Annotated in this window: 36 protein-coding genes (1 of these 36 running past the window's edge); 16 read left to right on the top strand and 20 right to left on the bottom strand. The window is 67.9% G+C overall.

Annotated features, from left to right (window positions below; translation table 11 throughout):
- Positions 1-145 precede the first annotated feature (145 nt).
- From AB0I23_RS31350 to AB0I23_RS31365, 4 genes are all read left to right on the top strand, one after another.
- Entirely contained in the window at positions 146-1420 is a 1275-nt protein-coding gene (locus AB0I23_RS31350; protein ID WP_359114365.1) for a ribonuclease D, read from the top strand.
- 336 nt (positions 1421-1756) lie between these two features.
- Entirely contained in the window at positions 1757-3001 is a 1245-nt protein-coding gene (locus AB0I23_RS31355; RefSeq protein ID WP_359114367.1) for a thiolase family protein, read from the top strand.
- Entirely contained in the window at positions 2998-5136 is a 2139-nt protein-coding gene (locus AB0I23_RS31360) for a 3-hydroxyacyl-CoA dehydrogenase NAD-binding domain-containing protein (RefSeq protein WP_359114369.1), read from the top strand. The genes AB0I23_RS31355 and AB0I23_RS31360 overlap by 4 nt, the downstream gene beginning before the upstream one ends.
- 65 nt (positions 5137-5201) lie before the next feature.
- Complete coding sequence (locus AB0I23_RS31365) at positions 5202-6134, top strand: endonuclease/exonuclease/phosphatase family protein (protein ID WP_359114371.1); 933 nt, start codon at positions 5202-5204, stop codon at positions 6132-6134.
- A gap of 30 nt (positions 6135-6164) precedes the next feature.
- Here the strand turns inward: AB0I23_RS31365 and AB0I23_RS31370 are convergent, their stop codons facing one another.
- The 4 genes from AB0I23_RS31370 to AB0I23_RS31385 all read right to left on the bottom strand — a co-directional run bounded on the left by AB0I23_RS31370 (position 6165) and on the right by AB0I23_RS31385 (position 15150).
- Positions 6165-7700 (bottom strand): hypothetical protein, encoded by a 1536-nt coding sequence (locus AB0I23_RS31370; RefSeq protein ID WP_359114373.1) that lies wholly within the window; start codon positions 7698-7700, stop codon positions 6165-6167.
- A 102-nt stretch (positions 7701-7802) separates the two neighbouring features.
- Entirely contained in the window at positions 7803-9803 is a 2001-nt protein-coding gene (locus tag AB0I23_RS31375) for a glycosyltransferase family 4 protein (protein ID WP_359114375.1), read from the bottom strand.
- Positions 9804-9892: 89 nt separating this feature from the next.
- Positions 9893-13750: a bifunctional glycosyltransferase/CDP-glycerol:glycerophosphate glycerophosphotransferase gene (locus AB0I23_RS31380; RefSeq protein ID WP_359114377.1), complete on the bottom strand. Its 3858-nt coding sequence runs from the start codon at positions 13748-13750 to the stop codon at positions 9893-9895.
- Between the two features lie 323 nt (positions 13751-14073).
- Positions 14074-15150, bottom strand: coding sequence for a hypothetical protein (locus tag AB0I23_RS31385; protein ID WP_359114379.1), 1077 nt, complete (start codon positions 15148-15150; stop codon positions 14074-14076).
- 315 nt (positions 15151-15465) lie between these two features.
- Here AB0I23_RS31385 and AB0I23_RS31390 point away from each other — a divergent pair, with 315 nt between their 5' ends.
- Positions 15466-16569: an LCP family protein gene (locus tag AB0I23_RS31390; RefSeq protein WP_359114381.1), complete on the top strand. Its 1104-nt coding sequence runs from the start codon at positions 15466-15468 to the stop codon at positions 16567-16569.
- Positions 16570-16607: 38 nt separating this feature from the next.
- Complete coding sequence (locus tag AB0I23_RS31395; protein ID WP_359114383.1) at positions 16608-17018, top strand: NTP pyrophosphohydrolase; 411 nt, start codon at positions 16608-16610, stop codon at positions 17016-17018.
- A gap of 1 nt (position 17019) precedes the next feature.
- On the opposite strand, the gene AB0I23_RS31400 is transcribed toward AB0I23_RS31395, so the two are convergent.
- The 9 genes from AB0I23_RS31400 to ngcE form a co-directional block, all read right to left on the bottom strand.
- Positions 17020-18531 carry an amino acid permease gene (locus tag AB0I23_RS31400; RefSeq protein WP_359114385.1) on the bottom strand — a complete coding sequence of 504 codons (1512 nt, stop codon included), beginning with the start codon at positions 18529-18531 and terminating at the stop codon, positions 17020-17022.
- Between the two features lie 173 nt (positions 18532-18704).
- Positions 18705-20633, bottom strand: coding sequence for a 1-deoxy-D-xylulose-5-phosphate synthase (dxs, locus tag AB0I23_RS31405; protein WP_359114387.1), 1929 nt, complete (start codon positions 20631-20633; stop codon positions 18705-18707).
- Between the two features lie 195 nt (positions 20634-20828).
- Positions 20829-22133, bottom strand: coding sequence for a sugar ABC transporter permease (locus AB0I23_RS31410; RefSeq protein WP_436847028.1), 1305 nt, complete (start codon positions 22131-22133; stop codon positions 20829-20831).
- A complete protein-coding gene (locus tag AB0I23_RS31415) occupies positions 22130-22918 on the bottom strand; it encodes an ATP-binding cassette domain-containing protein (RefSeq protein ID WP_037700842.1) in 789 nt (262 codons plus the stop codon). The genes AB0I23_RS31410 and AB0I23_RS31415 overlap by 4 nt, the downstream gene beginning before the upstream one ends.
- Positions 22919-23169: 251 nt before the next feature.
- Positions 23170-24285: a sugar ABC transporter substrate-binding protein gene (locus AB0I23_RS31420; RefSeq protein ID WP_359114389.1), complete on the bottom strand. Its 1116-nt coding sequence runs from the start codon at positions 24283-24285 to the stop codon at positions 23170-23172.
- Positions 24286-24405: 120 nt separating this feature from the next.
- Positions 24406-25605, bottom strand: coding sequence for an ROK family transcriptional regulator (locus tag AB0I23_RS31425; RefSeq protein WP_359114391.1), 1200 nt, complete (start codon positions 25603-25605; stop codon positions 24406-24408).
- A 201-nt stretch (positions 25606-25806) separates the two neighbouring features.
- On the bottom strand, positions 25807-26724 hold the full coding sequence (locus AB0I23_RS31430) for a carbohydrate ABC transporter permease (RefSeq protein ID WP_359114393.1): 918 nt from the start codon (positions 26722-26724) through the stop codon (positions 25807-25809).
- A complete protein-coding gene (locus AB0I23_RS31435) occupies positions 26724-27647 on the bottom strand; it encodes a carbohydrate ABC transporter permease (protein WP_359114394.1) in 924 nt (307 codons plus the stop codon). The genes AB0I23_RS31430 and AB0I23_RS31435 overlap by 1 nt, the downstream gene beginning before the upstream one ends.
- Before the next feature lie 50 nt (positions 27648-27697).
- A complete protein-coding gene (gene ngcE, locus AB0I23_RS31440; protein WP_359114396.1) occupies positions 27698-29146 on the bottom strand; it encodes an N-acetylglucosamine/diacetylchitobiose ABC transporter substrate-binding protein in 1449 nt (482 codons plus the stop codon).
- Positions 29147-29649: 503 nt separating this feature from the next.
- Here ngcE and AB0I23_RS31445 point away from each other — a divergent pair.
- Positions 29650-33498, top strand: coding sequence for a GH92 family glycosyl hydrolase (locus AB0I23_RS31445; protein ID WP_359114398.1), 3849 nt, complete (start codon positions 29650-29652; stop codon positions 33496-33498).
- Between the two features lie 73 nt (positions 33499-33571).
- Here the strand turns inward: AB0I23_RS31445 and AB0I23_RS31450 are convergent, their stop codons facing one another.
- Positions 33572-33871: a cupin domain-containing protein gene (locus AB0I23_RS31450; RefSeq protein WP_359114400.1), complete on the bottom strand. Its 300-nt coding sequence runs from the start codon at positions 33869-33871 to the stop codon at positions 33572-33574.
- 146 nt (positions 33872-34017) lie between these two features.
- Positions 34018-34662: a histidine phosphatase family protein gene (locus tag AB0I23_RS31455; RefSeq protein WP_359114402.1), complete on the bottom strand. Its 645-nt coding sequence runs from the start codon at positions 34660-34662 to the stop codon at positions 34018-34020.
- A gap of 86 nt (positions 34663-34748) precedes the next feature.
- On the opposite strand from AB0I23_RS31455, the gene AB0I23_RS41795 reads away from it, so the two are divergent.
- Complete coding sequence (locus tag AB0I23_RS41795; RefSeq protein WP_436847029.1) at positions 34749-35252, top strand: DUF5753 domain-containing protein; 504 nt, start codon at positions 34749-34751, stop codon at positions 35250-35252.
- Positions 35236-35442, top strand: a complete 207-nt coding sequence (locus tag AB0I23_RS31465) for a DUF397 domain-containing protein (RefSeq protein WP_359114405.1) — start codon at positions 35236-35238, stop codon at positions 35440-35442. Before AB0I23_RS41795 ends, AB0I23_RS31465 begins: the two co-directional genes overlap by 17 nt.
- A gap of 135 nt (positions 35443-35577) precedes the next feature.
- Here the strand turns inward: AB0I23_RS31465 and AB0I23_RS31470 are convergent, their stop codons facing one another.
- Entirely contained in the window at positions 35578-36138 is a 561-nt protein-coding gene (locus tag AB0I23_RS31470) for a TetR/AcrR family transcriptional regulator (RefSeq protein WP_359114407.1), read from the bottom strand.
- Positions 36139-36253: 115 nt separating this feature from the next.
- On the opposite strand from AB0I23_RS31470, the gene AB0I23_RS31475 reads away from it, so the two are divergent.
- From AB0I23_RS31475 to AB0I23_RS31485, 3 genes are read left to right on the top strand one after another with little or no spacing between them, the layout of a single operon-like run.
- On the top strand, positions 36254-37645 hold the full coding sequence (locus tag AB0I23_RS31475) for an MFS transporter (protein ID WP_359114409.1): 1392 nt from the start codon (positions 36254-36256) through the stop codon (positions 37643-37645).
- Complete coding sequence (locus tag AB0I23_RS31480) at positions 37642-38064, top strand: hypothetical protein (protein ID WP_359114411.1); 423 nt, start codon at positions 37642-37644, stop codon at positions 38062-38064. The genes AB0I23_RS31475 and AB0I23_RS31480 overlap by 4 nt, the downstream gene beginning before the upstream one ends.
- A complete protein-coding gene (locus tag AB0I23_RS31485) occupies positions 38061-39977 on the top strand; it encodes an FUSC family protein (RefSeq protein ID WP_359114413.1) in 1917 nt (638 codons plus the stop codon). The genes AB0I23_RS31480 and AB0I23_RS31485 overlap by 4 nt, the downstream gene beginning before the upstream one ends.
- Positions 39978-40032: 55 nt before the next feature.
- Here the strand turns inward: AB0I23_RS31485 and acnA are convergent, their stop codons facing one another.
- Positions 40033-42759 carry an aconitate hydratase AcnA gene (acnA, locus tag AB0I23_RS31490; protein WP_359114414.1) on the bottom strand — a complete coding sequence of 909 codons (2727 nt, stop codon included), beginning with the start codon at positions 42757-42759 and terminating at the stop codon, positions 40033-40035.
- A 320-nt stretch (positions 42760-43079) separates the two neighbouring features.
- Positions 43080-43949, bottom strand: a complete 870-nt coding sequence (locus AB0I23_RS31495; RefSeq protein WP_359114416.1) for a COG4705 family protein — start codon at positions 43947-43949, stop codon at positions 43080-43082.
- Positions 43950-44657: 708 nt separating this feature from the next.
- On the opposite strand from AB0I23_RS31495, the gene AB0I23_RS31500 reads away from it, so the two are divergent.
- The 4 genes from AB0I23_RS31500 (at position 44658) to AB0I23_RS31515 (ending at position 49194) form a co-directional block, all read left to right on the top strand.
- Positions 44658-46187 (top strand): helix-turn-helix domain-containing protein, encoded by a 1530-nt coding sequence (locus AB0I23_RS31500; RefSeq protein ID WP_359114418.1) that lies wholly within the window; start codon positions 44658-44660, stop codon positions 46185-46187.
- A 511-nt stretch (positions 46188-46698) separates the two neighbouring features.
- Positions 46699-47847, top strand: coding sequence for a hypothetical protein (locus tag AB0I23_RS31505; RefSeq protein ID WP_359114420.1), 1149 nt, complete (start codon positions 46699-46701; stop codon positions 47845-47847).
- A gap of 204 nt (positions 47848-48051) precedes the next feature.
- On the top strand, positions 48052-48747 hold the full coding sequence (locus AB0I23_RS31510) for an HNH endonuclease (RefSeq protein WP_359114422.1): 696 nt from the start codon (positions 48052-48054) through the stop codon (positions 48745-48747).
- Between the two features lie 279 nt (positions 48748-49026).
- Complete coding sequence (locus AB0I23_RS31515; protein ID WP_359114424.1) at positions 49027-49194, top strand: hypothetical protein; 168 nt, start codon at positions 49027-49029, stop codon at positions 49192-49194.
- A 79-nt stretch (positions 49195-49273) separates the two neighbouring features.
- Here the strand turns inward: AB0I23_RS31515 and AB0I23_RS31520 are convergent, their stop codons facing one another.
- Positions 49274-51583 (bottom strand): UvrD-helicase domain-containing protein, encoded by a 2310-nt coding sequence (locus AB0I23_RS31520; protein ID WP_359114425.1) that lies wholly within the window; start codon positions 51581-51583, stop codon positions 49274-49276.
- A protein-coding gene (locus tag AB0I23_RS31525; protein WP_359114427.1) for a DEAD/DEAH box helicase crosses the window boundary here: on the bottom strand, positions 51580-57671 show its 3' portion. Its footprint extends 616 nt past the window's final position; the window shows 6092 of its 6708 coding nt (coding positions 617-6708); the start codon falls outside the window, past its right edge; its stop codon occupies positions 51580-51582. Before AB0I23_RS31525 ends, AB0I23_RS31520 begins: the two co-directional genes overlap by 4 nt.

Genomic DNA, 57671 nt, shown 5'->3' on the forward strand with positions numbered 1-57671 from the left:
GGGGGGGCCCCGGGGGGGGGGTGGGGGGTTTCGGGTCGGGGGCGCGCGTGGGACCGTACCCCCCCAAACCCCTCGCCCCCCCGCCACTCCCGTCGACGGAACGTTCCGTCGACGGGCGCCGTACATACACAGATACCCTTGACACGTGACCGACGCCCAAGAGACCGCAGCAGACACTTCACTGCGAACCACCGGGGGCGCTCCCCCGGACGACGTCGCCCCGGCGCCGACCCCCTTGCTCGAACCTCGCGAGGGCATTCCCCCGGTGGTGGCCTCGGACGACGCCCTCGCCCGGGTGGTCGCGGCCTTCGCCGCAGGCACCGGTCCCGTCGCTGTCGACGCCGAACGCGCATCCGGCTACCGCTACGGCCAGCGCGCCTATCTCGTGCAGCTGCGCCGCGAGGGTGCGGGCAGCGCGCTGATCGACCCGGTCGGCTGCCCCGACCTGTCGTCGCTCGGCGAGGCGCTGCAGGGCAGCGAGTGGATCCTGCACGCCGCCACCCAGGACCTGCCCTGCCTGCGCGAAATAGGGATGACCCCCACCGGGCTCTTCGACACGGAGCTCGCCGGCCGGCTGGCCGGATTCCCGCGGGTCGGCCTCGGCGCGATGGTCGAGAACGTGCTCGGCTACGCACTGGAGAAGGGACACTCCGCCGTCGACTGGTCCACCCGCCCGCTGCCCGACCCCTGGCTCCGCTATGCCGCGCTCGATGTCGAGCTGCTGATCGATCTGCGCAACGCCCTGGAGGGGGATCTCGACCGGCAGGGCAAGCTGGAGTGGGCCCAGGAGGAATTCGACGCGATCGCCTCGGCGCCGCCCGCTCCCCCGCGCAAGGACCCGTGGCGCCGCACGTCCGGCATGCACAAGGTACGCCGTCGCCGTCAGATGGCGGTCGTACGGGAGCTGTGGAACGCCCGTGACCAGGTCGCGCAGCGCCGCGACATCTCGCCCGGCAAGGTGCTCGGCGACGCGGCGATCGTCGAGGCGGCCCTCTCCTTGCCGGCCAACGTCCAGGCCCTCACCGCCCTGCCCGGCTTCGGCCACCGGATGGGACGGCGGCAGCTGGAGCAGTGGCAGGCGGCCGTCGACCGGGCCAAGGCCCTGCCCGAGGCCGAGCTCCCTCAGCCGGGCCAGCCTCTCGCGGGCCCGCCACCGCCGCGTTCCTGGGCGGACAAGGACCCGGCGGCGGCCGCGCGGCTGTCGGCGGCCCGCGCCGCGGTGTCGGAGCTCGCCGAGCGGCTGCACATGCCGCAGGAGAACCTGATCACGCCGGACACCGTGCGCCGCATCTGCTGGGAACCGCCGAAGAGTCCGACGCCCGGCGCGATCGAGGACGCGCTCGTCGCGTACGGGGCGCGGCGCTGGCAGGTCCAACAGGTGGCGCCGCTGCTGCTCCGGGCGCTGGCCGAGGCCGCCTGAGCGGTTTCCCGAGGTCGGATTCGGGCCAGGTTGGGCGGCCCGCGGCGGCCGCACCGTGTCGCCGATCGCCGGGCGGGCTCATTGCGAGCCCGCCCGGCGATCGGCGTTTCCGGCCTGTCCGGCCTGTCCGGCCTGTCCGGCCCGTCCGGCCTGCCCGGCCTGTCCGGCAATGGAGGGTGAATCGGCCGCGCGCCCGCCCCGCCCGCATGTGACCTTCACCCCTCCCGCCGTGGGGGGTGGGCAGTCTGGTTACTCACAAGTAGCATGAGGGTATGCGGCGCGCCTCTGGGGCGTGCTCCGCAGCAGTGCCATCCCGCACCCTGGAGGAGAGCCATCGTGCCTCGTACCATCCGGGACGTCGTCTTCGTCGACGGCGTCCGCACCCCGTTCGGCAAGGCGGGCCCGAAGGGCATCTACCACGAGACCCGCGCCGACGATCTCGTCGTGAAGGCCATCCGGGAGCTGCTGCGCCGCAACCCGGACCTGGACCCCGCCCGTATCGACGAGGTCGCCATCGCCGCGACCACGCAGATCGGCGACCAGGGCCTGACGCTGGGCCGGACCGCCGGAATCCTGGCCGGTCTGCCGCAGTCGGTGCCCGGCTACTCCATCGACCGCATGTGTGCGGGCGCCCTGACCGCCGTCACGTCGTCGGCCGGTTCCATCGCCTTCGGCGCGTACGACGTCGTCGTCGCCGGTGGTGTCGAGCACATGGGCCGCCACCCGATGGGCGAGGGCGTGGACCCGAACCCGCGCTTCGTGTCGGAGAAGCTGGTCGACGAGTCCGCCCTCTTCATGGGGATGACCGCGGAGAACCTGCACGACCGGTACCCGCAGATCACCAAGCTCCGCGCCGACGAGTACGCGGTCCGCTCGCAGGAGAAGGCCGCCAAGGCGTACGCCAACGGCACGATCCAGCAGGACCTGGTGCCGATCTCGGTGCGCCGCACCGCTGCAGCCGATAGCGGCTCCGCCGCGGGCTCGGCCGGTGAGACGGGCTGGGGCCTGGTCACGGCCGACGAGCCGATGCGTCCGGGCACCACGCTGGAGTCGCTCGCGGGTCTGAAGACCCCGTTCCGCGCCCACGGGCGCGTCACCGCCGGTAACGCCGCGGGGCTCAACGACGGCGCCACCGCCTCGCTGCTCGCCGCCGAGGAAGTCGCCCGCGAGCTCGGTCTCCCGGTCAAGATGCGCCTCGTCTCGTACGCCTTCGCGGGTGTCGAGCCGGAGGTCATGGGCTACGGCCCGATCCCGTCGACCGAGAAGGCCCTCGCCAAGGCCGGGCTCTCGATCGGTGACATCGGTCTCTTCGAGATCAATGAGGCGTTCGCCGTCCAGGTGCTCGCCTTCCTCGACCACTACGGCATCGCCGACGACGACGCGCGTGTCAACCAGTACGGCGGCGCCATCGCCTACGGTCACCCGCTGGCCTCCTCGGGTGTGCGTCTGATGACGCAGCTGGCCCGCCAGTTCGAGGAGCAGCCGAGCGTCCGCTACGGCCTGACCACCATGTGCGTCGGCTTCGGCATGGGCGCGACGGTCATCTGGGAGAACCCGAACTTCGACGGAGGCAACAAGTGAGCTCGACCAATGAGCTTCTGAAGGGTGCGGCCGAGCTGTTCCCGGGTGAGGTCGTCACGCAGGCGCACGTACGCCACCTCGACCTCCCGGCGGGTGCGGGCAGGTTCGCCCTCATCACTCTGGACAACGGCCTGGACCACACCAAGCCGACGACCTTCGGACCGCAGTCGCTGGCGAACCTGAACGCCGCCGTCGACCAGGTCGAGAAGGAGGCCGCCGAGGGTGCGATCACCGGTATCGGTATCACCGGCAAGCCGTTCATCTTCGCGGTCGGCGCCGACCTCAAGGGCGTCGAGCTGCTGAAGAACCGCGACGACGCGCTCGCCATCGGCAAGGGCGGCCACGACGTGTTCCGCCGCCTCTCCGGTCTCGCGGTCCCGACGTTCGCGTACTACAACGGCGCGGCGATGGGCGGCGGTGTCGAGGTCGGTCTGCACTGCTCGTACCGCACCGTCTCCAAGGCGCTGCCCGCGTTCTCGCTGCCCGAGGTCTTCCTCGGTCTGGTCCCCGGCTGGGGCGGCTGCGCCCTGCTGCCGAACCTGATCGGCGCCGACCGCGCGGTCTCGGTGATCATCGAGAACTCGCTGAACCAGAACCGCCAGCTGAAGGGCAAGCAGGTCTTCGAGCTCGGGATCGCCGACGCGATCTTCGAGGGTGCGGACTTCCTGGAGCAGTCGCTGATCTGGACCGCGAACGTGCTGAACGGCACGGTCACGGTGGAGCGCCCCGAGGTCGACCGCGGTGACGCCTGGGACCAGGCCGTCGCCCGTGGCAAGGCCATCACCGACTCCAAGGTGCACGGCGCCGCCCCGGCCGCGTACCGCGCGCTGGAGATCATCGCCGCGGCGAAGGACGGCGACCTGAGCGCCGGCTTCGACGCCGAGGACCAGGCCCTCGCGGACCTGATCATGGGCGGCGAGCTGCGCTCCGGGATCTACGCCTTCAACCTGGTCCAGAAGCGCGCCAAGCGCCCGGCCGGTGCCCCGGACAAGAACCTGGCCCGCCCGGTCACCAAGGTCGGCGTCGTCGGCGCCGGTCTGATGGCCTCTCAGCTGGCGCTGCTGTTCCTGCGCCGCCTGGAGGTGCCGGTCGTGCTGACCGACATCGACCAGGAGCGCGTCGACAAGGGTGTGGGCTATGTCCACGCCGAGATCGAGAAGCTGCTCGGCAAGGGCCGGATCAACCAGGACAAGGCCAACCGCCTGAAGGCCCTGGTCACCGGTGTGCTGGACAAGGCCGAGGGCTTCTCCGACGCCGACTTCATCATCGAGGCCGTCTTCGAGGAGATCGGCGTCAAGCAGCAGGTGTTCGCGGAGGTCGAGGCGGTCGCCCCGGCGCACGCGATCCTCGCCACCAACACCTCGTCCCTCTCGGTCAGCGAGATGGCGTCGAAGCTGCGGCACCCCGAGCGGGTCGTCGGCTTCCACTTCTTCAACCCGGTCGCGATCCTCCCGCTGCTGGAGATCGTCCGCGGTGAGAAGACCGACGACGCCTCGCTGGCCACGGCGTTCGGTGTGGCTCGGAAGCTGAAGAAGACCGCGGTGCTGGTGAAGGACGCCCCGGCGTTCGTCGTCAACCGCATCCTCACCCGCTTCATGGGCGAGATCCAGAACGTCATCGACGAGGGCACCTCGGTCGAGGTCGCCGAGAAGGCCATCGAGCCCCTCGGCCTGCCGATGTCCCCGCTGGTGCTCCTCGAGCTGGTCGGCCCGGCCATCGGTCTGCATGTCTCCGAGACCCTGAACCGCGCCTTCCCGGACCGCTTCACCGTCTCCGAGAACCTGGCCGCGGTCGTCAAGGCCGGCAAGCGCGGCTTCTACGTCTACTCCGCCGAGAATCCTGCCAAGCCGGAGCTGGACCCGGAGGTCGCCGCACTCCTGAAGCAGGGCGACACCGTCCTGTCCGAGGAGCAGGTCCGCGACCGCGTCCTGGACGCGGTGGCGCAGGAGATCGGCCTGATGCTGGACGAGGGCGTCGTCGCCGAGGCCCAGGACATCGACCTCTGCCTCATCACCGGCGCGGGCTGGCCCTTCCACCTGGGCGGCATCACGCCGTACCTGGACCGTGAGGGCGTCTCGGAGCGGGTGAACGGCAAGAAGTTCCTGGAGCGGGGTGTGGCGAGCGTTCCGGCGTAACTGCCGATTTCCCCGCGGACGGGCCGTACGAGATCATTTCCCGTACGGCCCGTCCGCGTCGGGCCATGGACGAGCGGGAAGACCGGATCATGCTGCCTCCTGTCAGAACACTGCTCAGAGGAGCCTTGGCCCGCTTCCCGCTCCGCTGGCCCGTCCTGATGGCCTCGGCCCTGGTCCTCCTCGTGTGGTCGAACCCGCTTCTCACCACGCACGCGAGGCCCTCGGACCCGGCACCGGGAGAGTTGCGGATCGCCACCTGGAACATGTGCGGTGTACAGCAGTGGAACTGCCAGAACACCGGAAGCGGCGCACAGAAGATCCGGGCTCTGAAACGGCTGGCCACGGCCGACGGGGCACGGGTGTTCCTGCTGCAGGAAGTCTGTGCCGGGGACCTCGCTACCGCGCGGAGGGAGCTGGGGAACGGCTGGCGCAGCACCTTCCGGCCTTACACCTTCCGGGACGCCGAGGGGCTACGCACCGAAGTACGGTGCGGGGAGCACCGCCAGGGGCCTGCCGGGCTTGCGATCCTCGCCCTCTCATCGTTGGCCGGCGCCTCGGCACTGCCCACACAACAGCCGGCTGTCGGACTGCATCGGGGAATCCTCTGCGCCACAGTCGCCACCCACAGAGTTCGGGTGTGCAACGCACACCTCAGCCTGCCCGGCAGCGACCGGGCGCATCCGAACTGGGAGTTCCGCGACGACCAGTTGAAGTCGCTGGTGGTTGCGGCCACTGAGCGCACGGTGTTCGGCGGCGACCTGAACATCGCTCCGCCCTCGGCCGCGAACGAAAACCGCCGGATCTGGCCCGCGGAGGCCTACCTCCGCTATCGGGAGTGCGACCAGGCGTCGGCCTCCTCACGCGGCGGCAGGGCCACACTTCTCTCCGGTCACAAGGTGGACTATCTGTTCACTGCGCTGCCGCGAACCCACTGCTCCGTGCGCGCGACCGAGGCGTCGGACCACCTCGCGCTGATCATGCAGATCGCGACCGTCTGATCCGCTGCTTCCCTGCCCGGCAGCGGTGAGTCAGTAGCGGGGAGCGGTGTGCTGCTGCGGCGTAGGTGAGGCGTAGGCGTTGACCACGCCGAACGTCACCACGGTCCGCTGCGACTCGTTGCCGGCCGTGTCCACGGCATGGCACTCCACGGTATGGGGCCCCTCGGTCCAGGACCAGCCCGACTCCCAGGACCAGCTGCTGTCCGGCGCAACCTGGGCCATACCGAGACGCATACCGTCCTCGACGAACTCCACCCGCACCGCCCCGCGCGCATAACCCATGAGGGCGATGACCGGTCCCGGCACCTGCTGGCCAGGGGCGGGCACGGCGACCACCGGCCCGGGGGCGGGCTGCGCGGCGGTGGGCCGCGTGGCCTGCATCCCCTGACCCGGAGGTGCGACCGACCCACTGTCACCGCTGTCGATGGGCCGAGTCCGTTCCTCCGGCGCCGCGGCCACGGTGAACGCGGCCTCAGCGCGCTGCGAGTGGTAGCCGGCCAGGTCCACCCCGAGTACGCGGACAGCGTGCTTGCCCACGCTCCAGGGCCGGCCGAGGTCCCACGTCCACGAGCCGTCAGCCGCGACCTCGGGCGCACCGAGGAACTTGCCGTGCTCCCATATGCTGAGCCGCGCAGCGCCCCGCGCGGAACCGGTGAACGTGACCGACTGTCCGTGCATCGTCTGCCCGGCGGCCGGAGTGAATATCACCGGTGCGGCGAAGTCCTCCTGCACCTGAGAGGTCGCCTTGAGGTAGGCGTCGATGGCGGACCTGTCGGCGTCGGGCCGCTCGCCGCCGCTGCGCACGAAGCCGTACCTCGGTGCTATCCCGTCGATGAGGAAGTTCACGAGCCCCATGAGGACGGGGAGGTTCCTGCCGGTCACATGAGCGTGATCGACGATGTGAGGGGAGTCGCTGAAGATGAAGTTGAGGTTTTCGTAACCCCCGAAGAGCGACAAGAAAGGTTCCACCTGGTCCTTGTACTGCTCGTCCTGGGGTGACGAGAGCAGGTAGATGTTGGCGTTCCTGTTCGCCCCCGCCCGCACCAGGCTCGGGATGGCGTCGTCGATGATACGGGTGTTCTGCTCGGTGACCTCTCCCATCATGTGCTGCGCGATGGAAGGGTACTGAAGTACGTAGGTGCCGATGCGGAATTGCGGAACCATCGCCACGATGTTCCGGAACCCGTACTTCAGCCCGAAGTAGAGCGCGGCACTGCCGCCCTTGGAGCCGCCCCACATCGTGCACTGGTCGGGGGTAAGGCCCAGCGAGTTGAGAACGTTCGAGATGAGGCCGGCGACCGACTGCTCCAGCCCGAAGTCCATGCCCTTGCAGAGGTAGTAGCTGTTCTTGCCATGGAACCGATCACGGATCCACAGGACATTCGACCGAAGAGTGTCGAACACACCGTTCGACCATCCGTAGTCCCCGGGGACCGAGAAGTTGGCGAAGACGACTACCAAGTGCTGATTGCCGTTCCTGGCGTGCGAGAAACGGTACTCGACCGGGAACGGCCCTGAAGCATCGATACCGGTGTGGAGGACGCGGCCTGAGGCTGCTTTAGACAAGGCTCCGGGGTTCCAATCTCGTACAGAGCGGGCGCACACGGCGTGTGCCGGTTCGCGGCGGCTCAGGCGTCACCGTGTACTCTCGGCGCGACGTGAAAAGAATCATGCATGCTTCACCGAAAACGAGAGATCGTTGTCGTCGGTGATATATGCGACCGTTCTGTGCGCGACACCTAGGTCGGACTGGTCCAGTGACGAGGGGAAACGGTCGGTCTGCTTACGGCGGATGATGTCACCGCCGATGCGGCCGGCCCGCGCCGCCGGGACTCCGGCCCCTACCCCGATCCACAGGTCCCAGATATCGGTGGCACCGATGCGACGGGCCAGGAACTCCCGGTGTGGAACGGTGAAGGTGATCTCGGTGGCTCCGAGGAGCTGGACCGGAACGGCGAACTCCACGCTCTTGTCGGTGCGATGACGCAGAACCGCTTGGGGCAAGGCTCCGCCCGGCGCCGGCTGCGGGAGCAGAAGGCTGGCATGAATCCGGGTGCCGCCTTCCCCTACTACGACGTGCCCGATCTCCGCATGGGCGGCTCGATACCACGTACGCAGGGCAATGAAGTCGTCGATCGTTCGATAGGGAATGGCAGAGGACACCCCCCGCCCGTCGAGCCAGGGGGCCTGTCCGCTGAGGTGCTGGGTCTCCACTCCCTCGGCCACGATGCGCTCGTCCAGGCCGTCGGGGGTTCGCAGCCGGAGGTCCCACGTGCCCTCGTACGGACGCAGCAGGCGAGGATCGATCGTCACCTCCGTCCACAGCTGCCCCCGGGCGTCCTTGATGAGCGTCCCCGGGACCAGCGGGACCATGCGGATCTCCGGGCTGTCGCGGAGCTTGATTCCCACTTCGTAACCGGTCGCGGCCTCGCCGGTGACCTTCAACTGAAGCCGGAACGCTCCTCCGGGGGCCGCGATGAGACGCCCTTGGGCCAAGATCCGCGACACAGGCCGCACCGATCGGCGGACGCGGTTGGTGACGAGGTGGTCGAAGAGTTCCTCGTACCGCTGTGCGATAACGTCCGGGGCGAAGCGATACGCATTCTGCCGGGCCGCCTCACTCATGCGTCGGCGCAGCTGGTCGTCATTGATGATCGCCAACAGGGCCTGGGCCACCGACTCGGGGTCCCCCGGCACGGCCAGGAAACCGTCGACCCCGTGCTGGATGATCTCGCGGGGCCCCAGCGGGCAGTCGGTGCTGACCACCGGGAGGCCAACCTGCATGGCCTCGACGATCGTCATGCCGAAAGACTCGTTGTCCGAGGTGACGGCAGCGATCTCGCCCTTGGCCCACTCGGTCTCCATCGGTGAATGCGCGCCCATCAGCCGTACATGGTTGTACAGCCCACGCTCCATCACGAGCTCGCGCAGGGCCTGCTCTTCCTTGCCGGAGCCGTAGATCCGCAGACTCCAGTCCGGCCGATTGCGGACCACGGTCTCGAAGGCGCGGACGAGAACGTCGTACCGTTTGACCTTCACCAGTCGTCCTGCGGCCACGACGATCCGCTGGCCGCTCTGCGCGGGCATCACGCTCGGCAGAGTTACCGGATTCGGGATGGAGAGAATCCGGGACGCAGCATGCGGCAAAACCTTTTGATAGATCTCGGCATCGGCATGGGACACGGTCACAAAGGCGTCCATATCCGGGATGATCTGATTCTGTCGCTCGCGCTGCTCCGGGATCTGCGAGTCGTGCGTCAGGTGCTCCTGACCGATCTTGAGGTAGTCGCGTTCGCCGAAGTGCGACAGATACATGAGCAGAACAGGCCGGGTGGCTATGACGACCTCGGCGCTGGTCCCGTCCAGGTAGTGGCCGATCCGCTGGTCCGTGAGCGCGTTGTACAGCTGCGAGAACGACGCACTGCGCGGGCTCACGACTGACGGCTGACGGGACAGCTGGTGGTCCTTGTCCGCGCTGTTGGCACGGATGTCAACCAGCGGAGTCAGCCGGACCCCGGGCTCCAGATTCCCCTGTGGAGTGTCACGAGTGCGGAACACGGAGACGATCTCGACCTCATGGCGCTTGGCAAGCGCACCGGCCAGGTTGAGGGTGGCACTGACCGTGCCGCCGATCCCATAGGCGTCATGCAGCAGAAAGGCGATCTTCACAGACGTCGGTCTCCGTGGTCAGGCGGCGCGTGCCGCACGAGGGGCGAGTTCGAAGCAGCATCGGGCTGCGCCGCGGGACAGCCACCGCCTCACATGATCACTCCCTCGTAGACACGCTCGCCGGGAGCGCCTGCCATGCGTTGTGGTGCCGGCTGACGGATGTGCTGGTCCTCGACCGGGAAGGGCTGCCGAGGCTCCTGGCGCCGGAAAGACTGCGGAGACTCCTGGACCTGCTGTATCGGCTGCGTATGCTCCAGCATTCTTCGGACGGGAGCACGATGCCCGACCGGCACCGTGCCGACAGCCGGGGCCACGGCCCGATCCGGGGTGAGGTCGCCCCCGGCGACCAGAATGCGGTCTGCCAGACGGGCCGAGGCATATCCGTCGTCGAGATCGCAGAACTGGCCCTGGAACCAGCGGTAGCGATCGGCGTACATCACCTGGATGCGGTCGATGTCACGGACCGCCGAGATCAGCTCCGCCGACTCGGACACCAGTGGGCCCGGAGCACTGCTCGCGAAATCGAAGTAGAAGCCCCGCAGAGTGTCGCGGTAGTGGTCCAGGTCATAGGTGAAGAACAGGATCGGACGCCCAGTGTTGACGTAGTCGAACATCAGCGACGAATAGTCCGTGATCATCACGTCGGTGATCAGCGACAGATCGGCCATGTCCGGGTAGTCGGAGACATCGAAGACAAAACCGTCCCCGGCCCCCGGAACCGGGTCCACCACGTTCGGATGGCGACGCACCATCAGCACATGGTCGGCACCCAGCCGTGCACGAGCGTCCTCGAGGTCGATCCGGAAGTCGAACTTGTACTTTCCGGGAGCGTAGAACTGGTCGTCGCGCCAGGTGGGGGCATACATGATGATGCGCTTGCCGGCCGGCAGGCCGATGCGTCGCCGGATCTCCGCGGCCCTGCCCCCCGTTCCCGGGCGCCGCAGGAGGTCGTTGCGGGGGTAACCGCATTCGACCATCTCGCCGGGGAACTGGAAGGCCCGCTTGAGAATGGGAGTGGAGAAGCTGTTGGGGGACACCAGCATGTCCCAGTTCTGCACCTCCTTCGCGACCCGCTCCAGATACCGCTGGTCGGCAAAGTGCACCGCCTCGATGTCATGACCGATCTTCTTGAGCGGGGTGCCGTGCCAGGTCTGTACAACGACCTGCTCGGGACGCTTCTCGAACCAGTCCGGAAGGTGGTTGTTGGCGACGATGTAGCGAGAGGTCGCCAGTGCCTCGTACCACTCCTGGGACCACATGCGCACGGGCCGGGCCGTGGGCGGCAGTTCGACCTGGTCGTCGCGGACGACCCACAGGTGCTCCACGTCGACCCCTCGCCGGACCATCTCCTCATGGACGGCGCGCGGGCTGTCCGAGTACTGCGTGCCCTTAAAGGCGTCGAACAACACTGCCGGCTTGATCTCGCGACGACGAGCCTGCGGATAGGACTGGGTCCGCAGCAGCTTCTGCCGGTACGGGCCCCGTGCGTCCTCAGCCATCGCGGACCGGACGAGGAGCGAGAGCCGGTCGTACGCCTCCGCCTGGAGGTCGTAACCGCGCCCCCGCACCTCGATCTCCTGCGGGAAAGTGCCGATCAGATCCTGCTCGATCTTGAGCATGAGATCGGGAGACCGGTCGGTCGGGGCCACGGACGAAGGATCCTGTCGGCGCAAGTAGAAGTCCCACCGGCCGGCGGCCAGCGGGATGGCTCCCGCGAGTGTACGCATGGCCGCAGGAGTCACGACACAGCGGAAGCGGCGCCCGTTCCACTCCAGCGGTACGGCCCTCTCGGCACCGTGGGCCCGGGACCTGACCACCACATGGGCAGAACTATGCTCGGCCGGCGACAGCAGATCCGCGCAGGGGTAGTGGCCGATGAGTTCCAACGAGCCGTCCTCGTGCCAGCTGTGGTCGGTGACCATCGGCAGTACGTCACGCTCGAAGAGCACCACGTAGCCCGAGCCGTTCCGGTGCACGACGATCTCCCGGTCGCCCTGTTCCGTCTGCAGCTTCGCCGGCATGCGGTAGTGGCCGTCCGCGGTCTCCTCGGCCATCACCGGGTACAGCGGCGCCTTGCGGCCTTCCATGTACACGGTCATCTTCCAGCCGTTGCTGCCCATGGTCCAGGCCTGGGGTACGGACGTGTCCCCGTCGGCCCGCGAGCCGGGTACCAGGTTGCGCAGCGGAACACGGGTGACGAAGGTGCACCAGCCCTCGCCACCGGGCTTGAACGACAGCCAGGAGTCGTGCCGGCCCGCACCATTCATACTGACCACCCGGAGCTTGCCCCACTCCGGGACCTTCGGGCCCAGATAGACGCCGCTGAGCTCCAGGTTCTCCCCCACGATGCGGTGCCGGGTGATGCGGCAGCGGACGATCTCGACGCGGAGCTTCAGACCGCCCTGCACAAAGAGGGGGACGATGCGAGTGTTCTTGTCGACGTAGCGATACGGTGGATTGGCGGCCGTTCCCGCACCGCCCCGCCCGATGCTCTTGTACCGGAAGAGACCACGGCTGAACACGCCCGCGGCAACATCCCACGTCCCCTCGACCCACTCGCCCTTCTTCTTGAGCCGAGTGGTGTCGAACCGGCTCTCGAAGCCCGCCCAGTCGTAGCAGTAGCGGTTCTGGTTGGAGTGCTCGGTCGCCTGAGGGTAGTACGTGGTCTTCGCCAGGCTGATGATCTTGTTGCCGGTCTTCTTGTTCCGCAGCGCCAATGCCTTGGTCGACATGTGTCGCTTGTGCACGTTGATGAAGCGGACATAGGCCGAACCGGTCAGGGTCAGCCATTCGGCGTCCCAGCGAGCACCGGTGAGAGAGCTGTAGGGCGACAGTTCCTTGTCGAGCCGGTAGTCGCTCTTGTAAAGACCTGTCTTGCGGTTCCCCAGGTGCGGGTAATTAAGATACCGGTGCAGTCGACGGCGTACCGGCAGAGGCCCGCCCTTGCGTTCGAACTCGACGACGTCCAGCAGCTCGTCGAGCCGCCCCTGATGGACGAGCAGCCACTTCACCCGGGCGTCGGCGGGCAGTTCCTCGATGATGTCGCCGTCGGCCTCGCTCAGAAACTCCTGCGCCCAGTGCATGAAGGCGTCGCGGTATTCGTCGTCCGCGTCGGGGAGCACCTTCAGATGGAGCATGAGGTCGGACTTGAGGCAGGCGAGGTCGTACTTGCGCTTGTGCTCCTTGAACGAGCGTGACCGGTGCTGCCCCAGGAAGCGACTGACGGACATCACGGCGGCGACCCGGTCCCGCAGATTGTCGACCTCTGTGTGCCGCTGGGTGATGGACGGCGCCGCGCCGCCTTCCCGACGACGCCAGAAGTAGACGATATCGGTGATGACATCGACCTTCCGCGCCTTGAAGTGCGCGAACATGTTGACCCAGGAGTCCTCGTAGAGGACGCCTTCCGGAAACTGAATGAAGTGGTAGTCCCAGAAGGAACGGCGGAATACCTTGTTCCAGACGGTCCGGTCGTAGATCAGCGCCTCGAACCGCGTGATGTGGGTGCCGCGGCGGTCACGCTGCATCGGCCCCTTGTGCAGGGGTGACTGCCACTTCTTGGTGGAGTTCATCATCTGAACGTTGCCGGAGACGAAATCCGAACCGGACTCCGAGAGGGTCCGTATCAGCAATTCGTAGGCGTACTCGGGAATGACGTCGTCGCCGTCCGCGAACACCAAGAACTCGCCAGCCGGGTGCATGGCACGGAGCCCAGTATTCCGGGCGTGGCCGGGCCCCTGGGATTCCTGGCGTATCAACCGGAAGCGCGGATCTCGTGAGCAGAACTCCTGGGCTATTTCCGTGGATCGATCGGTCGAGCCGTCATCGATCATGATGACTTCGAAGTCCTGAAATGTCTGGCGAGCAATGGACTCCAGGCACTCGTCGAGGTATATCTCAACGTCCTGGAACGGGACGATGACACTCAGACGCGGCCCATCGGCCATGCTTCACACTCCAGTTCACGGCAGCGGTGAGCACCGGGCCACCACCAAGATCCAACTCTGCGCACTGCCCTCGCCGCCCAAGCCCCGTTGGCTCAGAGTCGGTCCCCTTCGATCGCCGGTCGTTCAACTCTCGAAGCTGTAGCACCAGACTCAAATCTTAAATGAACATTAAAGGATGTCAATGTGCGGGTCACGTGGCGATCCAGTCAGAACACTGGACTCGCGCACGTGATTCATGTCATGGCGTCGGCCGTACAACCATCCGACCACGGTAGGGACTCGGCTCATTCCTCTCGGAATCGCGACCGCGTCAAGACTCCGCCTCAGATGGCGTGCCACTCGTCGAGCGTCAGACCCGGTGCATCCGTCTGAAGAGCCAGTCGCGGAGCCCCGCCCTCACCGATCACTGCCATCACGAGCCGACCGAAGGCGTCGTGTGCCAACGCGGGGGTTGCCAGACAGGGCACCCCGGTGTCCGACCACCACACACCGTTGGCCTCGTTCTCGGTCACGCCGAGACCAATGGCAGCCGTGCCGTTGATTCCCCGGTGTGCCAGCACGGTGCAGTCGTACCCGTCCAGGGCCGCCCGGATCACCGCGTGCGGGCCGTCACCCGGGGCGCCGCCGAGGGCCATGGGCCAGGCCCCCGCACGGTAGGCCACGACACCGCCCGCGGGGTCGGTCCAGAAATAGGTGGCCCGGCCGGGTGCTGTCTCCAGCGCGGCCAGAGTGCCCGCCCGCACGGCGAGCCGTGACGGCTGAGCCTCGTTCCAGCCCCCACCGGCTTCCTTCTGCTGCCAGTGCAGCGTTCCGCCGTTGGTTGCCGCGAACATCTCGACGCCCCCGGATGCGAGCGCGACCGCCGTGGGAACTCCCCTGATGTGTGAGCCGCGAAGGTCCTCCCAGCCACGCCATTTGCCGTCGGCCCGCTCGCGGCGCAACATCAGTCCGCCGCCCGCGTTCCGGAGAGCGATGTGGACGTCGCCCGACTCGCTCACCACAGCGGTGGGGGCACCGATCCGATGCCCCCCTGCCGCGTCCTTGTGCGGATTGCCGAGCGAGTGCCACGCCGAGACGGGCCGCCCGGTCTGGTACTGGGTCGCGTACACGATGTCGGCGGTCACGGTGGAGCCGACGACGCGCTCACGCCGGCCGACGAAGTGGACGTAGGCATTAGCGTCCTGAACAAGGGACAGATGTGTCAGACGCCCCACCGTCGCCAGGTCTTCAGAGACCCATTCCCGGCCCCCCGGACGGTCCTGCGTCCAACGACGGAGACCGTCCTCGGTATGGACGTATGTGGTGAGACGGCCGTCCTTGCCACGGGTGAGCCAGATACCGTTCAACGTCTGCGCAGCAGGTGCGCCCTCTGAGATCGCGCGGGCATCACGTCCGAGCATGGTTCCGCCGTCACCTTTCCAGAACTGGCATCCGGTACATCACGCCACGGCATATCGCGAGTGCTTTCGAATCTGCCACATCTTAGACCCTTGCAACGAGGCGGCGTCCGGGGCTCGGAGCTGCGGTGATCGGCCCGTCCCGCCGACGGGGCGCCCCCGCACCACCTCAGCGGGCCGCCCAGCACTCGTACGCGCACTCGATGGACTGTCTATAGTTCTCATCCACCACAAAAAAATCGGACCGGCTCCTCCCCCCACCCGAGTCCAACTCCACCCAGGCCCTCACGGGCCACGAGATCAAGGGACTCGAGCAGGATGAGCCACGACGCCATGCCCCCGGGCCCCAGTGCCTCACGACGGGCGGAAGCAACGAACCACGGCCGCAAGAAGGAACAGAAGCGCAAGCACAAGGGTCTCAAGATCACCCTTGGCGTCCTTCTCGTGCTGCTCCTCGCCGCGGGCGGAACCGTCTGGTGGCTGTACAGCAACCTCGACGGCAACATCAAGGGCGTCGACATCAACAAGGCTCTGGGGGAGGACCGTCCGGAGAAGCTGCCGACCAGCGGTCAGAACCTGCTGGTTCTCGGCTCCGACTCGCGGGCCGGCGCCGAGAACAAGGAACTGGGCGGCGGTGGCAGCGTCAGCGGTGCGCGGTCCGACACCGCGATGGTGGTGCACATACCCGAGGGCCGGAGCAGGGCCGTCGCCGTGTCCATTCCGCGCGACACCCTCGTCACCCGGCCCGAGTGCACCAAGGCCGATGGCTCGGCCGTACCGTCGGCGAACCGCGTGATGTTCAACTCCGTCTACTCGCAAGTCGGTCCGGCCTGTGTGGTCAAGACCGTCGAAAAGATGTCCAAGGTGCGGATCGACCACTACCTGGAGATCAACTTCGCCGGGTTCAAGGATCTGGTCGACGCGATAGGCGGCGTCACCGTCGATGTTCCGCAGGACATTCACGACAAGTCGTCCGGCCTCGACCTCACGGCGGGCCCGCACAAGCTCGACGGCACCCAGTCGCTCGCGTACGTACGCACCCGGCACGGCATCGGCGACGGCAGCGACCTGGGCCGGATCGGGCTCCAGCAGCAGTTCATGCTTGCCCTGCTGAGCGAGGTCAAGTCGCAGGACCTGCTGGGCAGTCCGACGAACTCGTACAGGATCGCCAACTCGGCCACCAAGTCGCTGACCACGGACTCCGGGCTCGCCTCACTGAAGTCCCTTGCCGATTTCGGCCGGTCCATGAATGGTGTCGACCCGAGCACCATGGAAACGATCATGCTTCCGGTGGAGTACGACAAGCAGGACCCGAACCGTGTGGTGGCGGCCCAGCCGCAGGCCGGGGACCTCTGGAAGGCGATCCGCAAGGACGGCACGATCCCGGAGTCGGCGAAGAAGTCCCCCGCCACCGGCGGCTGACGGTCCGTGCTCCGGCCGGTGCGTGACACGCTTCCGGCATGCGGAGCGAACGCACTCTGGTGATTGTCGACGGGGCGAATGTGGTCGGTTCGGTACCCGACGGGTGGTGGCGGGACCGGCGGGGCGCGGCCGAGCGGCTGCGGGACTTCCTGGTCCCGTTCGCCGCGGCCGGTCTGCCCGGGCACCCTGGCCCCGTCGAGCTGGTGCTGGTCGTCGAGGGCGCGGCCCGCGGTGTCGCGTCGGTGCCGGGGGTACGGGTGGAGTCGGCGCCCGGGAGCGGGGACGACCTGATCGTCGAGCTGGTCGCGGCCGAAGCGGCTCGGTCGGCGGGCCACGGCTGTGTCGTGGTCACCGCCGACCGGGAGCTGCGGCAGCGGGTGGAGGCGTACGGGACTCAGTGCGCGGGCCCCCGTGCCGTACGGCCGCTGCCGCCGTCGCGTACGGACTGACTCACGGACGGCCGGTCTCGAGGTTGATCCGGCTGTGGCTGCGTCCGTACGCGAAGTAGATGATCACGCCGATGACCATCCAGATGGCGAACCGGAGCCACGTCTCGGCCGGCAGATTGAGCATCAGCCACACCGACGCGGCCACCGAGAGGATCGGGAGCGCCGGCACCCACGGGGTGCGGAACGCACGGTGCAGATCGGGGCGGGTGCGGCGCAGCACCATGACGCCCAGCGCGACGACGACGAACGCGAAGAGCGTGCCGATGTTCACCAACGTCGCCAGTTCGTTGATGCTGGTGAAGGCCGCGACGATCGCGATGATCCCGCCGAGCAGGATGGTCGGGCGGTACGGGGTGCCGAACCTCGGGTGCGTCCTCGAGAAGAACCGCGGGAGCAGCCCGTCGCGGCTCATCGCGAAGAACACCCGGGTCTGCCCCAGCAGCAGGATCATGCACACCGTCGTCAGGCCGACCGCCGCGCCGAAGCTGATGAACCCGGCGTAGACGGGATGGCCGACGGCCTTGAAGGCATCGGCCAGCGGGGCGCTCACCGACAGTTCGGTGTAGTGCTCCATGCCGGTGACCACCAGCGATACGGCGACGTAGAGCACCGTGCAGATGAAGAGCGAGGCGAGGATGCCGCGCGGCATGTCGCGCTGCGGGAGCCTGGTCTCCTCGGCGGCCGTCGCGACGACGTCGAAGCCGATGAAGGCGAAGAAGACGACGGAGGCCGCGGTGAAGATCCCCAGGACGCCGAAGTTGGTCGGTGCGTAGCCGAACATCAGCTGGATCAATGGCTCGCTCAGTCCGGAGCCGGCCGGCTGCGGCTGCGCCGGCGGGATGAAGGGCGAGTAGTTGGCGGACTTGATGAAGAAGAGCCCCGCGAGGATCACGATCATGACGACGACCAGCTTGATGGCGACCACGACCGTCGTGACCCGGGCGGAGAGTTTCATGCCGAGCACCAGGACGACGGTCAGGACGAGCACCAGAAGGAAGGCCAGGAGGTCGAAGCCGAATCCTTTTGCCGCATCCGTCCCGGAGAGCACGTCGGGCATGTGCCAGCCGACGTTGTCCATCAGCGAGCGGACGTAGCCGGACCATCCGACCGCCACCACCGCGGTGCCCAGGGCGAATTCGAGCACCAGGTCCCAGCCGATGATCCAGGCGACGAGTTCGCCGAGCGAGGCGTACGAGAAGGTGTACGCGGAGCCGGCGACGGGCACGGTGGAGGCGAACTCGGCGTAGCAGAGCGCGGCAAGCGCGCAGACGATGGCCGCGGCCACGAAGGCGAGGGCGGTGGCGGGTCCCGCCGTCTCCTTCGCCACTTTGCCGGTGAGGACGAAGATGCCGGTGCCGATGATGACACCCACTCCGAAGACCGTGAGGTCCAGGGCGGAGAGTGACTTCTTGAGCGCGTGCTCCGGTTCCTCGGTATCGCGGATGGACTGCTCGACCGTCTTGGTCCGGAACAGTCCTTCCTTCCTGGGTGGTGTGTCCTGGTGGGCAGTCACCGGCGTACCTCCACGCACTCGTCGTGTACGCCATGATTGGGACCCCCTCGGTAACGGAAGGCTCCGCACCGGGCGATTTCACGCGAATGGGCCGGTCGAACCACCCGTACAGGGTGGCCGACCGGCCCATCTGCCGTATCGCTCGTCGGTCGCGGGGACCGTGCGCGTACGGGTCAGTCGCGCGCGGGTTCGATCACGGAACGGCTGTCGGCGCCGCTGTCGAAGCGGCCGTCCAGCTTGGCGACGAGTCCGGTGACCTGACGGGCGATGTCCGGCGCGGTCAGCCCGATCTCGGCCATGACCTCCTTGCGGGAGGCGTGGTCGAGGAAGCGCGGCGGGATACCGAAGTCGCGCAGCGGTACGTCGACCCCGGCGTCGCGCAGTGCCTGGGCGACGGCGGAGCCGACACCGCCGGCCCGGCTGTTGTCCTCGACGGTGACGACGACGCGATGCTGTTCGGCGAGCGGGGCCATGGCCTCGTCGACGGGCTTGACCCAGCGCGGGTCGACGACCGTCGTCGTGATGCCCTGGGCGTCCAGCAGGTCCGCGATCTCCAGGCACATCGGGGCGAGCGCACCGACGGAGACCAGGAGGACGTCCGGGCGGGGCGCGTCGGACGTGCGCAGCACATCCATGCCGCCGACCCGGCCGACGGCCTTGACCGCCGGGCCGACCGCACCCTTGGAGAAGCGGACCACGGTCGGGGCGTCGTCGACCTCGACGGCCTCGCGCAGCTGGGCGCGGACCTGGTCGGCGTCGCGCGGGGCGGCGATCCGCAGGGTCGGCACGCACTGCAGGATCGACATGTCCCACATGCCGTTGTGCGAGGCGCCGTCCGTGCCGGTGACACCGGCACGGTCCAGGACGAACGTCACACCGCACTTGTGCAGGGCGACATCCATGAGGACCTGGTCGAAGGCGCGGTTGAGGAAGGTGGCGTACACCGCGAAGACGGGGTGCAGTCCGCCGGTGGCGAGGCCGGCCGCGGAGACCGCGCCGTGCTGCTCGGCGATGCCGACGTCGTAGATCCGGTCAGGGAACGCCTCCTCGAACTTGCTGAGGCCGACCGGCTGGAGCATGGCCGCGGTGATCGCGACGATGTCCTTGCGCTCCTTGCCGAGCTTGACCATCTCCTCGCCGAAGACCGAGGTCCAGTCGAGGCCGGAGGTGGAGACGGGCAGGCCGGTGTCGGGGTGGATCTTGCCCACGGCGTGGAAGCGGTCGGCCTCGTCGAGGAGGGCGGGGGTGTAGCCGCGGCCCTTCTCGGTGAGGCAGTGCACGATGACCGGTCCGCCGAAGCGCTTGGCGCGCTGCAGCGCGGATTCCAGGGCCTCGATGTCGTGGCCGTCGATCGGGCCGACGTACTTCAGGCCGAGGTCCTCGAACATGCCCTGCGGGGCGATGAAGTCCTTCAGCCCCTTCTTGGCGCCGTGCAGCGTCTCGTAGAGCGGCCTCCCCACGACGGGGGTGCGCTCCAGGATGTCCTTGCCGCGGGCCAGGAAGCGCTCGTAGCCGTCGGTGGTACGGAGCGTGGCGAGGTGGTTGGCGAGGCCGCCGATGGTCGGGGCGTAGGAGCGCTCGTTGTCGTTGACGACGATGACGAGCGGACGGTCCTTGGCGGCGGCGATGTTGTTCAGCGCCTCCCAGGCCATGCCGCCGGTGAGCGCGCCGTCACCGATGACCGCGACGACGTGGTCGTCCTTCTTCAGCACCTCGTTGGCCTTGGCGAGACCGTCGGCCCAGCCGAGGACGGTGGAGGCGTGCGAGTTCTCGATGATGTCGTGCTCGGACTCGGCGCGCGAGGGATAGCCGGACAGGCCTCCCTTGCTCTTGAGCTTCGAGAAGTCCTGGCGACCGGTGAGCAGTTTGTGCACGTAGCTCTGGTGCCCGGTGTCGAAAAGCACCTTGTCCTTCGGCGAATCGAAGACCCGGTGCAGGGCGATGGTCAGTTCGACCACGCCCAGGTTGGGGCCGAGGTGCCCACCGGTCTTCGAAACGGCGTCGACGAGGAAGGTCCGGATCTCTTCGGCGAGCTGGTCCAGCTGCTCGGGAGTGAGCCGGTCCAGGTCACGCGGTCCACCGATGCGGGTCAGCAGAGCCACCCGTGCCTCCTTAGCGTTGTGAGCTGGTCGAGCATGCCGATCCGATGAGTCTAATGTTCCGTCCGCGCGCGAGGTCATGGGGCGGCATATTCGGAGCGAATCGGCTGCGGACGTTCCCTTGGACGCGTACGTGCCTGCGTACGCGTGTGTGCCCGGCACCACGAAGGGTGCCGGGCACACGTGCGGGTTCCGCGGTCAGGCGCGGCCCGCGGTCTTCTGGGTCTTGCGGGTGACCGCGTCGATGACGACCGTGGCGAGAAGCACACCACCGGTGATCATGTACTGGATCGGCGAGGCGATGCCCTGCAGGGCGAGGCCGTACTGGATCGAGATGATGACCAGCACACCGAGGAGCGCGTTCCAGGTGCGGCCGCGGCCGCCGAAGAGGCTGGTGCCGCCGATGACGGCCGCCGCGATGGCGTTCATCAGAAGCTCACCGCTGCCCGCGCCCTGGTTGGCGGAGGTGATCTTGGAGGCGATGAAGAGTCCGCCGATGGCGGCGAAGGTGCCGGAGATCGCGTAGACGGAGGTCCTGATCATCACCACGTTGATACCGGCGCGGCGGGACGCTTCGACGCTGCCGCCGAGCGCGAAGATCTTGCGGCCGTACGAGGTGCGGCGCAGTACGAAGTCGGTCGCCACCAGCATGACCAGGAAGATCACCACGGCGAGCGGCAGACCCTTGTACTGGTTGAACATGACGGCGACGGCGAAGGCCACCACGGCCAGCGCGCCCGTGCGCACGATGATCTCGCCGAGCGGGCGGGACGGGACGCCCACCGCCTCACGGCGACGGTTGTCGAAGAAGGACGACAGGAAGTACGCCGCCACAGCGACGACGGCGAGGCCGTAACCGGCCGCGACATCGCTGAAGTAGTAGCTGGTCAGCTTGGCGACCAGGCCCTCGGAGTCGAGGTTGATGGTGCCGTTGGAGCCGAGGATCTGGAGCATGAAGCCGTTCCAGAACAGCAGACCGGCCAGGGTGACGGCGAAGGCGGGGACACCGATCCTGGCGAAGACGTAGCCGTGGATCGCGCCGGCCGCGGCGCCGGTGAGGATCGCCAGGATCAGCGCCAGCCACTCGGACATGCCGTGGGTGATGTTGAGTACGGCGAAGGTGGCACCCGCGACACCGCTGACGGAACCGACCGAGAGGTCGATCTCGCCGAGCAGCAGCACGAAGACGATGCCGACCGCGATCATGCCGGTGCCGACCATGGCGACCGAGATGTCCGAGAGGTTGCCTGCGGTGAGGAAGTTCGAGTTGAGGCTCTGGAAGATCGCCCAGATGATGATCAGGCCGAGGACGACGGGGATCGAGCCCAGGTCGCCGGCCTTCATCTTGCGCTTGAACTCGCCGAGGTATCCGGAGAGGCCCTGCTCGCGGACGAGCAGCCGGGGGTCGACAGCGGTGACGGAACCGTCCGCCGCGGCGGGGTTCTCGGCGGGCATGTCGGCCGTCTTCGCCAGTACCGGCTGGGGGGTGTTGTCGGTGCTCACTTCTGGGCCTCCCCGTTGCGCGCCGCGCGTCGGGTCACGGCATTGTCCGTGGCGCCCGTGATCGCGGAGATGATCTCTTCCTGCGAGGTGGTCGCGACGTCGAAGACGCCGTTGTTGCGGCCCAGCCGGAGCACGGCCACCTTGTCGGCGACCGCCTTGACGTCGGCCATGTTGTGGCTGATGAGGATCACCGCGTGACCGCGCTCACGCAGCCGCTCGACGAGGTCGAGGACCTGCGCGGTCTGCTCGACACCGAGGGCCGCGGTCGGCTCGTCGAGGATGACGAGCTTCGGCTCACCGAGCATCGAACGGGCGATGGCCACGGTCTGGCGCTGACCGCCGGAGAGAGAGGCGATCGGGATACGGACGCTGGGTATGCGGATCGACAGCGTGCTGAGGAGCTCGCGGGAACGGCGCTCCATCTCGACCTCGTTGAGGACTCCGAACTTACGGAGCTCCCGGCCGAGGTAGAGGTTGCCGACGACATCGATGTTGTCGCAGAGCGCGAGGTCTTGATAGACGGTCGCGATGCCCAGGTTCTGGGCGTCGTGCGGCCGGTTGATCTCAACGGTCCTGCCTTCCCACTCGATGACTCCGTCATCGATGGGGTGCACTCCGGCGATCGTCTTGACCAGCGTTGATTTACCGGCGCCGTTGTCGCCGACCAGGGCGACAACCTCGCCTGCGTGGACCTCGAGCTCTACATCGGTGAGCGCCTGAACGGCACCGAATCGCTTGGAGACCCCTCGCAACGCCAACACGGGCGTAGCGGACACGTGAACCATCTCCTTCGCCGCCTGACCGGCGGGGATGCCGCGCCGGGGGAGGGCGCGGTGGTCGAGCAGAAGAGAACAGAGAGCGCGGAAGCGTTCCGCCCGGCGCCCCGCCCGATAGCGGGGCGGTTGAGGTGCGGGGCGCCGGACAGGCTTCCACGGGCGCAAGCCGCTGAGAAGTCAGCCGACTTGCCGCCTGAGCGCGGCCAACTCACCTTGTACGTAAGGTGATTACCCGACCGCGCTCGCGGTGGGGGTGCGGCCTACTTCAGGCCGAGCTTGTCGCAGGCCGCCTTGTAGTTGGCCGTGCAGATCTCGTCCAGGGTGTAGACGCCGTCCTTGAGGACGGTGTCCTTGATGTTGTCCTTGGTCAGCGAGACGACCGGGACCAGGAACGTGGGAACGCCCTTGTTGGTCGGGCTGTCGACCGTGGACGTGACGATCGAGTCGAGCTTCTTGCCCTGGGCCAGCGCCACGGCCATCTCGGCGGCGGCCTCGCCCTCGGGGCCGTACGGCTTGTAGACGCTCATGAACTGCTCACCGGCGACGATGCGCTGCACACCGGCCAGCTCGGCGTCCTGGCCGGTCACCGGCGGGAGCTTGGAGATACCGGCGGCCTTGAGGGCGGTGATGATGCCGCCCGCCATGCCGTCGTTGGCGGAGTAGACACCGTCGATCTTGCCCTTGCCGAGGGCAGTGATCGCCGCCTCCATGTTGGAGTTGGCGTTCTCCGGCTTCCACTCCTTGGTGTCGTACTCCTTGCCGACCTTGACCTTGCCGTCGAGCTCCGCCTTGGCGCCCTTCTTGAAGAGAGCGGCGTTCGGGTCGGTGATCGCGCCGTTCATCATCACGATCGTGCCACCGTTGGCCTTCGAACCCATGGCCTCCAGCAGGGCCTTGCCCTGGACGTGGCCGACCTCTTCGTTGTCGAAGGAGGTGTAGGCGTCGATCGGGCCCTCGGCGAGGCGGTCGAAGGCGACGACCGGGATGCCCGCGTCCTTGGCCTTCTTCACCGCGCCCGCGATGGCCTTGGAGTCCACCGAGTCGACGATCAGCGCGTCGACCTTGTTGGTGATCATGGTGTCGACCTGCTGCGTCTGCAGCGTGGCGTCCTGCTTGGCGTTGGCGTAGATGACCTTCGCCTTGCCGCCGGTGAGATCGCTGATCTTCTTCTCGATGATCGGCTTGTCGAACTTCTCGTACCGGGCCGTCTGGTTCTCGGGAAGCAGCAGACCGATCTTGAGATCGTTGCCCTTTTTCGCGGATCCGGTGTCCGTGGCCTTGTCGCCAGACTCCTTGGCGCTGCCGCAAGCGGCAAGCGAGACAGCCATCGCGGTGGCGGCAACGGCAACGGCGGCACGACGCATACGCGTGTTCATTCTCGAACCTCCCTGACGAGGCCGCGACGTTGCGGCCGAGGTGGCTGGAAGTCAACTCGGCCACGACGTCAGCGTCAAGGAGTAAATCCTTAACGAGATGACAACGGTGCCATTCGTTATCTAAGTGAAGGCAGGTGCAGTTGTCGGCAGCGAGCTCCCCAAAAGGGTCGAATCGCCCATTTCGCTCAGCGCGAGAGCCAGCGCGCCGAGCACCTCCGCCCGCCCGCCGAGGGCCCCGGGAAGGACCGAGAGCTGCCGTGCCGCGCTGGGAATGGCGTAGCGCGACACCGAGTCGCGGATCGGCCCGAGCACCAACTCCCCCGCCTCGGCGAGGGAGCCGCCGAGGACGACCCGGCTGGGGTTGAGCAGGTTGCACAGGTTGGCGACGCCGCTGCCGATGTGCCGCCCGACGTCCCCGATCACCCGGCGGCAGCCCGGATCGCCCTCCCGGGCGAGCTGGACCACCCGCTCCATCGTCAGATCGGGCCCGCGGCTGGGCTGGAGCAGGGGCAGGACGTACCGTGCGGCCGTGAAGGTCTCCAGGCACCCGCGGTTGCCGCAGCGGCAGACAGGGCCCGATTCGTCGAGCGTGATGTGGCCGATCTCGCCGGCCGTGCCGCCCGGTCCCCGGTAGATGTGCCCGTCGATCACCAGGCCGGCGCCGACGCCGCTTGCGACCTTGATGTACGCGAGATCCTTGACCCCCCGGCCGCTCCCCCAGACCAGCTCGCCCAGCGCCCCGAGGTTGGCGTCGTTGTCGACGTACACCGGCACGCCCAGCCGCGCGGCGAGCTCCTCGCTCGGGTTGATGCCCGTCCAGCCCGGCAGGATCGACGTGGAGCCCAGCGTGCCGGACTCCACATCGATCGGACCGGGAACGCCGAGGCCCACGCCGATCACCTTGTCCTGGCTGATCCCGGTCGTCTCGATCAGCCGCTTGACCAGCTGTTCCGCCCGGTCGAAGCCCTCGGCCGACGAGGCGTCCACGTCCAGCGGCTCGGACTCCTCGGCGAGCACCTGGTGGGCAAGGTTGCCGACCGCCACCCGGAGATGCGTATGTCCGAAATCGACGCCGATCACGATGCCCGCGTCACCGCTCAGGGAGACGCTGCGGGCCCGGCGGCCGCCCGCCGAGGTGGGGGTCACCTCGACCGTGCCGCCATCCTTCAGTTCGCGAACGATATTGGAGACCGTGGCCGCGGAGAGGCCCGTGCTTCTGGCGATCTCCGCCTGGGTGAGCGAACCCGCCATACGTACGGCACGCACTACCCGCTCAAGGTTGGCGCGATGCAGAGATGTCTGCGACCCCGGAGTCTCCATCGACTCTCTCACTCCTACCGTTTTCTCTAACATGTGAACTCTAAGCTGAACGTTTTGGGGTACTCCCCGTCAAGACCTTGAGCAGTCCGAGCCTCGGATGAGCGAACAGGCCCCGTCCGGCGGACACGAAGAACGGACGAACCGCCCGCCGGCTCGGGGCCGACGGGCGGTTCGTCCGTCTGTGCGGTGTTCGGTGGGCCGCTACTTCACGGCTCCCGCGGTCAGGCCCGCAACAACCTGACGCTGGAAGATGATGTAGGCCGCGAGGACCGGCAGCATCGCCATCACCAGACCGGCGAACAGGCCGGACCAGTCGCCCTTGTAGCCCTGACTGGTGGCCAGTTCGACCAGGCCCTGGGAGAGCACCCGGTGATCCGGTTCGGTGTTCAGCACCGTCGGCAGCATGTACTGGTTCCACTGCCCCAGGAAGTTGAAGATGCCCACGCTGATCAGGCCGGGCTTCGCCATCGGCAGCATCACCTGGAAGAACGTCCGGGTGTGCGACGCCCCGTCGAGCATCGCCGCTTCCGCCACCGAGGTCGGCAGCGTCCGGAAGAACGCGGTGAGGAAGAAGACGGTGAAGGGCAGCGAGTACGCGATGTAGACCAGGATCAGTCCGTGCACCGTGTTCAGCAGACCCATGTTGTTCATCACGAAGAACAGCGGGACCAGCGCCAGGATGATCGGGAAGCTCATCCCGCCGATGAACAGGAAGTACAGGAAGCGGTTCCCCGGGAAGTCGAACCGCGCCAGTACGTACGCCGCCATGGAACCCAGCAGCAGCGTGCCGATCAGCGAGCCGCCCACCACGACGATCGTGTTGAAGAAGTAGTCGCTCATGTGCGCCTGGCTCCAGGCGCGCGTCCAGTTCTCGAAGTGCAGCTTGTCGGGCAGCGCCCACGGCGTCGACAGGATCGAGTCGTCCGTCTTGAAGGACGCCATCACCGCCCAGAGCAGCGGCATGACGACCAGGATCGCCCAGATGATCAGCACACCGTGCGAGAAGACATTGAGGACGGAGCCCTCGCTGCTCTTCTCCTTCTTGCCGCCGAGCACGGTCACCGCGGACACGGGCACGCGGTCCGCCGCGGGCGCGGGAGGGGTGTCAGTGGTCTTCATCAGAACTCCAGCCGCTCGCGCCGGCCCAGCCGCATCACGATGGCCGCGAAGACCATGGTGACGATGAGCAGTCCGACACCGATCGTTGTTGCGTATCCTGCCTGGCCGTCACGGAAGGCCGTCTGGTACACGTACAGCGGCAGGACCGTGGTCGAGTAGTCGGGACCACCAGGACCGACGGTCATGACCTGCACGGCCGTGAACGCCTCCACGCCGAGCGCCAGAATGCCCATGTAGACCCAGCCCGACTGCACCGTGTCCCAGAGCAGCGGCAGGGTGATCCGGAAGAACGTCGTGATGCGGTTGGCGCCGTCGAGGAGCGCCGCCTCGTAGAAGTCCTTCGGAATGGACGCCATTCCGGCGGAGAACAGGACGACGAAGAATCCGACCGTCGACCAGATCAGCACCGACATGACGCAGATGAGTGCGAGGCTCGGATCACCCAGCCAGTCCGGCTGGACGGAACCGAGACCGATGCCCTTCAGGGTCGAATTCAGCATCCCGTCACTGGGGTTGAACGCGAACTGGAAGAGCAGAGCGACGATCACGATCGAGAGCACCTGCGGGAAGAAATAGGCGATCTTGTAGAAGCCCGAGCCCCGCACGCCGGCGACCGTGGCGTTCTTCCGCCTCCGGCCGCCGACATTGAGCATGAAGGCGAAGAAAAGCGCGAGCCCCAGCGTCACCAGCGGCAGCAGCAGCACAAGCAACACGCTGTGCTGCAAGGACTTCCAGAAGATGTCGTCCTTCAGCATCCTGGTGTAGTTGTCGAAGCCGACCATCTTGAAGTCCGGGCTCAGGCCGGTCCAGTCCGTGAAGGAATAGTAGATGGACTGGATGAACGGCCAAATGACGAAGACCGCGTACAACGCCAGTGGGGCGGTCAAGAACCCCACAATGAACCGGTACTTGCCGTGCTGCATCGTTTACCGACCCCGATCTTTCCGCGGGTGCCGCCGCTGGTGACGGTTGCTCACTGGTGCTTGTAGTGCTTGATGGACTGGTCCTTGGCCGCCGCGTCCGCGAAGGCCTGGATCTTCTTGATGGCCTCCGCCGGGGTCGCGCGGCCCGCCATCATCTCGCCGATGCCGGCGACGCCGATCTGCTCCTTCTGAAGCTTCACGTACCAGTCCTGCAGGCGCGGGTTCACCACGTTGTCGCCGGCCTTCTTCAGCGCGTCGACACCGGCCTGCATGGCCGTGGACAGGGTCAGACCGTCGGTGCCACCGTTGAAGGCGCTGAGGGACTTGACCTGCTTGGTGAAGTTCTTCGAGGACTCCTCGGAGAGCATGATGCGCAGCTGCTCCATGCCGCCCTCGGGGTTCTTCGCCTTGGCCGGGACGACGAAGGGCTCACCGCCGGAGGCCCAGATGGTGCCGAACGGCATCTTGTCGGACGAGTCCAGGCTGGACGGCGCCGAGACCATCATCTTGAAGTCCTTGGGCGTGGTGGGCGCCGCCTCGTTCTCCACCCACGAACCGTTCGGGATGAAGAGAGCCTTGCCCTTGGTCCACGCGGTCTGCGACTGGATGTGGGTCATGCCCGGGGTGCCCTTGAGGATGTACCCCTTCTGGTACAGCTCGTAGTACGCCTCGAACGCCGCCTTGACCGCGGGGTCCTTCCAGGCGTTCGGCTCCAGGTTGTCGATCTTGTCGAGAACCTCCCGGCCACCGATCTTGGCGATGAACGGGTAGAGCGAGAACGGCAGGTAGTACGGGTACTTACCGGCGTACGTCCAGCCGGCGATGCCCTTCTTCTTCGCCTTCTCGCAGAGGGCGAGCATGTCGTCCCAGTTCTCGGGGTACTGCGCGTCGAGATTGTCGAGCGCGGTCTGCGAGTACCAGACACCGTAGACCGTGTACGCGTAGTACATGATCCAGACCGGGTCGCCGTCGAACTGACCCATCTCCAGGACACCGGGGCGCAGCGTGTCGCGGACCTTCTTGCTCGGGTCGTCGATGGACGGGGCGTCCATCAGCGGCGTCAGGTCGAGCAGCTGCTTCTTGCCGACGAGGACACCCATGTCCATCTGCTCGGCGCCCGAGTTGTCGATCAGGTCCGGCGGGGTGCCGCCGTTGAAGCGCGGCTGCAGCTGCGACTGGATCTTCTGAGTCGCGGTGTGCTTGACCTTCGGGGCCTTCGGGAAGGCCGCGTTGTACTTCTTCTCCGCGTCGATCGCGTACTGCTGGCCGAATCCGCCGTCGAAGATGACGACATCGAGGGCAGCGGTCTCGTTGACGCCGAGCGGGTTCTTGGCGCTCGTCTTGCCCTTCTTGACCGTGTCGTCGGTGCCGCTGTCGCTACTCGCACACGCCGACAGGAAGCTCATCGTCGGAACGGTGATCAGACCGAGTGCGGCAGACCGCTTGATCACGTCGCGACGGCCAAGGCCCTCATTCTTGTGGGCGGAGGTGGATCCCATGCTCAAGTCCTCGCCTTCTCCAGGACTCAGGCGGTGTGTACCGGTCGCCCGTCGAAATTCGCCTCAGGCGAAGGGCCCCGCCACCGCGGTCAGTTGCGCTTGGGTCATGCTGATTCTGCAGGCTAGCCGGATGCAGTGGGGGATTCGGGAGATCGAGCGGCGGATGCGCTCCATGGCACCCCTCGACCCTTCTCCTGGCCCCCCTTGTCCGCCCCCGTGGAAAACGGCGGGGCAGACGCCGACAGGTATAGTCCACTTGCGGCCAACTGAGCAAGATCGAATGCAGCTTTGGGCTGCAGTCTTTCCCGAGTTGAGACCTCGCGGACACATGAGCCCCGTGCGCCCTCGTCCGGGTGTAACGATTTCCGCAATACGGTCGATTCGCCCGGCCTCTCCCGTCCAACACCCTTGACACATCCCGCCACTTGGCTCCCTACTGGATCCTGCGCATCACTCTGACAACGTTGTCCAATCGCGCACTTCCTCGGGAGGAATGGCTCGGCATGCAGCCCCGACATGGTTTTCGCACGAGACAAAGCCGGACGGCCGCACTCATCGCGGCTTCACTGGTCCTGGTCGTGACCGCCCCGACGGCGGCCGCCGAACAGTCGGCACGTTCCCTCGAAAGGGGTGAAAAGCCCACAGCCGACCAGACGTTCATCTCCTCGTTCGAGGCAGACGAAAAGCAGCCGGACTGGCGCAATACCGTGGAGGAGGGGCCTGACGGGACGAAGCGGTCGTCGGGCATCGACGGTGGCTTCTCGTCCGGAATACCGGGCAATGTCACGGACAAGGTCACAGATGTCCGCGCCAGTGACGAGAACACCGGCGGCGGTGAGGTGAAGGAGAACCTCGTCGACGGGGAGTCCAGCACCAAGTGGCTGGCCTTCGAGCCCACCGCCTGGCTGGAGTTCGATCTCACCGAACCGGTCAAGGTCGTGACCTACGCACTCACCTCGGCCAACGACGCCGACGAGCGCGACCCGAGGAACTGGACGCTCCAGGGCTCCGCCGACGGCAAGACGTGGAAGGACCTCGACTCCCGGACCGACCAGTCCTTCAGCGAGCGCTTCCAGACCAAGTCGTACGACATCACGGCCGACACGGCCTACCAGCACTTCCGTCTGGACATCACGAAGAACAACGGCGCCTCGAACATCACCCAGCTCGCCGACGTCCAGTTCTCCGACGGCAACACCGGCACGCCGGTGCCCGACGAGATGCGCAGCCAGATCGACCGCGGCCCGTCGGGCTCCCCCACGGCCAAGGCCGGCGCGGGCTTCACGGGCAAGAAGGCCCTGCGCTACGCGGGCACGCACAAGGCGGGCGGCCGGGCGTACTCGTACAACAAGATCTTCGACGTCGACACGGCGGTCACCCGGAACACCGAGCTCTCCTACCTCGTCTATCCGCAGATGGGCGAGACGGACCTCTCGTACCCGGCCACGCATGTGTCGGTCGACCTCGCGTTCACCGACGGCACGTACCTGAGCGATCTGGGTGCCACCGACAGCCACGGCGGTCCGCTGACCCCGCAGGGCCAGGCCGACGCCAAGCGGCTGTACGTCAACCAGTGGAACAAGGTCGCCTCGCGCGTCGGCACGGTCGCGGCCGGGAAGACCGTCGACCGGATCCTGGTGGCGTACGACTCCCCCAAGGGCCCGGCGAAGTTCCAGGGCTGGATCGACGACATCACGCTCGCCCCGAAGGCCCCGGAGGAGCGCCGGGCACACCTGTCCGACTACGCGTCGACGGTACGGGGCACCAACTCCAGCGGCGGCTTCTCGCGCGGGAACAACTTCCCCGCCACCGCCGTCCCGAACGGCTTCAATTTCTGGACCCCGGTCACCAACGCCGCTTCGACGAGCTGGCTGTACGACTACCAGCGCGCCAACAACAGCGACAACCTGCCCACTCTCCAGGCGTTCAGCGCGAGCCATGAGCCGAGCCCGTGGATGGGCGACCGGCAGACGTTCCAGCTGATGCCGTCGGTGGCCAAGGACACTCCTGACGCCTCCCGCACGGCGCGCGCGCTGCCGTTCAGGCACGAGAACGAGACGGCGAAGCCGCACTACTACGGTGTGACGTTCGAGAACGGCCTCAAGGCCGAGATGACGCCGACCGACCACGCGGCGCGGATGCGCTTCACGTATCCCGGTGACGACGCGTCCGTCGTCTTCGACAACATCTCCAACGACGGCGGGCTCACCCTCGACCCGGGGACCAGCTCCTTCACCGGCTTCTCCGACGTGAAGAGCGGCCTCTCCACCGGCGCCACCCGGCTCTTCGTCCACGGCGTCTTCGACGCCCCGGTCACCGCGAGCGGCAAGCTCAAGGGCGGCGGCGGTGACGACGTGACGGGCTACCTCCGCTTCGACGCCGGCACGGACCGTACGGTCAACCTCCGTCTGGCCACCTCACTGATCAGCATCGACCAGGCGAAGCAGAACCTCGCCGCCGAGATCCCCGCGTCCCGCTCCTTCGGCCGCGTCGAGGACCGGGCGCAGCAGGCCTGGGACGACATCCTGGGCAAGGTGGAGGTCGAGGGCGCGGACGCCGACCAGCTGACGACGCTCTACTCCAGCCTGTACCGGCTGTACCTCTACCCGAACTCGGGCTTCGAGCGGGTCGACGGCAAGGACCAGTACGCCAGCCCGTTCTCGCCGCAGATCGGCTCGGACACCCCCACCCACACGGGGGCGAAGATCGTCGACGGCAGGGTGTACGTCAACAACGGCTTCTGGGACACGTACCGGACGACCTGGCCCGCGTACTCCTTCCTCACGCCGAAGAAGGCCGGCGAGATGGTCGACGGCTTCGTCCAGCAGTACAAGGACGGCGGCTGGATCTCCCGCTGGTCCTCCCCCGGCTACGCCGACCTGATGACCGGCACCTCGTCGGACGTCGCGTTCGCGGACGCGTACGTCAAGGGCGTGAAGTTCGACGGCGAGGCGGCGTACGAGGCGGCCCTGAAGAACGCCACGGTGGTTCCGCCGATGTCGGGTGTCGGCCGGAAGGGGATGGTGACGTCCCCGTTCACGGGTTACGCGAACACGTCGACGCACGAGGGTCTGTCCTGGTCGCTGGAGGGCTACCTCAACGACTACGGCCTCGCGCAGATGGGTCAGGCGCTCTACAAGAAGACGAAGAAGGAGCGGTACAAGGAGGAGTCGGAGTACTTCCTGAACCGGGCCCGCAACTATGTCCAGCTGTTCGACTCCAAGGCGGGCTTCTTCCAGGGCAAGGACGCCAAGGGCGACTGGCGGGTCGCCTCCGACACGTACGACCCGCGGATCTGGGGCTACGACTACACGGAGACGAACGGCTGGGGCTACGCGTTCACGGCCCCGCAGGACAGCCGCGGCCTGGCGAACCTGTACGGCGGCCGTGACGGCCTGGCGAAGAAGCTCGACACGTACTTCTCCACCCCGGAGACGGCCGGTCCCGAGTTCGTCGGCTCGTACGGCGGTGTCATCCACGAGATGACGGAGGCCCGTGACGTACGGATGGGCATGTACGGCCACAGCAACCAGGTCGCGCACCACGTCACGTACATGTACGACGCGGCGTCGCAGCCCTGGAAGACCCAGGAGAAGGTCCGCGAGGTACTCGGCCGCCTCTACACGGGCAGCGAGATCGGTCAGGGCTACCACGGCGACGAGGACAACGGCGAGCAGTCGGCCTGGTACCTCTTCTCCTCGCTCGGCTTCTACCCCCTGGTGATGGGCAGTGGCGAGTACGCCATCGGCTCGCCGCTCTTCACGAAGACCACCGTCCACCTGGAGAACGGCCACGACCTGGTGATCAAGGCCCCGAGGAACAGCGCGAAGAACATCTACGTGCAGGGCCTGAAGGTCAACGGCAAGAAGTGGACGTCCACGTCCCTGCCGCACGAGGTGCTCGCCACGGGTGGCGTCCTGGAGTTCGGCATGGGCGCCAAGCCGTCGGCGTGGGGCACGGGCAAGAACGCGGCCCCGACGTCGATCACCCAGGACGACACGGTGCCGTCGCCGAAGAAGGACGTCCTGAAGGGCGAAGGCGCGCTGTTCGACAACACGTCCGCCACGACGGCGACGGTGTCCGGCGCGGTGGAACTCCCGGTCGGGTCGGCCACGAAGGCGGTCCGGTACACGCTGACCTCGGGCACCGCGGCGAAGGCGCCGACGGGCTGGGTCCTGCAGGGCTCGGCGGACGGCACGACGTGGAAGGACCTCGACAAGCGGTCCGGGCAGTCGTTCGCGTGGGACAAGCAGACCCGGGTGTTCTCGGTGGGCACGGCGGGAACGTACACGCACTATCGCCTGGTGCCGGTCGGTGAGGGGACGCTGGCGGAGGTGGAGCTGATCTCCTGACGGCAGCACCCTTTTCGCACCGGCGGCCGGTACCTCGCGATGTGGTACCGGCCGTCGATGCGCTCCTCGCCGGTCAGCCGACGGAGGCAGTCTTGATCTCGATCTCGACGAAGGCCAGCCAGGCACTGCCGGTATTGACGACATCGTGCTCGCCACCGGCCGGGCGGGCGTACGACTCACCGGCCCGCAGCTGCGACTCGGTCACCGACCCGTCGGGCGCGAAGGCGCTGATGACACCGTCGACGACCGGCACGACCACGTAGTCATGCGTATGAACATGGCGGCCGGTACGCGTCCCGGGCTCGAAGTCCCAGCGGGTGACCCGCACCTGGTCGTCCTCGTGCTGCACGCTCGGGCGAGCGGTTGTCGTCATCGGCCTGCTCCTCGCTGTTGGTTCGTACTCGTTCTCCGGGCCGTAAAAGCCCACGTCACAGCTTTGATCGCCGCGTCGCACCAGCCGAATACACGTACCGCCACCAGCGCCGCACCGGCGCCCCGGGACGAACAGCGTGGACCTGCTCAGTCCTGCTCGGGCGACTCAGGGACGGCGGCGCGGAAGAGACTCTCGGGCAGAGCCAGGTTCAGGGCGGTGATGACGGGCTGCCCGTGCTCGGTGCCGAGCCGGGAGACGGCCCCCGTGGCAATCTGGAACAGGGTGCCCCCGGCCGGAGCCAGTCCCAGATAGCGGGCGGTGAGCACGCGCAGGAAGTGGGAGTGCGCGACGAGAGCGATGTCCGCGTCCCCCACCTGTTCGGCGGCCGTCCAGACCTCGGTGAGCACGCGGTCGGCGCGCTTGCCCACCTCAGCCGGCGTCTCCCCGGGGTGCGCCTCGGGGCCGGGGGTGACGCCATCGGTCCACAGGTTCCAGGAGGGCCGGGTCCGCTGGATCTCGACGGTGGTCACGCCCTCGTAGCCGCCGTAGTCCCACTCGCGCAGGTCGGCGGTGACACGGGGCGAGTCCAGCCCGGCGAGCTCGGCGGTGCGCCGGGCGCGCAGAGCCGGGCTGACCAGGGTGAGCCCGATCTTCCGGTCGGCGATCAGCGGCACGAGAGCACGGGCCTGACGCTCGCCGAGGTCGGTCAGGGGCAGATCGGTGTGGCTCGTGTGCCGCCCGTTCCGGGACCACTCGGTCTCGCCGTGCCGGATCAGGATCAACTCGCCCATGGGTGCCATCCGCTCTCTGTGCTCTGCGCGCCGCGTGCTGCGATTGCAAACCCGCTGATCCACGATTGCATTCCGGACCGTCCACGATGGGGTGGCCGGTACCTCGTTTCCGAGTCCGGCGACCTCGTGTCCGGCTACAGTCCGCCACATGCCGCAACCCAAGGAACTGGACCCGTACACCAACCCATGAGCCTTCTACGGATCGGAATTACGCCGCCTGCGCGAGGCCGCCGGACGAGGCGTCACTCCGGGTACCCCTCGGCGGCCCCGTCGCGATGCACGACCAGCTGATGCATCTCGTCGAGATGGCACGCACCCACCCGCACATCATTCTGCAGGTGTTGCCCTTTTCTGCCGGTGCGCATCCGTTCCTGAACACCATGGTCTCGCTCATGCAGTTCACCGATGCTCCGCCGGTTGTGTACACCGAAGGTTCCTACACGGGCCAACTGGTCGACGAGCCCGCCCTGGTGGCGGACTTTCAATCCTCATACGATCTGGCCAGGCCCGTCGCTCTGTCGCCGGAGACGTCCCTGGCCCTGATCGAATCGGCGGCGAAGGAGCACGCAGCCGATGAGCACCGCACCTGAACCGAATTCGGCCGTCTGGCGCAAGTCGACCTACAGCAACGGGGACGGCGGCAGCTGCGTGGAGGTGGCCGACTGGGCCCCGGACCTCGTCCCCGTGCGCGACAGCAAGATCACGGACGGCCCGGTGCTCGTGTTCGGCGCGACCGGCTGGATGGCCTTCGTCACGGGTGTCAAGAGCCGTGCGTTCTGAAGCAGTTCAGTAGGCGCATCGGAGGTCCGGCCGACCGTCGCACCGCCGTCGTCGTGTGCGCACGGGCCACCACCGCCAGGATCCGTACGCCGCTGACCGCCGGGCTTCCGGCCAAGGTCACCCTCCCCACGTGAGTCAGGCGCTTGCGTCAAGCAGCAGCTCCGCCATTGCCCGCGCCGCCAGGGCCGGATGGGCGTCCGGCCGGGTCACCGCGTGGGCCAGGGTGCCGTCGATCAGGACCAGGAGCTGATTGGCGCCGAAGCCCGGGGCCGGGTGGCCGTACCGGGTCAGTTCGGTGGTGAACAACTCGTGCAGGCCGTCCTTGAAGGCGCGGACCTCCGCGTGCGCGGGGTGCTCCGGATCGCTGAGGGCCAGATCCGCCGACGTGTAGCGGCAGCCTCGGAACGTCGGGCGCTGGGTGACGACCTCCAGCTCGTCGAAGACCGCGAGGATTCGCTGCCACGGGTCGTCACCGGCATCGTCCATCACCTGGCGGTAGCGGGCGTCGCCCGGGTAACTGCGCAGGAGTGCGGCGATCAGGCCGTCCTTGCCGCCGAAGTGCTGGTAGAGCGAGCGGCGGGCGACCTCGGCCTGCTTGAGGATCGCGTCCACCCCCACGTGCACGCCATGGGTGTACGTGAGGTCGCGGGCCGCTTCCAGCAGCCGTTCGCGGGGTCCCGGTCTCGTCGTCGTCACGTCACCGATTCTGGCACGGGGTTGACGGTAGAACAACCGGTCTATCTACTATGAGGCGTCACTCGATATAGACCGATCGTTCTATCCATCTCTCCGACCTCCTGGGAGCACAGCCATGCCACGTGCGGGCACTCTGCCGGCCGTACTGACCGGTGTCTTCATCACGGTCCTCGACTTCTTCATCGTGAATGTGGCCATTCCGGCCACCCAGCGCGATCTGCACGCCGGTTCCGCCGCCATCGAGTGGGTGGTCGCCGGATACGCCCTGGCGTACGGCTCCGGGCTGATCCTCGGCGGACGGCTCGGCGACATCCATGGGCGCCGCCGCATGTTCATGCTCGGGATGGGGCTCTTCACGCTCGCCTCGATCGCCTGCGGTCTGGCGCCCGGCGCGGCGGCGCTGGTCGCCGCCCGCGTCGTGCAGGGCGCCGCGGCCGCACTGCTCTCACCGCAGGTGCTGGCGATCGTCCGCACCGCGTACACCGGACCCGCCCAGCTCAAGGCCATCAACGCCTACGCACTGACGATGGGACTGGCTGCGGTGTTCGGGCAGCTCATCGGCGGTGTGCTCATCCACGCGGATCTGTTCGGCCTGGGCTGGCGGGCCTGCTTCCTGATCAATGTGCCCATCGGGATCGCGGTGCTGGCGGTCGCCCGGAAGGTGATTCCGGAGAGCCGGGCTCCGGAGGCTGTCCGGCTCGACCTCGGTGGCGCCGCACTCGTCACCTCGGCCCTGGTCGCCACGCTGCTGCCGCTGATCGAGGGGCGTGAGCAGGGCTGGCCGCTGTGGACCTGGATGTCGTTCGCCGGCGCGGCGGCGCTCTTCGTCGCGTACGGCAGACGGCGGCGGTACGACGCTCCGCTGATCGACCCGGCCCTGTTCCGTCAACGGGCCTTCACCACAGGCCTGTTCACCGCGCTGGCCTTCACCATGGGCATGGCCGCGTACTTCCTGATCTTCGCTCTCTACGCCCAGCAGGGGCGGGGGCTCGACGCGCTGGAGGCCGGTCTGTTCTTCGTGCCGATCGGCGCGGGCTATCTGGGCGCTTCCCTGCTCGCGCCGCGACTGGTCGCGCGGATCGGTCGGCAGACGATCGCGCTGGGCGGGCTGACCAGAGCGCTGGGGCTGGGCGTGCTGTCCGTCCTGGTGGCGCAGGACGTGGCGATCGGGTGGCTGGTTCCGGTGCTCGTCCTCGACGGCGTCGGCATGGGCCTGGCGCTCGCCCCGATCATGACCACCGTGCTGTCCCGGGTCGCCCCGCAGCACGCCGGAGCCGCCGCCGGGGCACTCACCACGGCGCAGCAGGTGGGCGGGGCGCTCGGGGTCGGCGTCGTCGGCATCGTCTACTACGGCAGCCTCGCCGACGGTGTGACGACCGCCTTCCGGCACGGGCTGGTCTACCTGGTCCTGGTGGCCCTGGCGCTCGCCGGTCTCGTACAGCTGCTGCCCCGGACCGCCGCGAGGACGAAGGCCGCACCCGTCGCGCGAGAGGGAGCTCACGCATGAACACCACCACCGGCCATCCGCTCGTCGGCCCGGACCGCCGCTGCATCACCCTGTGGGGCGAGCTCGATGCCGCCGCGGCCCGCACGCCCATCGACGCCCCGTTCGCCCCGTCGCGCGCGGTGAACGGCCGCACGGAACCGGCAGCACGGACCCCCGAGGTCTACGACCCGTGGGCCGAGCCGGGGGTACGCATCGTCCGGGCGGTGCCGGGCGCTGATCACCTCGCTGAAACCTCATCGCAGTCCGATCGACAAATCACCCTGTTACGGTCGCTCCATATGCGGCCACCGTTGCCCGCCCCGACAGCCCCGGACCTGTGTCCGGCCGGTGTACGAGGAGGTCAGCCGTGCATGTCCCGGCTCGTGGAGGTATCCGGTCCGGCCGGCGGCCCGCGCCCGCCTGGCTCACCCACGTCGTGAGCCGGCGTGCGGCCCCTGTCCCCCGGACCGCGATGGTGCGCGGCGCGCTCGGGGCGGGGCCGCTGCTCGGTGCCGGTATCGCCACGGGGCATCCGGGACCGGGGGTCCTCGCGGCGCTCGGTGCGATGCTCGCCGGGGTCAACGACCGTCCGGGGACCCGGCGCAAGGGGATGGTGGCCATCGGGTCGCCCGCCGTAGCCGGATCGCTCGGGCTGCTGGTCGGGGCCGTGGTCGCCGACAGTGCCGGGCGCTGGGCGGCGGTGCCCGTGCTCTTCCTGGTCGGGTGGGTCTCCGGTGCGCTGAGCGCGATGGGCGCGGTGTGGTCGGCGGCGGCCCTCCAGATGCTGGTCACCACCGCGATCGGCATGGGGATGCCGATGCCGGGGCCGGCCTGGTTCAAGGCCGTCTGCTTCCTCTCCGGCGCGAGTTGGCTGCTGCTGTTGCGGCTGGTCCTGCGGGTGCCCGGACACGGCGGGCCCGCACGGTCGAGCGGCGAGCACGAGGCGGTCGCCGCTGTCTTCGACGCCCTGGCGGACGCACTCCACGCGCTCGGCGGACCGCATGCCGCCGCTGCGCGCCGCAGGATGGTCGCCGCGCAGCAGCAGGCGGACGAGGCGCTGCGACTGATGCGGCTGCTGCCCTGGCCCGGCCGGCGGACCGTCCGGGGCGGTACGGCGGGCCATCCGCTCGCCGAACGCTTCGGCGCGGCGGTCGCGCTGTGCGAGGCGAGCATCGCGCTGCTGTGGGAGGGGCGGGCCGTCCCCGGCGAGGTCGCCGACGGCCCCCGCCGGCTGGCTGCCGCCGTTCGGACCGGCGGTCCCGCGGGGTTGTTGCCGAGCCCGGTGTCGGACTCGGTCGAACGGGCGGCGTTCGACCGTGCGCTGCTGGAGGCCGCCGTCGTCTTCGACCGTACGCTGAACGGCGCTGCCGCCCCGGGTGCGCGGACCACCGCCGCGCCGTCCCGTTCCTGGCGGAGCATGCTGTCGTCGGCGGGGCGGGAGTACGGGCTGCGGGTGGCGCTCTGTGTCGCGGTCACCGGTGCGGTCGCCCTGATGCTGCACGAGGTCCACTGGTACTGGCTGCCGGCCACCGCCGCGTTCCTGGTGAAGCCGGACATGGGACCGTTGTTCTCCCGGGTGGTGAACCGGTTCGCGGGCACGGTCGCCGGAGTCCTGGTGTTCCTGTTGTGCACCACGGTTCTCGGCGGACTCGGCGCTCCGGCCACGGTGGCGCTGGTCGTGGTGGGCGCCGCGCTGGTCCCGTTCTCCGTCCGGCACTTCGGTCTGCAGACGGCCGTGATCACGGTGCTCGTGCTCTCCTTCGTCCGCACGGCAGGTGACACGGAGGCCGCGCCCGCCCGGCTGCTGGAGACCACACTGGCCTGCGTCATCGTGCTGCTCGTCGGGCACCTTCCCCGGCTGACCGATCCCCGGGTGCGAGTGGGTCACCGATGCGCGGTCACCCTGCGCTGCACGGAGCGGTATCTGCGCCATGTGCTGGCAGGACCGGGAGGGGCGCACGATCCGCGCAGGTCGGGCGCAGAGGGGCTGGCCCTACGGAACGCCGCGTACCGCGCGCTTGCCGAGGCACGCGCGGCGGCCGAGACGGCGGCGGCCGAACTGCCGGGCCCGTACGGCGGGAAGAAGCACGACTGGGCGGCCGTGACGGCCTCCGCCGAACTGATCGTCGACGCGGCGACCGTGTGCGCGCTGCGGGTCGAGCACGGCGTGCCCCGGCCGTCGCCCGCCGAGGTGGAGCAGGTGACGAGTGCGCTGTCGGCGGCGGCCGACGCATTGGAGGACGGTCACGGCGCGACGCGGCCCGCGCCGGGTGCGGGGCCGCGCAACTGCCGCTCGCTGCGGGACGTCATGACGCAGTTGCACGGCATTCACACGCTCACCACCGCCGCGTGACGCCGAAGGGCCGCACCCCGTCACCGGGATGCGGCCCTTCTTCTGCTGCCGGACCTTACTTGCGGATCAGGCTGCGGAGCACGTACTGCATGATGCCGCCGTTGCGGTAGTAATCCGCCTCACCGGGGGTGTCGATGCGGACGACCGCGTCGAACTCCACACCGGTGTCGGTGGAGACCTTCACCGTGCGCGGCGTGGTGCCGTTGTTCAGCTCGGTCACGCCGGTGAAGGAGAAGGTCTCCTCGCCGGTGAGGCCGAGGGCCTCGGCGGTCGCGCCCTCCGGGAACTGGAGCGGGAGGACGCCCATGCCGATGAGGTTCGAGCGGTGGATGCGCTCGTACGACTCGGCGATGACGGCCTTGACGCCGAGGAGCGCGGTGCCCTTGGCGGCCCAGTCGCGGGACGAGCCGGAGCCGTACTCCTTGCCCGCCAGGATGACCAGCGGGACGCCGGCGGCCTGGTAGTTCTGCGAGGCGTCGTAGATGAACGACACGGGGGCATCGCCCGCAGACGCAGCCCGGGTGAAGTCGCGGGTGTAGCCACCCTCGGTGCCCGGGGCGATCTGGTTGCGCAGGCGGATGTTCGCGAACGTGCCGCGAATCATGACCTCGTGGTTACCGCGGCGCGAGCCGTACGAGTTGAAGTCGCGGCGCTCGACGCCGTGCTCCGTCAGGTACGTGCCGGCCGGGGTGTCGGCCTTGATCGCACCGGCCGGGGAGATGTGGTCGGTGGTGACCGAGTCGCCCAGCTTCGCCAGCACGCGCGCGCCGGTGATGTCGGCGACCGGGGTGGTCTCCATCGTCATGCCCTCGAAGTACGGGGGCTTCCGTACGTAGGTGGACTGCGGGTCCCACTCGAAGGTGTTGCCGGTCGGGATCGACAGCGCCTGCCACTGGGCGTCGCCCGCGAAGACGTCCTTGTAGGACTTGTTGAACATGTCCTCGCCGATGGAGTTGGCGACGACGTCGTTGACCTCGGCCTCGGAGGGCCAGATGTCCGCGAGGTAGACCGGCTTGCCGTCCTGGTCGATACCCAGGGCGTCCTTGGTGATGTCGACCTTCATCGAACCGGCGATGGCGTACGCGACGACCAGCGGCGGGGACGCCAGGTAGTTCATCTTGACGTCGGGGTTGATCCGGCCCTCGAAGTTACGGTTGCCGGAGAGCACCGAGGTCACGGCCAGGTCGTGCTCGTTGACCGCCTTGGAGACCTCCTCCGGCAGCGGGCCGGAGTTGCCGATGCAGGTGGTGCAGCCGTAGCCGACGAGGTTGAAGCCGACCTTGTCGAGGTACGGGGTCAGGCCCGCCTTGTCGAAGTAATCGGTGACGACCTTGGAACCCGGGGCGAGCGTGGTCTTGACCCACGGCTTGCGAGTCAGACCCTTCTCGACCGCCTTCTTGGCCACGAGCGCCGCGGCGACCATGACGTACGGGTTCGAGGTGTTGGTGCAGGACGTGATCGCGGCGACGGTGACGGCGCCGTGGTCGATCTCGTACGTCGTGCCGTCGGGGGCCGTGACCGTGGTCGGACGCGACGGCACACCGTTGGAGGAGGCCGGCGAGTCGGAGGCCGGGAAGGACTCCTTGCCGGACTCCTCGTCCTCGGAGACGTAGTTGCGGACGTCCTGCGCGAACTGCTGCGAGGCGTTGGCGAGGACGATGCGGTCCTGCGGGCGCTTCGGGCCGGCGATGGAGGGGACGACCGTGGAGAGGTCGAGCTCCATCTTCTCGGAGAAGTCCGGCTCGGCGGCCGGGTCCAGCCAGAGGCCCTGCTCCTTGGCGTACGCCTCGACGAGCGCGACCTGCTGCTCGTCACGACCGGTCAGACGCAGGTACTTCAGCGTCTCGTCGTCGATCGGGAAGATCGCGGCGGTGGAGCCGAACTCCGGCGACATGTTGCCGATGGTGGCGCGGTTCGCGAGGGAGGTGGCGGCGACGCCCTCACCGTAGAACTCGACGAACTTGCCGACGACGCCGTGCTTGCGGAGCATCTCGGTGATGGTCAGCACGAGGTCGGTGGCGGTGGTGCCGGTGGGCAGCTCGCCGGTCAGCTTGAAGCCGACGACGCGCGGGATGAGCATGGAGACCGGCTGGCCGAGCATCGCGGCCTCGGCCTCGATACCGCCGACGCCCCAGCCCAGCACGCCGAGGCCGTTGACCATGGTGGTGTGCGAGTCGGTGCCGACGAGGGTGTCGGGGTACGCCTGGCCACCCCGGACCATGACCGTACGGGCCAGGTGCTCGATGTTGACCTGGTGGACGATGCCGGTGCCCGGGGGGACGACCTTGAACTCGTCGAAGGCGGTCTGGCCCCAGCGCAGGAACTGGTAGCGCTCCTTGTTCCGGCCGTACTCCAGCTCGACGTTCTGCGCGAACGCGTCGTTGGTGCCGAACTTGTCCGCGATGACGGAGTGGTCGATGACCAGCTCGGCCGGCGCGAGGGGGTTGATCTTCGCCGGGTCGCCGCCGAGCTCCTTCACCGCCTCACGCATGGTGGCGAGGTCCACAACACACGGAACACCGGTGAAGTCCTGCATGATCACGCGGGCCGGCGTGAACTGGATCTCCTGGCTGGGCTGGGCCTGGGAGTCCCAGCCACCCAGTGCCCGGATGTGGTCGGCGGTGATGTTCGCGCCGTCCTCGGTGCGGAGCAGGTTCTCCAGCAGCACCTTCAGGCTGTAAGGGAGGCGCGCGGAGCCCTCGACCTTGTCCAGCTTGAAGATCTCGTACGACTCGTCGCCCACGCGCAGCGTGCTGCGGGCGTCGAAGCTGTTCGCCGACACGACAGTCTCCTTCATCAATGTGCGCGTACCACCGCGCCGCGCCTCATTACGGCGGGCGCCGCGTGGTGCCGCCTACGGCTCCTCGACCATCCGCTGAGGTAAGGCTTGGTTAGGTAACCCTTACCCTTCGGCGGCGCGGTGCACCTTCGGCAGATATCTCGATGTCGAGATAACTCTAGTACATCACCGCGGAAGGGTCATGCACGGCTGCCCGTGCGATGCCGTCCGCTCCCACACCGGCCTCCCCGGCACGGCACTGCCGCGTGACAGTCCTCCCGTCGGCACCGCACGGATACCGCCCGAGTCGGCCCCCGACCGTGCTAGGAGTTCTCGGCCAGGACCTCGCCGCGCGGCACGGCGTTCCTCCGTTCCCGCACATGGGCACAGGCCACGAGACCGAGGAGGAGCGCGAGGAGCGCGGCCGACGAGCCCGCCGTGCCGAGGTCGAGGCCCCCCTTGGCGACAGGCTTGGTGAGGAAGTCGCCGACCGTGGCCCCGAGGGGGCGCGTGAGCACGAACGCGATCCAGAACAGCAGGACGTTCGGCACGGCAGGCACCCGCATGAGTGCGAGGAGCCCCGCGAGCAGCCCGGTGACGAGAAGTGCGCCACCCCCATAGCCGAGTCCGGAACTGTCGGACAGGAAATCACCCATGGATGTGCCGAGCGTGTTCGAGACGAGAATCGCCGACCAGAAAAGAGCCTCCCCGCGGAAGGTGACGATGTCGCGGATGGAGAACGTCAGCCCGGTGAACTTCCAGATGACGAAGATGGCGATCAGGAGGGAGATCAGGATCGCGGCTCCCGCGGGATAACCCAGCCCCAGGCCCTGCGGCCCCCAGCCCAGCGAGGTGGCCCCGCCGGAGAGGTACGTGGCGCTGGCGTCACGGTTCATGAAGTCGGACGTCGTGGTGCCGGCCGTGCTGGTGGACAGGATGACGGTCCAGTAGAAAAAGGGGTTGTAGCGCGTGGACCTCAGCTGCACGACCAGCGTGACGACGAAGATCAGGAACAGTGCGACCGTGGTGAGGAAGTAGCCGAGTGCGAGGGTCTGGGCGAACAGGTCACCGGCCGTCTCGCCGAGCGTCGTCGCGGCGATCTTCATGACCCAGAAGGCCAGGGTGACCTCCGGCAGTTTCTTCATCACATAGTGATGGGTGTCGGTGTTCACGTCGATGGTGTCGGTGTTCACGTCGGTAGGGAATTCAGACTTTTCCAATGCCAATCACTCACTCCTGGTGGGCCGATCGGCGCCCCGCTCTCCCGGAGTGAGCACCGTGCACATCGCTGATGCGTGGACGCACAGTGTTGCGGGCACGAGGCATCCCGTTGCTCGGCGACCCTCCGTGTCCGCAGGTATTTATTACTTCTTTGAACAGGGAGATCGAGCGTGCCGCCTTCGGTGAATTCGACGGCGTGGCGCCGGTCTTCGTTTTCGGCGTCGTGGACGCCGGCCGATCTCGCCCGGCACATCGCCCGGGCGGGTGAGGGTGGCGCCGCCGACCGCGGGGGCGGGAACGGGGGCAGGCTGCACCGCGCCCGACCACTGTCGCGCCGGAGCGGTACGACGCAGTCGCGCGCCACCGCGTCGGCGAGGCGCACCGGCTCGGCGACACCCGCCGCACCACCCGCAGAATCCCGCTGTCCGCGGTGTGACACCCGGACGGAGGCGCGCGGCACTCCGCACCACCCGGACGGACGCACCCCACGTGCCGGACCGCCGTACCGGGCGGACGATGGGGTAGCGCGCACCGGAGACGCGGCGGCCGCGGCACCGGGCATCACCTACTTCCCCCACCATCCCCCACCCTTCCCTCCCTCACCTGTCCTCACTGCACTCGTCACCCGAACGCCACACCCCCGCACGATCTTCATCTCATATCTGAGATAGCCTGGCGTCATGTCAGACGACTACCTCGCACGCATCGGCAAGCTCATACGTGACGCCCGTCAGCACCGCGGCTGGACACAGAGTCAGCTTGCGGAGGCGCTCGCCACCAGCCAGAGCGCCGTGAACCGCATCGAGCGCGGCAATCAGAACATCAGCCTTGAGATGATTGCCCGCATCGGTGAAGCACTCGACAGTGAGATCGTGTCGCTCGGCTACGCCGGGCCGATGCATCTGCGGGTCGTCGGCGGACGCCGGCTCTCCGGCTCGATCGATGTCAAGACGAGCAAGAACGCCTGCGTGGCCCTGCTCTGCGGCTCGCTGCTCAACAAGGGCCGTACGGTGCTGCGCCGGGTCGCCCGGATCGAGGAGGTCTACCGCCTCCTCGAAGTGCTGAACTCCATCGGTGTGCGCACCCGGTGGATCAACGACGGGACCGATCTGGAGATCGTCCCGCCGGCCCGGCTCGACATGGCCGCCATCGACGCGGACGCCGCCCGGCGGACCCGGTCCATCATCATGTTCCTCGGCCCGCTGCTGCACCGCATGGACCAGTTCAAGCTGCCGTACGCGGGCGGCTGCGACCTCGGCACCCGGACCATCGAGCCGCACATGATCGCGCTGCGCCGGTTCGGCCTGGAGATAGCCGCGACCGAGGGTCTCTACCACGCCCGGATAGACCACTCGGTGACCCCGGACAGGCCCATCGTGCTGACCGAGCGCGGCGACACGGTGACGGAGAACGCGCTGCTGGCGGCCGCCCGCCACGACGGCACGACCGTCATCCGCAACGCGTCGTCCAACTACATGGTCCAGGACCTGTGCTTCTTCCTGGAGGCGCTGGGCGTACGGGTCGACGGCGTCGGTACGACGACGCTGACCGTGCACGGTGTCCCGCACATAGACGTGGACGTCGACTACTCCCCCTCCGAGGACCCGGTCGAGGCGATGAGCCTCCTCGCCGCCGCCGTGGTGACGGAGTCCGAGCTGACGATCCGCCGGGTACCGATCGAGTTCCTGGAGATCGAGCTCGCGGTGCTGGAGGAGATGGGCGTCGACTGCGACCGCACGACGGAGTACCCGGCGGACAACGGCCGTACCCGGCTGGTCGATCTGACGGTCCGGCCCTCCAAGCTGGAGGCCCCGATCGACAAGATCCACCCGATGCCGTTCCCCGGTCTCAACATCGACAACGTGCCGTTCTTCGCGGCCATCGCCGCCGCGGCGCAGGGCAAGACCCTCATCCACGACTGGGTCTACGACAACCGCGCGATCTACCTGACGGACCTCAACCGCCTGGGCGGCCGGCTCCAACTCCTGGACCCGCACCGGGTCCTGGTGGAGGGCCCCACCCGGTGGCGCGCGGCCGAGATGATGTGCCCGCCGGCGCTGCGGCCCGCCGTGGTCGTCCTGCTCGCGATGATGGCGGCCGAGGGGACCTCCGTACTGCGCAACGTGTATGTGATCAACCGCGGTTACGAGGAGCTGGCGGAACGGCTCAACTCGGTGGGCGCGCAGATCGAGATCTTCCGGGACATCTGACCGGCACGATGTCGTGCCCCTTGGAGGCAAGGGGCACGACACCTCAACGTGCCAGCTGACCTGCGGATACTCACCTTCACGACCCTCCACTGATCACTGCTGTTTTTCAGCGCCTTGTGCAACGCACGTGCAAGATGATCTTGATTGGCTGACGATACGTCAGAGATCTCTGAGTATCCGTCAGCCTTTACGGAGGGTTGTCGCCGAAGTGGCCTCGCAACGTCCGATGTCGGTCGTGTCACGCCGACCGCGTCTGGTCGACCATCGGCACCCACATCGATGACCCGGCAAGCCACAGCGGGCGCGGTCAGAGGTCTTCTTCGACGAGACGCAGACGCTGCCGTTCGCCGTCTTGCAGCACTTCGTGGAGATCGTCGCCTCACGGTTGGCAAGCACGGGATCGTAGAGCAGCCGTCCTGGCGGCACGGCGAGACCCTGAGCCGACATCACGAGTTCAAGTTCAGTAGCCAGACTGAACGCGGCCGGCGATCTCGACTGGTCGCGCGCGTGCGTGGACGGCTCCCACATCCGCGCGAAAAAGGGGGACCGCTACCTGATCTGCGACAGCAAGGGCACCCCGCTCAAGGTCATCACCATCGCGGCGGACGTCAACGACATCACCCAGACCCTCGCCGGTTCCATAATCGCTGCCCCGCGCCGGGCATCGACCACTACTGTCCAACTCATGCATATGGACGCAGAACGACTCGCGAGTTCCTCGCGCAAGTGGATGACCGCCGCATTCGCGGCCTTCTCTGATGGACCGTCCTCGGAAGACATGGCGGTCCATCACGCAGGTGTAGCCACCGAGCATCTACTGAAGGCGTTCCTCGTCAGTCTGCACCCGACGCTGATAGTCGACGGCAAGGACTTCAATTCGATGCTCTACGCCACGGGGCATGGCGCACTCCTTCAGGTTCGGGGGTCACAGGTCAAGACGATCCAGCTCGGTGAGGCGTATGACCGAGTGCAGAAGATCTTGAAGGGCAAGATCCCCCCGAAGCCCAAGGTCTGGCCGCTTGCTGATGCACGCAATGGCGTTGCCCACTGCGGGTACCACGATCGTGCAGAGGTGAACGTGGTCTTCACCGACTGCATTAAGGTGATCGATCAGCTGCTTGTTGAGCTTGCGATTGGGCCCGACTACTGGGGTGACTACAAGGCGCTGTACGACAAGCTGCTCGGCGAGGGAATGGAAGCTGCTCGTGTTCGGCTGGAGGGCAAGCTTGCCAGAGCCCGGCGCGTCTTCGCGGAGCGGTATGGGCACATAAACGAGAGAGATCGGGAGCTCGTGCTGACCACCGTTGCTCGTGTGACCACTCCGGGGTTCATCGGCGAGTACTCCGCGTCAGCGGCCTGTCCTGCGTGCTCGTCACGGGGCTCGTTGATGGGGCACGACTCCGTGGATGAAGTGAGGTGGGCTGTCATGCTGACACCCCACATCTTTCGGTGCTTTGTCTGCGACCTTCGCCTCGAGCTGGGGGAGCTTCACCTGCTGGTCGTACCCCTTGGAGGCGACGTCGACCTGGACGTTTCGCCCGAGGAATACTACAGCGAGTTCGAACCAGACGAGGATTACGAGCCCGACGGCGACGATGAACCGGACGGCGACGACGAGCCGGACTATAGTGCGCGGCTCCTCGCCTACAGGAAACGGTGACGACCTGGATGGCAGGCCAGTCAGGCGGCAAAGGAGTTCTACACGAACACTGAGAGGGGACGGGATGTTGCCCAATCCTCTCGCGGAGGCTCGTACCTCGGTCTGAGATGCCGGATCAGGCCGGGGGGAGTCTCCGTCCTGCGTTGTCAGTCCCTCCTCCTACGCTCGCCCTTGATCGACCGAAGCGAGGGGAAGGGGGCTGTAATGGAGGCGGTCCGTCGCGGCGAGAGAGGGAAGCAGAAGACCTGGCAGTGGCTGATGGTCCTGACGGCGCATCGGGGGTTGTGCGTCTACTGCGGCCGTTCCGCGGCAGAAACGATCGACCATGAGGAGCCCATCGCCAACGAGGGAGCGGACGTTTGGTGGAACTTCGTTCCGGCCTGCGAGGACTGCAACCGCTGGAAGAAGGGCCGCAGCTCTAAGCGTTGGGTAGTCGACATGGACCTGCACCACAGGTACCCGAAGGCGGGCTTCGCAACCCGAGCCATGCGCCCCGAGGTCTACGCCGGCATCACGAGGCGTGTGGAACGCGTGCAGCGAGAGATAGCTGACACGGACCGCCGTGAGTGGTTCTCACTCCACTACGGGCACGAGAAGCACCGGAACAAGCCCGAGCTGTTCAAGATCCTCGATCGTTGCAAGGCGGAGCTACGCAGGTACCCGCACTACCCCTGGCGGACACCCAAGCTCGACTCCTCGCAGAGCGTCTGCACCCGCCTGATCTGCTGCGGATACCGGCATCCGAAGGCAAAGCGTTTGGTGGCTTTCCTGGAGCCTGAGGAGCGTGCCGCCTTCAAACGGGCCGTCTTCAACGAGCGCGCCCATGAGGGCGATGTGCTCGGTCGGCTTATCCGTGAGTACCTCGCCAACCGGGAGCGCGAGCGCGAGGAAACGGCGTAGTCGTGCAGGCCAATGAAGGCTTGCACAATCTCACCACCACACCGGGCGCTGCCATCCTCCTCTCTGATGAGCAGCGCTACCAGAAGCAGGAAACGGGGGTGCGGGCTTGCCCTGTGGGGTAACTTGAGCCCGGGGTGCGGGAGCTGACCGCGCTGCTGGGCGAACTCGACCAGGTCGCCGAGCGCATCAAGATCACCCGCAAGACGCTCCTAGAACTGCCCGAGGAACCGCCATCGGTGGCCCCGGCACTGCCGGAACATCCAGCCCCCCGCGCAGATCATGGCCGTGTTCGCCCGGGCCAGCGGACCGCTTCGGGCCCGGGGCCTCTGCGAGGCGATGGACCTGCCCAAGCACACCGAGGGCATCCGAGCCAAGCTCAAGCTCCTGGTCGAGCAGGGCATTCTCACCGAGACCGAGCGAGGCTTGTTCACCCACCTGCGGCCGTAACCGGCCGCCGAAACCACGACCAGCCGCCGGCGGCGCTGACCCGTGGCGGTGGTCGCAGCGGCACAGAGTCGGACCCGGCCTACAAGGGTAGGAACGGGCTGGGTTTTCCGTGCCAAGAGATGCGCAATGCGTCCCGGGCTCGCGTGGTGGCGACGAAGAGTTGGCTGCGGCTCTTCTTGATCTCGCGCTCGTACCGGTTGGGGTCGGTCTTCTCGTACTGCTCGACGAGGGCGGTACGCGGAAGGATCCCGTCGCTCGCGCCGATGATCGCGAGCTTCTGGTACTCAAGTCCCTTGAACCGGTGCATCGTGCCGATGTGGACCTCCCCGCCACCCTGCGGACCGTCCTTGGTGAGGGTGGCTGTGGTGATGCCGTGCTTCATCTCCAGGTCGGTGGCGACGCGGCCGGCCATCTCGCCGTCGGTGACGCAGACGGCCATGGTGCCGCTCGGGTCGCGTACGGTGCCGTCCGCGGCGGACTGGGCAATGTCCGCGCGCCACTGCTTGAGAGTCTCGGCGAGCTGGGTGATCTCGTCGGGCCAGTCGGCGCAGGCGACGTACTCGGGGGTGGGGCCGTGCAGCAGGGAGTGGTAGCCATCGAGGGTGTCGGTGCCGTCGTCGAGGTCGTCGTAGGTGGCCCCGCGCACGACCTTGGCGGCCTGGTCGAGGATTTCCTGGGTGGTGCGGTAGCTGAGCGTCAGCTTCGAGGCGCGGCCGCGGATGTGGACACCGACGGTGGAGAGGGTGACCTGCCGGTCGTAGATCCGCTGGTGGGTGTCGCTGGCGATGAAGAGGTCGCCCTCGCCGGACGCGACCATGGCGCGCAGCATCTTCCAGTGGGCGGGGCTGAGGTCTTGGGCCTCGTCGATGACGATGTGCTGGTAGCGATGACGCAGGTAGCGCATGGCTGAGCTGTTGTCGTCGAGGTGAACCAGATCGCCGCCGCCGATGTCCTCCTTGTGCTCGGCACGGATCTTGATCTTGTGGGCGCGTTCCATCTCGTAGCGGGCCGCCCGTTCGGCGGCCTGTGCCCAGGTCTCCCGGCCCAGGCCGTTGAGGCGCAGGGTGAACTGGTCGAGCAGCTTCCAGATGGCGGCACGTTCGGGGCGGGCCAGGGCGCGTCCCATGCCGGCGCGACGGGCCTTGAAGTAGTCCTGGCGGGTCGCGAGGGACTGGCCGAGGACGATCTGTTCCCACTCGTCGAAGAGGAACTCGGCGCCCCAGCGCTGCTCGTCGTGCTCGAAGAGGACTTCGCGCAGTACGTCCAGGGCCCGGTCGTCGGCGATGAGGCTGCGCTGCGAACCGGGCGCGGCATTCTCGGTGAGGACGCTCTGCGCGAGCTGGTCGATGTGCTTGATGTCGACGCGGCCGAGCAGTGCCGGGTCCATGAGCGAGGTGAGTCGGGAGCGCAGGTCGGCCGTGAGGTTCTTGGTGTACGTGGTCAGCAGGATCGGCTTGTTGTGACCGGGGGGCAGAGCGGCGGCGAGGCGGGCCACGCGGTGCAGGGCGACGATGGTCTTGCCGGTTCCGGGGCCGCCGCTGACGCGGGCGGGGCCGCCGTAGTTCCGCTCGACGATCTTGCGCTGAGTGGGGTGGAGGTAGACCTTCCAGGCGCGGAAGTCGCCCTCGGCAAGGACGTTGCGGATGTCGTCGTCGACCGTGGTGACCGCGGTGCGGGTGAGGGCCGCCGCCATGTCGTCCTCGAAGCCCGGCTTGAGTTCGGTGGAGGCGGGCTGGGTGATCTCACGCTCGACCTCGTCCACGGACATGCCGGAGCCGAGGCCGGTGAGGACCTCGGCGGTCAGACGCGGGGCGCCGGCAATGAGGTGGTCGAGTTCCTCGTCGGTCGTGACGGTGAGGGCGAGGTCGATGAGCGCGTCGGCGACACCGAGCCGGCGCAGGTCTTCTGGGGTGCAGCCGACGAGGAGCGGTTCGGCGGGGACGAGCGGTTCCGGCGTCACGACGGGTGCAGGTGTGGGCTCGGCCGGTACGGCCTGCTCGTCCGGAGCCGGAGTGAGCTGGAGGCCGGCGCGCTGGAGGACGCTCTGACCGACGACGCCGAGGTCGACGAACTCGATCTCGCCGGTGATCCGGTTGATGGCTACGGTGAGTTCTTCGTAGACGTCCTTGCGGTGGCGGACGGCGACGATCAGCCACTGTTGGATGCCATCGGCGCCGACACCCGCCCGGGCGAGAAGCGCCCGGTATGAACGGTCGATCTTGGCGCGGAAGATCCGGCCGTCGCCCTTGAGGGGCTTGAGGTCGAGGCTGGGGTGGTCGGGGTCGGTGCGGAATTGGTGACAGAAGTCGTAGAACTTCGTTTTGACCGACGAGTCCATCTTGTAGAGCTCGTTTTCGGCCTTCTGGTAGAGGCTGAGGCGTGCGGTCATCGTGCGGTCCCCTGTTCTTCGGAGTCGGGGCGGGTGGTGGCGTCGGGGAGCGCGGTCAGCAGGGCGTCGAGATCGGCGAGCCAGTCGTCGGCCGATCGGATGGTGAACCCGGCCTCGCGGTAGGCACGCCAGGTCTTGTCGCTCTCCTCGTCCTTGTGGTTGTGCGGCTCGGCCATGACGGCGATCCGACGGCCGCCGTGGTCCCAGGCGAAGTCGGCGAGCCAGCCGCGTTCGCCGAGTTCGTAGCCGTAAGCGGGTGCTTCCTTGCCGCCGTCGGCCAGGGCGTGGGCGAGGCGGGTGAGGGGGGCGCCGGGTTCGTCCTCGTCGAGGTATTCGAGGATCTCTCCGTCCCACAGCAAGTCCCGCAGCTTCGCTTCCAGCGAGGTGGCGTCGGTTGCCTCCACCGCAGGGGTCCGTGGTGCGGGGATGTTGGTGCGGTACCGCACGACCAGCGATTCGAGTTCGCCGGGACCACCGAATGCTCTGAGGACCGAGAGGTCGTACTTCGCCGCGGTGGCCGTGGTCAGCTGAACAGCGTCTCCGTTGTCGTGGGTGAGGAACTGCAGGACGTTGGACCACTGGAGCCAGGAGTGCCAGCGGGCCTTGTGCTGGGGTGTGCCGAGCTGGTCGGGTGCGGTGTCGTCGAGGCAGACCAGGGCGGACCAGTGGCTGGTGGCTCCGTCGACGAGGAAGGCGACGGGGAGACCGGACTGGTCGTTGGTCCGGAACAGGTTGAGTGTGCCGGTGCCTTGTACGGGGGCCGGGTCGATGCCGTCGGTGTGGCCCCAGGCGTCGAGGAGACGGTCGAGCGACTGACGGGTCTGGTCGGGGCTGCCGTTGCCGACGAGGATCTCCTGGCCGGTTCCGAGGAGTCCGCCGACCACGGCCGATGCCCGCCTGCCCCAGGCTGCGTCGTCCGGACTGCGCAGGTAGGCGAGGAGCATGGTCATCGGATCGGCGAACGCGGTGGTGGCGAGATCGTCGCCACCGCGTTCGGCATGGAGCTGCTTTGCGATGTCCTGGGCGCTGTGCGGATAGGGCGGCCATACCGGCTCGGCTGGCTCTCGCCCTGAGGGGGCCTGTGCCGTGCTGGCCTGCCGCTCGAAGGCGTCGAGGTCGTCCCAGGTGAGCTGGAAGACGATGCGCCCGTCGGCCCGGAGCCGGTTGCGTTTGCCGGCGTCGCCGGCGAGCCGGTTGTACCGGCGGGTGGCGTGGTAGCGGTGTCCGTCGAGGTAGACGGTGATCTTCTGCTTGGGGCCCTCGGTGCGTTCGAAGGTGAAGTCGGTACGGGTGAACCCTTCGTTGCGCTGGGCGGTCAGACGCCAGCCGTGGACGGCGCCGACCTCGTCGAGACGCAGGTAGGCGCTGTTGGTGCCGCTCTCCTCCAGGACGGCGTCGCCGCGCGGGCCGGCCCATCCCCGCAGGGCGGTGAGGAAGCGGGCCTCGAGGTCGGACTCGACCTGTCCGTCGAGGCCGATCTGGTCGGTGTTGCCGACCCGTTTGGTGTTCCAGGCGTCGGATTCGGTACCGAGGAGTTTGTCGAGGATCTCCAGGGCGGCCTGGCGGGAGACGCGGTCGATGTGCTGTTCGTCGGCGTAGCGGTACAGGCAGCGGTGGCAGGCCGGAGCGGCCTCCCCGTTGCAGGGGCACTCCTCGATAAGCCGGCGCGCACCCTCGAGTACTTGCCGGAAGGCTGCCGGGGCGGTGAGCCGGTCGAGGTAGCCGGTGCCGTGCGGAAGGCGGTCGTACAGGACCAGGAAGTGCCGCTTCTCCGCGGTGCCGCGGTCCGGCATGGTGGCGAGGGTGGTGTCGAGGTGCTGGGGATCGCCGCCGAAGGCTTCGTCCACGCCCAGGCGTAGGGCCGCCTGGAAGGAGTGGACCCGCTCCTCGACGAGGACGGTCGCGGCGGGCAGCAGGATGCGCAGGGCTTCGGTTTCCAGCTCGTGAGCGAGCAAGACGGGTTCTTGGGACACGTCCTGTTTGCCGCGCCTCAGCGGGCACCAGGGGGCGTGGTGCTTGACTTCACGTTGGCGATTCGCGGAGTTGTCGACGGCGTCGCGGTCCTCGTCGAAGACCGGCCGCCCATCGGCGGTCGCGGCCCCGCAAGCGGTGCACACGTGGAACGGGGCGATGCGCACGGGCCGCCCGGCAAGCTGGTCGTTTTCCTGGGCTCCGATGCTGAGCGGTCCGGCGTTGACGCGGCGGATGACGGCGTGGCGGGTGTAGTCGACGCCGAAGATCTCCTTGGTGTGCCGCCAGGACTTGCCCGGGACGAAGTCCTTGGGGGCGATGTCGACCATGTCCACGACGGTGTAGAAGCGGCGATCGCGGTCGTCGCTCTCGTCGCCGATCCTGGCGTCCTCGCGCTTGTCGCGGGCGGTGACGACGCTGGGCTGGACGATCTGCCACAGGCTGCCGGAGTCGGCGATGCCCGCCTCCCCACAGCGGGGGCAGGGGGTGATGTCGTGCTCGGCATTCTCGGTGCGGACGTAGCCGCACGAGGGGCAGAAGCGCCAGTGACGCCAGTCCTGGTCCCGGCTGGTGACGATGTCGATGCCGGTGATCCGGTGCTTGTATCCCTCGGCGTAGAAGGTGTTGCCGGGGGCGAGTTCGGACAGGGCGAAGCTGCGTGGGCGCCCGTAGGAGAACGGCTTCGACTTGTAGCTGTCCCGCCCGTCGGGTGTGGTGCCCTCGGGCCAGTAGACAGTGGCCTCCAGGGTGGTCGTGGCGTCGATGAGGGCGTAGTTGGGCAGCAGACCGAGGTCGCACAGCACGGTCTGGGCGGGCTGTCGCTGACGCGTGGCTCCCTGCTTCGAGAGGGCGCCCAGCTCGGCCTCCAGTTCTGCCTTCGTACGCGCCTGCTCGTCGTCGCCTTCCTTGAGCTCGTCGATGGCCGAGCGGATCGTACGGATACGGGTGCGGAGCTTCTGGTTCTCGCGCTCCCACTCCCGCTCGGCTTTCTCGATGGCGCTGCGGATGCCCCGGACCGCGTACTTCTCCAGCTCCTCCTGGGCGGTCTCGCTCACTCCGGCCGGGAACAGCGCGAGGAAGCCCGCGACGAGCTCCTCGCCGTGGGCGAGGGCAGCTTCGGTGAAGTCGGCGAGGTAGCCGGAGGGGCCGAAGAGCTCGTCGACACGGCGTGACAGAGCGGCCAGCGGCTTGCCGTCCTCGCGCAGCAGGCGGCCGCGTGCCGCGAGATCGAGGAGGTGGGCGGTGAACTGGCGGCGCAGGATCTCGATAGCCGACAGGTACGAGCCCGGCGGCACGATCCGCCCGTCGATCATGTCCCGCGGCCGGTCGAGGAAGTACAGGTCGCGGCGGGAGCGATCGGGGATGGTCAGCAGGAAGGCGTTGCCGGTACGGCGCCCGGCCCGGCCCGCCTGCTGGGCGTAGTTCGCCGGCCGTCGCGGCAGGGCGCCGAGGACGACGGCGGACAGGTCGCCGATGTCGATGCCCATCTCCAGGGTGGGCGTGCAGGACAGCACGTTGGGGTCGTTGAACCCCTCGCCCTTGCGGAAGGCGTCCTCGACGCGTTCACGCTTGGCGCGGGAGAGCAGGCCGGTGTGTTCGGCGGTGATGACCTGGTAGGTGCCGGCTCGTCGGTACAGGCTGCGGTAGTAGTCGTCGCGGTAGTCGCGGTCCCGGTCGTGCCGGTCCACGGTCTCCAGCCACCGGTCGCCCGCGACCAGGCGCCCGGTCGAGCAGCGGTACGACTGGCAGGGCTGCCCGTGGTACTGCGCCAGCAGCGCGGGATGGACGGTCTGCTCCCAGAAGCACTTCGGGCAGCGCACATACGCCTCGTTGACCTGTGCTTCGGACAACAACTGCAGGCGGACGGCGCCCGGCTGGAGGCCGTAGACGCGGACGGCCGTGTCGTTCGGGGTGCGCGCCGCGAGCAGCCCGGCGTCGGTGAGCCGGGGCAGCAGCCGCACCCAGAAGTCGTCGGCCTGCTCGCGGGTCATGTCGAAGCAGCGCTGGGCCCAGGACTGGTACCAGGACAGGCGCCCGGCGGCGAAGTCGAACTCGCTCTTCTGCTTGGGCCGGGCCAGCAGGAAGCTCGGCGCGGAGACGCCCCGGGGAAAGGCCTTCATGCCGCGCGGGCGGCCGCCCCAGATGAAGTAGCGGCTCGTGCCCGCCTCGTCGAGGAACTTGTCCAGCCAGCGGTGCCCGACCGCTCCCCGCGTACGCAGCCGCTCCAACAGACCGCGCAGGAAAGTCAAGTACCGGGCATCGTCGTGCGCGGTGAGGGCAAGCCCCTGGTGGGTGGACTCCTCGTGGGCGGCACGCACGGTCGCGACGGCCGCCCGCTCGTCGGGGATACCCACCCAGGCGGCAGCGGTGCGGGTCAGTTCGAGGGTACGGCCGTTGCGCGAACGGTGGCCGAACTCCATTACGGCCTCGAACGCGAACCGCTCACCGATCAGATCCCAGGTCCTCTTGTTCCCGCCGCGGCCCTTCCCCGACAGCAGCCGCGCTACTCCCGCATCGTCGTGCAGGTCCGGCGGGACGACGGCGGCAAGCGTCTCACGGTCGGTGGTGGACACGACGACATCGGCAACGAGGTCGTTCAGCGCAGTGGACCGCTGCTCGCTCAGGTGCTTGGTGAACAGCGCCCGCAGGGAGAAGGTGTACGAGCGGGACGCGACGAAACCGGCCCGGTGCGCGGCATCCTGCACCGAGCCGTTGAACATCAGCGTCTTCGTCTCACGCTGCTCCTTGTCCATCTCCCCGCCGGTGAAGAGCTGGGTGATGGACGCGGCGGCGAGCGCGGCTGCGCCCGTACCGAGGAAACGGATGGCGTTGTGCGTGCCGCACGCCGGGCACCAGTCGTCCTTGGCAGCACGTTCCGCGGTGTCCCCGAGCTGGACGAGGACGAAGACCGAATCGGGGCCGGCGGGCTGCGGGTTGCCCTCGTCGTCGTAATCGCCCTGAGGATCGGGCAGGCACAGACGACGGGAAGAACCGTCGAGCACCATGAGTACGCCCGCGCCACTGGTGGTCAGCGACCTCTGCGCCGCCCGGTCCATGGCGGTGCGGCCGTTGCCCTCGCGCGCCTCGTTGTCCGTGGCCGCCACCAGGGTGCGCACCTTGGACTTGTTGGCCGTGACGGTGGCCCGGCGGATCTTGTGTGCCTCGAAGCTCAGCTCCTCCAGGTCCGACTCGGGAGCGAGTACCGACCAGCCGGAGCGCCCGCACTCGCGGCAGTACACCGCCGGCAGGAAGACCTTGGTGTCACGCGAGGTGGTCGTGTCGGGCGTCGTACGCAGTCGGCTCTCCGCTCCGACCATGTCCCAGGCGAACTCCGCCTTCGGCCAGGGCAGTACGCCCCTCAGCATGCGTGTGACGGACCGTGCCCACTGGTGCACCTCGACCTGGGCGAAGGGGCGGCTGATCCCGGCCGGCGTGTCCGGGTCGCGTGCCATGGACAACAGGGCGACGAGGCGGGCGAGTGCCACCGCTGCGACCTGCGGCCGCGTCGTGATCGCCTCGTCCCAGCTCTTCGCCCCGCTGCGGCGCATCACGTCGAGCACCTCGTCGTAGGTGCACGTCGTGCCGTCGAAGGCCTTCAGTACCGCATACGTCAGACGGTTGCGCTTGAGCGCGGCACCAAGGACGACCGGATCGGTGGTACGGACGCCGGTGACAGCCTCGGCAAGGTCCGCAAGCGCCTCCGGGCCGGAGGCCGGATCCGGCAGGGCGGTCAGTGTCTCGGGGGGTGCGGCCTGGCCGGGAAGGAACTTCGCGTCCGTGACTGTCTCATCGAGTATGAACTCGTCGACGGTCAGCCGGTTCTCACCGACGATCGCCTCTTCGGTGAACTCGGCACCGAAGACGTTGCCGGCCACGGAGAGCAGCTGCCGCACCCCGTCGGCGTCGGTACCGGAGGCGAGGGTCGCGGAGGTCGCGACGGGAGTGATCGTGCCGAGCGGCTTGCCGGGCTGGTTCGCGCCGACGGCGATGGCGAGGCGGCGCAGCAGCATGGCCACGTCGGTGCCCTGCGCGCCGTCGTAGCTGTGGAACTCGTCGACGACCACATAGCGGATGTCGCTGTTGTCCCACAGCGTCGCGTCGGCTCCACGCTGCAGGA

It is taken from the genome of Streptomyces atratus (genome assembly GCF_040655115.1).
GTDB lineage: Bacteria > Actinomycetota > Actinomycetes > Streptomycetales > Streptomycetaceae > Streptomyces > Streptomyces atratus_D.

Coding starts and splice junctions, on each gene's coding strand:
- AB0I23_RS31365 (WP_359114371.1), top strand. CDS start 5,202: ATGGACGAGCGGGAAGACCGGATCATGCTGCCTCCTGTCAGAACACTG.
- AB0I23_RS31380 (WP_359114377.1), bottom strand. CDS start 13,750: ATGGCCGATGGGCCGCGTCTGAGTGTCATCGTCCCGTTCCAGGACGTT.
- AB0I23_RS31385 (WP_359114379.1), bottom strand. CDS start 15,150: ATGCTCGGACGTGATGCCCGCGCGATCTCAGAGGGCGCACCTGCTGCG.
- AB0I23_RS31390 (WP_359114381.1), top strand. CDS start 15,466: ATGAGCCACGACGCCATGCCCCCGGGCCCCAGTGCCTCACGACGGGCG.
- AB0I23_RS31395 (WP_359114383.1), top strand. CDS start 16,608: ATGCGGAGCGAACGCACTCTGGTGATTGTCGACGGGGCGAATGTGGTC.
- AB0I23_RS31415 (WP_037700842.1), bottom strand. CDS start 22,918: ATGGTTCACGTGTCCGCTACGCCCGTGTTGGCGTTGCGAGGGGTCTCC.
- AB0I23_RS31420 (WP_359114389.1), bottom strand. CDS start 24,285: ATGAACACGCGTATGCGTCGTGCCGCCGTTGCCGTTGCCGCCACCGCG.
- AB0I23_RS31425 (WP_359114391.1), bottom strand. CDS start 25,605: ATGGAGACTCCGGGGTCGCAGACATCTCTGCATCGCGCCAACCTTGAG.
- AB0I23_RS31430 (WP_359114393.1), bottom strand. CDS start 26,724: ATGAAGACCACTGACACCCCTCCCGCGCCCGCGGCGGACCGCGTGCCC.
- AB0I23_RS31435 (WP_359114394.1), bottom strand. CDS start 27,647: ATGCAGCACGGCAAGTACCGGTTCATTGTGGGGTTCTTGACCGCCCCA.
- ngcE (WP_359114396.1), bottom strand. CDS start 29,146: ATGGGATCCACCTCCGCCCACAAGAATGAGGGCCTTGGCCGTCGCGAC.
- AB0I23_RS31445 (WP_359114398.1), top strand. CDS start 29,650: ATGCAGCCCCGACATGGTTTTCGCACGAGACAAAGCCGGACGGCCGCA.
- AB0I23_RS31450 (WP_359114400.1), bottom strand. CDS start 33,871: ATGACGACAACCGCTCGCCCGAGCGTGCAGCACGAGGACGACCAGGTG.
- AB0I23_RS31455 (WP_359114402.1), bottom strand. CDS start 34,662: ATGGGCGAGTTGATCCTGATCCGGCACGGCGAGACCGAGTGGTCCCGG.
- AB0I23_RS41795 (WP_436847029.1), top strand. CDS start 34,749: ATGGGGTGGCCGGTACCTCGTTTCCGAGTCCGGCGACCTCGTGTCCGG.
- AB0I23_RS31465 (WP_359114405.1), top strand. CDS start 35,236: ATGAGCACCGCACCTGAACCGAATTCGGCCGTCTGGCGCAAGTCGACC.
- AB0I23_RS31475 (WP_359114409.1), top strand. CDS start 36,254: ATGCCACGTGCGGGCACTCTGCCGGCCGTACTGACCGGTGTCTTCATC.
- AB0I23_RS31480 (WP_359114411.1), top strand. CDS start 37,642: ATGAACACCACCACCGGCCATCCGCTCGTCGGCCCGGACCGCCGCTGC.
- AB0I23_RS31500 (WP_359114418.1), top strand. CDS start 44,658: ATGTCAGACGACTACCTCGCACGCATCGGCAAGCTCATACGTGACGCC.
- AB0I23_RS31510 (WP_359114422.1), top strand. CDS start 48,052: ATGGAGGCGGTCCGTCGCGGCGAGAGAGGGAAGCAGAAGACCTGGCAG.
- AB0I23_RS31515 (WP_359114424.1), top strand. CDS start 49,027: ATGGCCGTGTTCGCCCGGGCCAGCGGACCGCTTCGGGCCCGGGGCCTC.
- AB0I23_RS31520 (WP_359114425.1), bottom strand. CDS start 51,583: ATGACCGCACGCCTCAGCCTCTACCAGAAGGCCGAAAACGAGCTCTAC.